The organism is Streptomyces sp. NPDC016851 (genome assembly GCF_055562795.1).
Window position 1 is genome coordinate 55,566 of the sequence record NZ_JBVHEP010000034.1, and the last position, 44,406, is coordinate 99,971.

42 protein-coding genes (1 of these 42 cut by a window edge) are annotated in these 44,406 nt (G+C 72.4%); 23 read left to right on the forward strand and 19 right to left on the reverse strand.

Annotated features, from left to right (window positions below; genetic code table 11):
• Positions 1–135: the 3' end of an IS200/IS605 family accessory protein TnpB-related protein gene (locus ACZ3I3_RS37370; protein WP_467372231.1), read on the forward strand. Its footprint begins 1,494 nt before the window's first position; 135 of the gene's 1,629 nt are visible here — the last part of the coding sequence; the start codon falls outside the window, past its left edge; the stop codon is at positions 133–135.
• Positions 136–290: 155 nt separating this feature from the next.
• On the opposite strand, the gene ACZ3I3_RS37375 is transcribed toward ACZ3I3_RS37370, so the two are convergent.
• From ACZ3I3_RS37375 to ACZ3I3_RS37405, 7 genes are all read right to left on the reverse strand, one after another.
• Positions 291–1,247 carry a class F sortase gene (locus ACZ3I3_RS37375; RefSeq protein ID WP_467372232.1) on the reverse strand — a complete coding sequence of 319 codons (957 nt, stop codon included), beginning with the start codon at positions 1,245–1,247 and terminating at the stop codon, positions 291–293.
• A gap of 448 nt (positions 1,248–1,695) precedes the next feature.
• A complete protein-coding gene (locus ACZ3I3_RS37380) occupies positions 1,696–2,289 on the reverse strand; it encodes a hypothetical protein (RefSeq protein ID WP_467372233.1) in 594 nt (197 codons plus the stop codon).
• 94 nt (positions 2,290–2,383) lie between these two features.
• On the reverse strand, positions 2,384–3,628 hold the full coding sequence (locus tag ACZ3I3_RS37385) for an MFS transporter (protein ID WP_467372234.1): 1,245 nt from the start codon (positions 3,626–3,628) through the stop codon (positions 2,384–2,386).
• Positions 3,629–3,650: 22 nt separating this feature from the next.
• The gene (locus tag ACZ3I3_RS37390) at positions 3,651–5,069 is read right to left on the reverse strand and encodes a CitMHS family transporter (protein ID WP_467372235.1); all 1,419 of its coding nucleotides are present in this window, start codon (positions 5,067–5,069) and stop codon (positions 3,651–3,653) included.
• 135 nt (positions 5,070–5,204) lie between these two features.
• The gene (locus ACZ3I3_RS37395; protein WP_467372236.1) at positions 5,205–7,472 is read right to left on the reverse strand and encodes a molybdopterin oxidoreductase family protein; all 2,268 of its coding nucleotides are present in this window, start codon (positions 7,470–7,472) and stop codon (positions 5,205–5,207) included.
• Between the two features lie 93 nt (positions 7,473–7,565).
• A complete protein-coding gene (locus ACZ3I3_RS37400; protein ID WP_467372237.1) occupies positions 7,566–8,183 on the reverse strand; it encodes a TetR/AcrR family transcriptional regulator in 618 nt (205 codons plus the stop codon).
• Positions 8,180–8,962: a hypothetical protein gene (locus ACZ3I3_RS37405; protein WP_467372238.1), complete on the reverse strand. Its 783-nt coding sequence runs from the start codon at positions 8,960–8,962 to the stop codon at positions 8,180–8,182. The genes ACZ3I3_RS37400 and ACZ3I3_RS37405 overlap by 4 nt, the downstream gene beginning before the upstream one ends.
• A 179-nt stretch (positions 8,963–9,141) precedes the next feature.
• On the opposite strand from ACZ3I3_RS37405, the gene hmgA reads away from it, so the two are divergent.
• The 3 genes from hmgA (at position 9,142) to ACZ3I3_RS37420 (ending at position 12,503) form a co-directional block, all read left to right on the forward strand.
• On the forward strand, positions 9,142–10,458 hold the full coding sequence (hmgA, locus tag ACZ3I3_RS37410) for a homogentisate 1,2-dioxygenase (protein WP_467372239.1): 1,317 nt from the start codon (positions 9,142–9,144) through the stop codon (positions 10,456–10,458).
• A gap of 26 nt (positions 10,459–10,484) precedes the next feature.
• Positions 10,485–11,234 (forward strand): GntR family transcriptional regulator, encoded by a 750-nt coding sequence (locus ACZ3I3_RS37415; protein WP_467372240.1) that lies wholly within the window; start codon positions 10,485–10,487, stop codon positions 11,232–11,234.
• A 96-nt stretch (positions 11,235–11,330) separates the two neighbouring features.
• Positions 11,331–12,503, forward strand: coding sequence for a type ISP restriction/modification enzyme (locus tag ACZ3I3_RS37420; RefSeq protein WP_467372241.1), 1,173 nt, complete (start codon positions 11,331–11,333; stop codon positions 12,501–12,503).
• 4 nt (positions 12,504–12,507) lie between these two features.
• Here the strand turns inward: ACZ3I3_RS37420 and ACZ3I3_RS37425 are convergent, their stop codons facing one another.
• Complete coding sequence (locus ACZ3I3_RS37425; protein ID WP_467372242.1) at positions 12,508–13,224, reverse strand: TetR/AcrR family transcriptional regulator; 717 nt, start codon at positions 13,222–13,224, stop codon at positions 12,508–12,510.
• Positions 13,225–13,287: 63 nt separating this feature from the next.
• On the opposite strand from ACZ3I3_RS37425, the gene ACZ3I3_RS37430 reads away from it, so the two are divergent.
• Both ACZ3I3_RS37430 and ACZ3I3_RS37435 read left to right on the forward strand, forming a co-directional pair.
• Positions 13,288–14,274: an ATP-binding cassette domain-containing protein gene (locus ACZ3I3_RS37430; RefSeq protein WP_467372243.1), complete on the forward strand. Its 987-nt coding sequence runs from the start codon at positions 13,288–13,290 to the stop codon at positions 14,272–14,274.
• The gene (locus ACZ3I3_RS37435) at positions 14,271–15,053 is read left to right on the forward strand and encodes an ABC transporter permease (protein ID WP_467372244.1); all 783 of its coding nucleotides are present in this window, start codon (positions 14,271–14,273) and stop codon (positions 15,051–15,053) included. The genes ACZ3I3_RS37430 and ACZ3I3_RS37435 overlap by 4 nt, the downstream gene beginning before the upstream one ends.
• A gap of 184 nt (positions 15,054–15,237) precedes the next feature.
• Here ACZ3I3_RS37435 and ACZ3I3_RS37440 read toward each other — a convergent pair whose 3' ends face one another.
• The 3 genes from ACZ3I3_RS37440 to ACZ3I3_RS37450 all read right to left on the reverse strand — a co-directional run bounded on the left by ACZ3I3_RS37440 (position 15,238) and on the right by ACZ3I3_RS37450 (position 16,982).
• Positions 15,238–15,504, reverse strand: a complete 267-nt coding sequence (locus ACZ3I3_RS37440) for a hypothetical protein (protein ID WP_037671693.1) — start codon at positions 15,502–15,504, stop codon at positions 15,238–15,240.
• Between the two features lie 126 nt (positions 15,505–15,630).
• Positions 15,631–16,443 carry an anti-sigma factor gene (locus ACZ3I3_RS37445; protein ID WP_467372245.1) on the reverse strand — a complete coding sequence of 271 codons (813 nt, stop codon included), beginning with the start codon at positions 16,441–16,443 and terminating at the stop codon, positions 15,631–15,633.
• On the reverse strand, positions 16,440–16,982 hold the full coding sequence (locus tag ACZ3I3_RS37450; protein WP_167537312.1) for a sigma-70 family RNA polymerase sigma factor: 543 nt from the start codon (positions 16,980–16,982) through the stop codon (positions 16,440–16,442). The genes ACZ3I3_RS37445 and ACZ3I3_RS37450 overlap by 4 nt, the downstream gene beginning before the upstream one ends.
• Positions 16,983–17,209: 227 nt before the next feature.
• Between ACZ3I3_RS37450 and ACZ3I3_RS37455 the strand changes: the two genes are divergently transcribed.
• From ACZ3I3_RS37455 to ACZ3I3_RS37470, 4 genes are all read left to right on the forward strand, one after another.
• On the forward strand, positions 17,210–18,769 hold the full coding sequence (locus ACZ3I3_RS37455) for a DUF4331 domain-containing protein (protein WP_467372246.1): 1,560 nt from the start codon (positions 17,210–17,212) through the stop codon (positions 18,767–18,769).
• Positions 18,770–18,881: 112 nt separating this feature from the next.
• Positions 18,882–20,705 carry a tetratricopeptide repeat protein gene (locus tag ACZ3I3_RS37460; protein WP_467372247.1) on the forward strand — a complete coding sequence of 608 codons (1,824 nt, stop codon included), beginning with the start codon at positions 18,882–18,884 and terminating at the stop codon, positions 20,703–20,705.
• Positions 20,702–22,363: a nickel transporter gene (locus tag ACZ3I3_RS37465; RefSeq protein ID WP_467372248.1), complete on the forward strand. Its 1,662-nt coding sequence runs from the start codon at positions 20,702–20,704 to the stop codon at positions 22,361–22,363. The genes ACZ3I3_RS37460 and ACZ3I3_RS37465 overlap by 4 nt, the downstream gene beginning before the upstream one ends.
• 79 nt (positions 22,364–22,442) lie before the next feature.
• Positions 22,443–24,086, forward strand: a complete 1,644-nt coding sequence (locus ACZ3I3_RS37470; protein WP_467372249.1) for a serine/threonine-protein kinase — start codon at positions 22,443–22,445, stop codon at positions 24,084–24,086.
• Between the two features lie 4 nt (positions 24,087–24,090).
• Here the strand turns inward: ACZ3I3_RS37470 and ACZ3I3_RS37475 are convergent, their stop codons facing one another.
• Entirely contained in the window at positions 24,091–24,897 is an 807-nt protein-coding gene (locus ACZ3I3_RS37475; RefSeq protein WP_467372250.1) for an SGNH/GDSL hydrolase family protein, read from the reverse strand.
• Between the two features lie 335 nt (positions 24,898–25,232).
• On the opposite strand from ACZ3I3_RS37475, the gene ACZ3I3_RS37480 reads away from it, so the two are divergent.
• The 7 genes from ACZ3I3_RS37480 (at position 25,233) to ACZ3I3_RS37510 (ending at position 32,025) form a co-directional block, all read left to right on the forward strand.
• Entirely contained in the window at positions 25,233–26,438 is a 1,206-nt protein-coding gene (locus tag ACZ3I3_RS37480) for a S8 family peptidase (protein ID WP_467372251.1), read from the forward strand.
• Positions 26,439–26,919: 481 nt separating this feature from the next.
• Complete coding sequence (locus ACZ3I3_RS37485; protein ID WP_399168177.1) at positions 26,920–27,741, forward strand: glycosyltransferase family 2 protein; 822 nt, start codon at positions 26,920–26,922, stop codon at positions 27,739–27,741.
• Positions 27,738–28,727 carry a glycosyltransferase family 2 protein gene (locus ACZ3I3_RS37490; RefSeq protein WP_467372252.1) on the forward strand — a complete coding sequence of 330 codons (990 nt, stop codon included), beginning with the start codon at positions 27,738–27,740 and terminating at the stop codon, positions 28,725–28,727. Before ACZ3I3_RS37485 ends, ACZ3I3_RS37490 begins: the two co-directional genes overlap by 4 nt.
• Positions 28,720–29,520, forward strand: a complete 801-nt coding sequence (locus tag ACZ3I3_RS37495; protein WP_467372253.1) for a polysaccharide deacetylase family protein — start codon at positions 28,720–28,722, stop codon at positions 29,518–29,520. Before ACZ3I3_RS37490 ends, ACZ3I3_RS37495 begins: the two co-directional genes overlap by 8 nt.
• A 73-nt stretch (positions 29,521–29,593) precedes the next feature.
• Entirely contained in the window at positions 29,594–30,688 is a 1,095-nt protein-coding gene (locus ACZ3I3_RS37500; protein ID WP_467372254.1) for a DUF5925 domain-containing protein, read from the forward strand.
• 101 nt (positions 30,689–30,789) lie between these two features.
• Positions 30,790–31,185 (forward strand): hypothetical protein, encoded by a 396-nt coding sequence (locus tag ACZ3I3_RS37505; protein ID WP_467372255.1) that lies wholly within the window; start codon positions 30,790–30,792, stop codon positions 31,183–31,185.
• A gap of 66 nt (positions 31,186–31,251) precedes the next feature.
• Positions 31,252–32,025, forward strand: coding sequence for a DUF72 domain-containing protein (locus tag ACZ3I3_RS37510; protein WP_467372256.1), 774 nt, complete (start codon positions 31,252–31,254; stop codon positions 32,023–32,025).
• Positions 32,026–32,056: 31 nt separating this feature from the next.
• Here ACZ3I3_RS37510 and ACZ3I3_RS37515 read toward each other — a convergent pair whose 3' ends face one another.
• Positions 32,057–32,425 carry a GntR family transcriptional regulator gene (locus ACZ3I3_RS37515; RefSeq protein WP_467372257.1) on the reverse strand — a complete coding sequence of 123 codons (369 nt, stop codon included), beginning with the start codon at positions 32,423–32,425 and terminating at the stop codon, positions 32,057–32,059.
• Positions 32,426–32,496: 71 nt separating this feature from the next.
• On the opposite strand from ACZ3I3_RS37515, the gene ACZ3I3_RS37520 reads away from it, so the two are divergent.
• Both ACZ3I3_RS37520 and ACZ3I3_RS37525 read left to right on the forward strand, forming a co-directional pair.
• Positions 32,497–33,423 carry a GNAT family N-acetyltransferase gene (locus ACZ3I3_RS37520; protein ID WP_467372258.1) on the forward strand — a complete coding sequence of 309 codons (927 nt, stop codon included), beginning with the start codon at positions 32,497–32,499 and terminating at the stop codon, positions 33,421–33,423.
• Positions 33,404–33,904 carry a ribonuclease FAU-1 family protein gene (locus ACZ3I3_RS37525; RefSeq protein ID WP_467372259.1) on the forward strand — a complete coding sequence of 167 codons (501 nt, stop codon included), beginning with the start codon at positions 33,404–33,406 and terminating at the stop codon, positions 33,902–33,904. The genes ACZ3I3_RS37520 and ACZ3I3_RS37525 overlap by 20 nt, the downstream gene beginning before the upstream one ends.
• Before the next feature lie 9 nt (positions 33,905–33,913).
• Here the strand turns inward: ACZ3I3_RS37525 and ACZ3I3_RS37530 are convergent, their stop codons facing one another.
• Positions 33,914–34,543, reverse strand: a complete 630-nt coding sequence (locus ACZ3I3_RS37530; protein WP_467372260.1) for a class I SAM-dependent methyltransferase — start codon at positions 34,541–34,543, stop codon at positions 33,914–33,916.
• 139 nt (positions 34,544–34,682) lie between these two features.
• Between ACZ3I3_RS37530 and ACZ3I3_RS37535 the strand changes: the two genes are divergently transcribed.
• Positions 34,683–34,817, forward strand: a complete 135-nt coding sequence (locus tag ACZ3I3_RS37535) for a hypothetical protein (RefSeq protein WP_010046145.1) — start codon at positions 34,683–34,685, stop codon at positions 34,815–34,817.
• Positions 34,818–34,844: 27 nt separating this feature from the next.
• Here ACZ3I3_RS37535 and ACZ3I3_RS37540 read toward each other — a convergent pair whose 3' ends face one another.
• Positions 34,845–35,294 carry a GNAT family N-acetyltransferase gene (locus ACZ3I3_RS37540; protein WP_467372261.1) on the reverse strand — a complete coding sequence of 150 codons (450 nt, stop codon included), beginning with the start codon at positions 35,292–35,294 and terminating at the stop codon, positions 34,845–34,847.
• Between the two features lie 184 nt (positions 35,295–35,478).
• On the opposite strand from ACZ3I3_RS37540, the gene ACZ3I3_RS37545 reads away from it, so the two are divergent.
• Complete coding sequence (locus ACZ3I3_RS37545; protein ID WP_467372262.1) at positions 35,479–36,507, forward strand: lytic polysaccharide monooxygenase auxiliary activity family 9 protein; 1,029 nt, start codon at positions 35,479–35,481, stop codon at positions 36,505–36,507.
• A 74-nt stretch (positions 36,508–36,581) separates the two neighbouring features.
• Here ACZ3I3_RS37545 and ACZ3I3_RS37550 read toward each other — a convergent pair whose 3' ends face one another.
• Both ACZ3I3_RS37550 and ACZ3I3_RS37555 read right to left on the reverse strand, forming a co-directional pair.
• Complete coding sequence (locus tag ACZ3I3_RS37550) at positions 36,582–37,442, reverse strand: esterase/lipase family protein (protein ID WP_467372263.1); 861 nt, start codon at positions 37,440–37,442, stop codon at positions 36,582–36,584.
• Between the two features lie 171 nt (positions 37,443–37,613).
• Positions 37,614–38,060: a MarR family winged helix-turn-helix transcriptional regulator gene (locus tag ACZ3I3_RS37555; protein WP_467372264.1), complete on the reverse strand. Its 447-nt coding sequence runs from the start codon at positions 38,058–38,060 to the stop codon at positions 37,614–37,616.
• Positions 38,061–38,140: 80 nt separating this feature from the next.
• On the opposite strand from ACZ3I3_RS37555, the gene ACZ3I3_RS37560 reads away from it, so the two are divergent.
• Positions 38,141–38,515, forward strand: coding sequence for a cupin domain-containing protein (locus ACZ3I3_RS37560; RefSeq protein ID WP_467372265.1), 375 nt, complete (start codon positions 38,141–38,143; stop codon positions 38,513–38,515).
• A gap of 16 nt (positions 38,516–38,531) precedes the next feature.
• Here ACZ3I3_RS37560 and ACZ3I3_RS37565 read toward each other — a convergent pair whose 3' ends face one another.
• Positions 38,532–39,515, reverse strand: a complete 984-nt coding sequence (locus ACZ3I3_RS37565; RefSeq protein WP_467372266.1) for a DNA polymerase Y family protein — start codon at positions 39,513–39,515, stop codon at positions 38,532–38,534.
• Positions 39,512–42,985, reverse strand: coding sequence for a DNA polymerase III subunit alpha (locus ACZ3I3_RS37570; RefSeq protein WP_467372267.1), 3,474 nt, complete (start codon positions 42,983–42,985; stop codon positions 39,512–39,514). The genes ACZ3I3_RS37565 and ACZ3I3_RS37570 overlap by 4 nt, the downstream gene beginning before the upstream one ends.
• Before the next feature lie 152 nt (positions 42,986–43,137).
• Here ACZ3I3_RS37570 and ACZ3I3_RS37575 point away from each other — a divergent pair, with 152 nt between their 5' ends.
• The gene (locus ACZ3I3_RS37575) at positions 43,138–44,142 is read left to right on the forward strand and encodes a DUF3533 domain-containing protein (protein WP_467372268.1); all 1,005 of its coding nucleotides are present in this window, start codon (positions 43,138–43,140) and stop codon (positions 44,140–44,142) included.
• Positions 44,143–44,406 lie beyond the last annotated feature (264 nt).

Genomic DNA, 44,406 nt, shown 5'->3' on the forward strand with positions numbered 1-44,406 from the left:
ATTCCCGGACCACGGACACGATCCGTGCGCGCCGGATCTGGAGCGAAAGCGGGCGACCAGGGTGCCCAACACCGTTCGGGGCATCCGGCTGGGCACAGGTTCTGGCAACAGGACTCACTCCCGCTCAGTCTGTAGGAACGGTCATCAGGGCGCTGGTGCTCTGCCGTGGGAAACCCCGTGCGGGTCGTACGGGGCTGTGGGTCACGGAAGTTAACGGAAAGTACGCGGCCGGGGGAAGACACCTGTCGGAATCCGGGCGTTCCGTCCAGCTGGTGAGAAGGCGGACGGGGTCAGTGGACGCCGGTGAGGTGGGCGAAGACCACGACGTTCCCGGAGTAGCCCTTCCTGCGGTCGTAGCTGCCGCCGCAGGTGATCAGGCGCAGTTCGGGGCGGCCCCGGGCGCCGTACACCTCCTGGCTCGGGAAGTGCGCCTTCTCGTACGACTTGACCTTGTCCACGGTGTAGACGGCGATCCGCCCGTCGGCGCGGCGGGCCTTGACGATGCGGCCGCGGGTGAGCTCGGGCAGTCCCGCGAAGACGGCGGGGCCGCTGTCCGTGTCGAGATGCCCGACGGCCACGGCGGTGCCCCGCTCGCCCGGCGAGGCGCCGTCCTCGTACCAGCCGACCAGCTTGGGGTCGTCCTCCGGGGGTGCGGTGAGGCGGTGTTCGCGGTCGAGGCCCAGGTCCATGACGGGGGCGTCGATCCGGAGGTAGGGGATGAGCAGGCGCGTGGCTCGGGAGGGGGGCAGGGTGCGGGGCGTGGCCGGGGGGTGGGGTGGTCGGGCGGTTCGGGCGGGTGGGCGGATGGGGGTGCGGGTGGGTGGGCGCGCGGGGGTGCGGGTCGTGTCCGGCTTGGGAGCGGTGGCTGCGGGCGTTCGCTGCCTGTCGGCAGGGCGCGCGGGCGTACGGGACGGACGTACCGGGATCGCGCCGGTGCGGGGCCCGGGCTCTCGGGTGGTGCCGGGCCGGGCGGTCGGGGTGAGGCCGACGCCGCGGGGCACGGCAGCCGGTCCGGGGCGGGAGTCGCCCGGCAGCGCCGCGGCGGCAGCCCCGGCCGAGCCGGGGGGAAGGGCGGTGACCGCCGCGTCGGGCTCATCGCCCCGGTCCCAGCAGACGACACCGACCAGCAACGAGACACTCACCAGGACCGTCCGGGCCAGGCGGTAGGCCCGCGTCCGATACCAGGGCCTGCGCCGTCGCCGGTACGGCATCGCCGGGCCGTCCCCGTAACCGGCCCTGGGCCGCATCGCGGGTCCGGCACCGGACCCGCCGCTCCCATGCCGCACGACCGGCCCGACAGCGGATGCGGCCCTGGGCCCCGCCGCCGACCCGACACCGAACCCGGACCGGGGCCCCTCCACCGAGCCGACACCGGACCCGGCCCTGGACCCCACCGCCGAGCCGACACCAGACCCGGACCTGGGCCCCTCCACCGAGCCGACACCGGACCCGGCCCTGGACCCCACCGCCGAGCCGACACCAGACCCGGCCCTGGACCCCACCGCCGAGCGGGCGGCAGCCCCGGGCCCACTCCGGACCGTCGGGTCGGCGACACCACGGAACCCGCCGCCGGTCCGGCCCTCCGGATCAGCGACAGCACCGGGCCGGCCACCACGCCGACGCGCAGGGGCGGCAGCGGCTCCGGTCCCAGCCCCGCGCCGCCCCAGTGGAGCGGCGCGGTACGCCGAAACCGTCCTACGCCGCGCCATCGGGGCGGCGGCGGAGCCGGAACCAGACCGTTCCGGCGACGGCGGCCAGTCCGACCGCCGCCGCTCCGGTGACCGGCGTGAAGGCCTCGCCACGGGCGATGCCGCCACCGCCCGCCGGCGGGCCGCCGACCGGCGTCGTCGGCTTGGAGGTCGGGCAGTCGACCTTGAAGACCTTGAACTTGCCGGCACCGTGAGCCTGGTCGGTGAGCCACGTGAGCTTGTACTGCCCGTTGGGCAGGTCGATGGCCTTGGTGCGGCCCTTGCCGGTGGGGTCGGCGGTGAACTGGCCGCTGCGCGTGGCCCCGCCCGGCACCTCGGGCTGGGTCTGGATGGTCCAGTTGACCTTCTCGCCCGGGTCGAAGTTGAACGCCGCCAGATAGAAGTCGCAGACCTTGGGGTCGTTGCGCTGGTTGTCCGCGGTCGTCGTGCTGGCGTGGATCTTGACGTCTCCGTTGTCCCCCGGGACAGGAGCGGCGACAGCGGGCACACCGCTCAGGGCGGTCCCTGCGAGGGTGAGGGCGGCGAGGACGGCGGTGCGGGTACCGGCACGGCGCGCGGGGGGTACGACGGGCATGAACATGCCTCCAAGTCAGATGATTGTCATACAAACACCTCGTCACCTGACTCTCTGTCACAGGACCGCCGAAACAGACGCAACTGCGCCCTACGACGCGTCAGATATCGCTCTTCCGGCGGAGCCGCACCCGCGACCGGCGGGTCTCCCCCGCCCCTTCCCCCGCCGCCGCACCCGGCTCCCCCCGCGACCGCACCGCGACCCCCGAGGACAGCAGCAACAGCACCCCGAGCATCACGAACGGCGCCGCCACCCCCGCGACCCCGGCGATCAGCCCGGCCGCGGCGGGCGCGGCGACCTGGCCGAGCCGGTTGCCGGTCAGACGCAGCGCCAGGGCCGTGGAGCGGGCCTCGTCGGGCGCGGCCTGGACCACCGTCGTCATGGACAGCGGCTGCCCCACCCCGAGGCAGAAGCCGAGCAGCACCAGCAGCAGGCCGAGCGCCCACACCGGCATCGGCAGGGCGATGCCCGCGCACAGCAGGGCCGCCAGCAGACAGGTCACCGTGAGCAGCAGGGTGCGGCCGAGCAGCCGCAGCAGGGGCGTCAGCACCAGACGGCAGGCGATGGTGGCCGCCGCTCGCAGGCTGAGCAGGACGCCGATCACGGACGGCGCGATGCCCCGGTGCTCGCCGACCACCGGAAGGTAGGCGGTGAGGATGTCGGTCGCGGACAGCACGGCGAGGCTGATGAGGATGCCGGCCGGCACGCCCCGGGTGCGCAGGATGCGCCCGACCGGGACACGGTCGCCCTTGTCCGCGCGGGACGTATCCGCCGTGCGGCGGTGCTCGATGCGCCACAGCGAGGTGAACGCGACCGCCCCGATCGCACCCGCCGCGATCAGGGCGAGCGCGCTGGTGCCCGTCATGTCGTCGCCGCTGATCACCGCGCCCGCGGCGATGGGGCCGACGAGCTGGCCGAGCGCGGCGCCGATGGTGAAGTGACCGAAGTTGCGGTCCTGTTCGTGCGGCGCGGACTGGCGGGCGACGAGGGACTGGGAGCCGATGACGAAGCAGAGGTGGCCGAGGCCCATCACCCCGCTCCACAGGGCCATGGCCCACAGGGAGTTCGCCACGCCGCTGAGCGCGCAGCCGCCGGATATGAGGACCACGCCGATGGGCAGCAGGGGCGCGCAGCGGCCGTGGTCGGTGCGGCGGCCCAGGGGCACGGCGGCGAACAGCGGCAGCAGCGCGTACACACCCGCGATCACACCGACCGCGCGCTCGTCCGCGCCCAGCGCGAGGGCCCGGTAGGAGACGGCGGGCCGGGCCATGGACACCGCCCCCTGCGCGAAGCTGAAGGCGATGACGAGGCGGAGCAGCCAGCCGCGGTTCCCACCGGGCCTCACGATGACGTCCTCCATGCGGTGGTCAGATGATCCCGAAGAGCATGCCCGCCCCGAGGATGACCAGACAGGTGAGGGCGGCCCACTTCACGACGAACTTCGTGTGGTCGCCGAACTCCACCTTGGCCATGCCGACCAGGACGTACACGGCCGGGACGAGCGGGCTCGACATGTGCAGCGGCTGGCCGACCAGCGAGGCGCGGGCCATCTCCAGCGGGGAGACACCGTGCGCGGCACCCGCCTCGGCGAGGACGGGCAGGACACCGAAGTAGAAGCCGTCGTTCGACATGAAGTACGTCAGCGGAAGGCTGAGGATGCCGGTGACCAGGGCCATGTGCGGGCCCATGCTGCCGGGGATGACGTCCACCATCCACTTGGCCATGTTGTCGACCATGCCGGTGCCCTGGAGGACGCCGGTGAAGACGGCGGCGGCGAAGACCATGCCGGAGACGTTCAGGACGTTCTCGGCGTGGGCGGCGATGCGGGCCTTCTGGTCCGGGATGTGCGGGAAGTTGACGGTGAGCACGAGTGCGGCGCCGAGCAGGAACAGCACCGGGATCGGCAGCAGCTCCATGATCATGGCGGTGAGCAGGCCGACCGTGAGCAGCGCGTTGAACCAGTACAGCTTGGGGCGCAGCGTGGCGCGGTGGGGGTCGAGGCCCTGGAAGTCGTCGTCCTGCTCGTCGGCGTCCGTGCCGGAGCCGGCGCCGCCCGAGACGCCCTTGCGCATGGAGACCTTGCCGTCGCCGGAGCCGCCGGCACCCACGAGGACCGTCTCGGTCTCCTTCTCCTCGACCTTCTCGTCCACCAGCACCTCGTCCAGCGTCAGCACGCCCAGCCGCCGGCGCTCACGCACACCGAGGACGTAGGAGAGGACGAAGACGAAGAGCAGGCCCACGAGGAGCGCCGGGATCATCGGGACGAAGATGTCGCTGGCGTCGAGCTTGAGCGCGGTGGCGGCGCGGGCGGTCGGGCCGCCCCAGGGGAGGGTGTTCATCACGCCGTTGGCCATGGCGGCGACACCGGTCATCACGACCATGCTCATCTTCAGGCGCTTGTACAGCGGGTACATCGCCGAGACGGTGATCATGAAGGTGGTGGAGCCGTCGCCGTCCAGCGACACGATCGCGGCGAGCACGGCGGTGCCGACGACGATCCGCATCGGGTCGGCTTTGCAGAATTTGAGGATGCCGCGGACGACCGGGTCGAAGAGACCGACATCGATCATCACACCGAAGTAGACGATCGCGAACATGAGCATCGCCGCAGTGGGGGCGAGGTCGGTCACGCCGTCGAGGACGTAGTCGCCGAGCTTGGCGCCCTTGCCGACGAACACGCAGAACAGCGCGGGAATCAGCACGAGCGCCGCGATCGGCGACATCTTCTTCATCATGATCAGGACCAGGAAGGTCGCGATCATGGCGAAGCCGAGGATGGTCAGCATGAGTGGATACCTAACGTTCGCCCTTGAACATCCCACCAGGGCCGGCGGTGTCCGAGACGTTAGGTGCGTTCAAGCAGCGTTAACAAGACGTTGACGTGCGAGCAATAAGCGCAAAACTGCTGGTCACAGCTTTGCTCAGGTCAGAGCGGTGAGCTTTTCGGTCACGGATGCGCATCCGGGGGCCGTCTCGGGGGCGACGTCGACGGGCACTCCGTTGAGGACCGCGTTGCCGGACAGCGGGTCGAGCAGGCGGCCGTCGAGGAGCTGGTTGACGTTGACGCCGGGGTCGGTCGCGGCGTGGCTGAGGCGGGTGCCGGGGCGGTTGTGGCCCCAGCCGTGCGGCAGGCTCACCACACCCCGGCGCACGTCGTCGGTGACCTCGGCCGGTGCGGTCACCTCTCCCCCGGCGCCCTTCACGCGCACCGGTGCCCCGTCGCGGACGCCCAGCCGTTCGGCGTCCTCGGGGTGGATGTGCAGGGTGCAGCGGTTGGATCCGCCGGTGAGGGCGGGCACGTTGTGCATCCAGCTGTTGTTCGAGCGGAGGTGGCGGCGGCCGACCAGGACGAGTCCGTCGGGGCGTTCGGCCAGGGCCGCGCGCAGGCGGGGCAGGTCGTCCGCGATCGGCTGCGGCAGCAGTTCCACCTTGCCGCTCCTGGTCTTCAGCGGCTGCGGCAGGCGGGGGCGCAGCGGACCGAGGTCGATGCCGTGCGGGTGCGCGAGCAGCTTCTGAAGGGTCAGTCCGTCGGGTCGTACGCCGAAGCCGTCGCCGTAGGGGCCGAGGCGCAGCATCATGTCCAGCCGTCGCTCGGGGCCGGTGTCGCCGGTGAGCTGGGCGGCGAGCTCGCGTGCGTCGCGGCCGTGGACGGGCGAGTGCGGTTCCTCGACGGCCTTGCCGAGGGTCTGGTCGATGACCATCTGGTCGACGGCGGCGGGGTCGGCCCCGTGCATGCCGGTGACGGCGAGGATGAGCCGGGCCAGGATCTCCGTCTCGGCCATCCGGCCCGGCTCCAGCGGGACCGCGGGGCGGGTGTAGCGGACCTGGTTGCGGACGGCGAGGGTGTTGAACGCGAAGTCGTGGTGCGGGCTCTGGGAGGGCGGGGGCGGAGGCAGGACGACGTCGGCGTGGCGGGAGGTCTCGTTGAGGTACGGGTCGACGCTGACCATGAAGTCGAGCGATTCGAGCGCCCTGTCGAGCCGGTCGCCGTCGGGGGCGGAGAGCACGGGGTTGGCGGCGACGGCGAGGAGCGCGCGCACCGGCTCGCCCTCCTCGGTGGCCGTGTCGATCTCCTCCGCGAGGGCGGAGAGGGGCAGTTCGCCCTTGGCCTCCGGGTGCCGGCTCACACGGGAGTGCCAGCGCCCGAGGGCGAAGCCGCGGCCGGGCCCGGCGGGGCGCGGGGTCTTGTCGGTGGCGGCCTGCGGGAAGAGCGCACCGCCGGGCCGGTCGAGGTTGCCGGTGAGGATGTTCAGGACGTCGACGAGCCAGCTGGCCAGGGTGCCGTGCGGGACGGTGCAGCTGCCGATGCGGCCGTAGACGGCGGCGGTGGGGGCGGCGGCGAGTTCGCGGGCGAGGGTGCGGATGACGTCGGCCTCGACGTCGCAGGCGGCGGCGACGGCTTCGGGGGTGAACTCCCGCAGGGCGTCGGCCACTTCCTCGACACCCTGGACGTGCGGGATGGGTTCGGTGAGTCCTTCGTCGAAGAGCACCTGGGCCATCGCCGCCAGCAGCAGCGCGTCGGTGCCGGGCCGCACGGCGATGTGCCGGTCGGCGAGCTTCGCGGTGCGGGTGCGGCGCGGGTCGATCACGACGAGCGTGCCGCCCCGGGCCTTGAGGGCCTTCAGCTTGCCCGGGAAGTCGGGGGCCGTGCACAGACTGCCGTTGGACTCCAGCGGGTTGGCGCCGATCAGGAGCAGATGGTCGGTGTGGTCCAGGTCGGGCACGGGGATGGCGTTCGCGTCGCCGAAGAGCAGTCCGCTGGAGACGTGCTTGGGCATCTGGTCGACCGTGGAGGCCGTGAAGACGCTGCGCGTGCCGAGCCCGGCGAGCAGCACCGCCGGGTAGAGGGCGCCGGCCATGGTGTGCACGTTGGGGTTGCCGAGGACGACGCCGACGGAGTTCGGGCCGTACCGCTCGACGACGGGCCGGATACCGGCGGCGACCGCGTCGAAGGCCTCCTCCCAGGTGGCCTCGCGCAGCTCGCCGTCCCTGCGCACGAGCGGGGTGCGCAGCCGGTCGGGGTCGGCGTCGACGGCCCCGAAGGAGGCGCCCTTGGGGCAGATGAACCCCTTGCTGAAGACGTCGTCGCGGTCACCGCGGGCGTGGGTGACGCGCGTCCCCTCGATGGTGAGGGTCAGGCCGCAGGTGGCCTCGCACAGGGGACAGATACGCAGGGCGGTGCGGGACACGGGTCCTCCAGGGGCGGCGGCTACGGTGACGCACGGACGCGCCCGAGCATACCGACCGGTATGCATGGAGGGGAGGCCCTGACCGGTGTGACGTCAGTCGAGCACCCGGGCCAGATACGCCCGCAGCATCTCCCGCATCTCCTCGATGATCTTCGGGTCCCCTTCCGGCGCGACCCGGAAGGCCAGGTGCACGAGGGTGTCAGCGGTTTCGACGGCGATGAGGAAGACCCGGCGCAGCTCCTCGTCGGGCTCGCGGCCGAGAAAGCCGGAGAGGAGCTCGGTGAGGCGGTCGGCGACCCGGTGGTTGGGTTCTGCCTGGCGGGCGCCGACCGGGATCTGGTTGCCGAAGTCGACGAGGGAGAAGCCGGGCGCGGTGCGCTTCATCTCCAGGTATTCGTCGAGCACGGCGTCCATGGCCTCGCGCCAGCCCCCGTCGCCCGCCGTGCGCAGGCGCTGGGTGACCCGCTCCGAGTAGCGCTCGAGGTTGCGCTGGGCCAGCGCGTCGACCATCTGGCGCTTGTTGCCGAAGAAGCGGTAGACCGAGCCGATGGGGACCGCGGCCCGCTGGGCGACGGCCCGGGTGCTCAGGTCGTCGTAGCCGACCTCGTCGAGGAGGTCGGCGCAGGCGTCGAGGATTCTGGCCAGGCGTTCGGCGCTGCGCCGCTGGACGGGCGCACGACGGAGCGATGTCGCGTGGGGCACGGGCTTCATGATGCCCTTCCGGCGCGGTCCGGTGAACCTCGCCCCCGGATCCAGGACCGGGGGTCCGCGATCCGGGACCGGGTGTCCATGGTCCGGGAGCGCGTGTCCGCCGCGGGCGTCCGCGCCTGCCGCCGCGTCTCCGTCCCATGCGTGCGCGCCTGCCGCCGCGTCTCCGTCCCATGCGTGCGCGCCTGCCGCTGCGTGTCCGCGCTCGGCGTGGGGTCGGGCTCGGGCGCGGGATCAGGCTCGGACTCGGGCTCAGGGTCGGGGTCGGGGTCGGCCTCGGGGCGGGGGCCGGTTCCCGACGCGGTGATATCGGCCGTGCTCTCCACGGGCGCGCCGTCCACCGCCCACACCGTGCCGTCGTCGGCGTAGAGGCGGACCGTGACCTGGTGCGTGCCGCGCGGTACGAGGCGGTCGGCGAGACGGCACTCGGGGGCGCGCAGGCGGGCGACCGGGCGACCGTCCAGATAGAGCCGCGCGAGACCCTGCCCGGGCACCGCCCGGGCCGCCGCACCGGGCGGTGAGAAACGGAAGTTGCGCACGGTCAGGCGTACGCCCCAGCCGCCGGCCGCGTCCGGCTGCACCTCGACGCCGACGTCGGGGGCGTCCCGCCGCGCCACCTCGCGGTAGGCACGCCCCTCCTGGTCCCGGTCCTCCAGAAGGCTGCCCACCGGTGCGTGCCGCGTCTCGTCCTCCCGCGCCTCACCGGAGCCGCAGCCCGCGGTTCCGGTCAGCAGGAGGACACAGACCGCGAGCACGGCGCCAGATCCCCGTGTCCACGTCATGCCGGGGAGCGTAGAACAGGCGTGCGTTCCGGCGGATCGTCCTGGAGTCGGGTCTCCTCGTCCGTCCAGAGGAGGTCATACAGGGCCGCGCGTCCCCCTTGCGCCGGGGAAATCGCAATCCTACGGTGTTGCATAGGAATCGGGTGGCGCAGGAATCGGACCTCAAGGGAGCAGCGATCATGGGTGCGGACGTGCGGAAGACCGCCGAAGGGCTGACCTACCTCTCCGGCTTCGGCAACGAGCACAGCTCCGAGGCCGTCCCGGGCGCACTGCCGGAAGGCCGCAACTCCCCCCAGCGGGCCCCGCTCGGGCTGTACGCGGAACAGCTGAGCGGTACGGCCTTCACCGAGCCCCGGGCGCACAACCGCCGCTCGTGGCTGTACCGGATCCGCCCGTCGGCCGCGCACCCGGCGTTCACCCGCACGCACAACGGCTCGATCCGCACCGCCCCCTTCACCCAGACCGTGCCCGACCCCAACCGCCTGCGCTGGAACCCCCTGCCCGACCCGGCGCCGGAGACCGACTTCCTGGCCGGGCTGTGGACCCTGGGCGGCAACGGCGACGCCACCCAGCGCACCGGCATCGCCGTCCACCTGTACACCGCCAACGCCTCGATGGACCGGGTGTTCAGCGACGCCGACGGCGAGCTGCTGATCGTCCCGGAGCGCGGCGGGCTGCTGCTGCGCACGGAGTTCGGTCTGCTGCATGTGGAGCCGGGACATGTGGCGCTCATCCCTCGTGGGGTCCGCTTCCGTGTGGAGCTGCTCGACGAGTCCGCCCGCGGCTATGTGTGCGAGAACTACGGCGCGCCCTTCCGCCTCCCGGACCTGGGCCCGATCGGTGCGAACGGCCTCGCCAACCCCCGGGACTTCCGTGCCCCGGTCGCCGCCTACGAGGATGTCGAGGGCCCGGTGGAGGTGGTGAACAAGTTCTGCGGCAACCTCTGGACGGCCACCTACGACCACTCCCCGCTCGATGTCGTCGCCTGGCACGGCAACCATGTGCCGTACATCTACGACCTGCGCCGTTTCAATGTGCTCGGCACCATCACGTACGACCACCCCGACCCGTCGATCTTCACGGTGCTGACGTCCCCGTCGGACACCCCGGGGCTGGCCGGGGTCGACTTCGTGGTGTTCGCCCCGCGCTGGCTGGTGGGCGAGGACACGTTCCGGCCGCCGTACTTCCACCGGAACGTGATGACCGAGTACATGGGCCTGATCGAGGGCGCGTACGACGCGAAAGCGGAAGGCTTCGTGCCGGGCGGCGGCTCGCTGCACAACATGATGTCGGCGCACGGCCCGGACCGGGAGACCTTCGACCGGGCGAGCGCCGCCGAGCTGAGGCCGCAGAAGATCGACGACGGTCTGGCGTTCATGTTCGAAACGCGCTGGCCGGTCACCCTCACCCCGCAGGCGGCCCGCGCCGAACACCTCCAGCAGCGCTACGACGACGTCTGGCAGGGCCTGGAGCGGCACTTCCGTCCCTTGCACTGAGCATCCCCGACCGGTACGGATGGCCCGTGACCTCCTTCGCTCCGGACTCGATCGTCCTGAACCGCAAGCTGCCGCTCTGGTACCAGGTGTCGCAGTCGCTGCGCGCCTCGATCCTCGGCCGCTCGCCCCAGGACCCGCTGCGCCTGCCCACCGAGGAGCAGCTGGCCGGGCACTACGGCGTGAGCGTGCTGACCATGCGGCAGGCACTGAAGGAGCTGGAGGACGAGGGGCTCATCACGCGCCACCGCCGGCGCGGCACGTTCATCGAGCCGGACGTGCGCCGGGGCTCCCCGGTCCGGCTGCTGGGCTCGGTGGACGCGATCGTGGCCCAGCAGTCCGGCATGACGACCGAGCTGCTGGACCACGGCACCGCCCCGGTGCCCGCCGAACTCGCCGAGTTCTTCCCGGATCTGGCCGAGGTGGCGACGTACCACCGGCTGCGCAGCGACGAGAAGACCGGTGAGCCGACCAACCACGCCCGCAACTACGTGCGTCCCGGACTGGCCGCGCGCATCGACCTGGACGACCTGGTCCGGTGGCCCATGACCAAGGTGCTGCGGGACGCCGTCGGGGCGGACATCAGCCGCATCACGGACACGGTGGAGGCCCGGCTGGCCGACCCGGAGACGGCGAAACTGCTCCAAGTCCCGCTGCTCAGCCCGATCCTGCACTACACGGGCATCACGTACGACGCCGGCGGGCGGCCTCTGGACGTGGCCGTCATCCAGTACCGGGGGGACCGCTTCTCCTTCACGGTGACCCTGGAGGCGACGTAGGCGCTGCGCGGGAGGCGTGGTGATGCACCTGCGGGCCGGTGGGGGCTGGTCGCGCAGTTCCCCGCGCCCCTTCGGGGGCGCTCGGCACGTCGTACGATGCCCTGCGTGACGCACGACGACGCTCCGCTGCTGGCGGACCTCATGCCGTGGTCCGTCGCACCGCCGCGGCTCGGCCGGGGGTGGCCGGCGGGACCCGACCCGGCGTCCCTGAAGGCCCGCTGGGACGCCCTGCTGAAGGCCGAGGGACCCGACCGCGAGACCCTGTTCGAGCCGACCCGCTCGCGCACGCCACACACGGCGGTCGGCCAGTTGCCCGGCCAGGCCGGCAGCGGGACGCAGAAGCTGGCCCGCGCCTCGGGGCCGTGCCCGGAGCCGGTGCGCGTGCTGTGCGCTCCCTTCGACGAGCAGTGGCTGATCCCCGACCAGCGGCTGATCGACGCGGCCCGCCCCGAGCTGTGGCGGGTGGCGGACGAACGGCAGGTCTTCGTACTGGAGGCGCCCGAGGCCCCGGGGAGCGCCCGGGAAGTTCCCCGCCTGCTCGTCACCTCGCTGCTCCCGCTGCTGCGCCCCGGCCGGATCCGCCCGCTGTTCCGGCGGCCGGGCGGGCAGGAGCCCAACCTGGCGCCCGGCCTGCCGGCGTACCTGGGCACCCGTCTGGGCAGCGTTCCGACGCCTCTCGACGTGCTGGCCTGGATCACGGCGACGGCGCGCCCGGACCTCTCGGTTCCGCTCACCGGGGACGCCGACGCCTGGGCGCGGGGCCTGGAGGTGGGCCACCGGCTGCTGTGGCTGATGCGCCGCGACGGCGAACGCCCCAAGCTGCCCGGCGGCCGCCGCCCCTACGTCCGCGCCCCGTTGCCCTCCCGCCCCCTGGACCTGCGCTACGACCGGGACGAGGAGGCTCTGCTGCTGGACGAGGGCCGCGTCTCCCCGGTGCCGCCGGAGGCCTGGGACTTCGAGGTGGGTGGGGTACGTGTCCTGGAGCAGTGGTTCGCGGCGCGCGTCGCCGAGGCCGAGCCGGGCACACTCGCCGCGATCCGCCCCGCGACCTGGCCCCAGGCCTGGACGTCGGAGCTGCTGGAACTGATCACGGTCCTGGCCCTGCTGGCCGAACTGCGCCCCCTGGAGGAGCCGGAGGTCCCCGACCCGGTCACGGCGACCGAGCTGCGCGAGGCCGGCGTCCTCCCGGTACCGGCCTCGGCCCGCCGTCCGGCCTCGGTACTGGACGGCCCCGAGGAGGGCCCGGAGGGGCAGCTCGCGCTGCTGTAGCGCGTCAGCGCGGGTCGGGGTCGTAGGCGTCCAGGACGCGTTCGAGGGCCCGCCGGAACACGGCCTCCAGATCGACCGGCCCGCTCTGCTCCATGAAGGCCGCGGCCAGTCGCGGATACGCGCCGGTGGCCACCCGGCTGCCCAGATAGGCCATCCGGACCGCGTTCTCCTCCTCCACGGACCACGGCATGGAGCGCGTGCGCTCGACGGTCGCGATGTCGTTCGCGGTGTACGTCGTCACGACGCCGTTGAGCAACGCGATCAGCTCCGTCTTCGTGGCGGCCGGGACGTCGAGCGGTTCGAGGCAGGCCAGGCAGTGCTCCAGATAGCGCAGGGAGTTGGGGCCGAAGGCGAACACCCCGGGCATCAGGCGCGGCACCCAGGTGTGACGGCGCATGATGGCGCGCGTCTCCTCGGCGTTGCGGAGCATGTCGGCGCGCCAGTCGCCCGTCGGCTCGAACATCTCGTGCTCGGCGCCGATGGCGTCGATCATCAGCTCGTACAGGTCCTCCTTGCGGGGGACGTAGTTGTACAGCGACATCGTGCCGCACCCCAGCTCCGCGGCGACATGCCGCATGGACACCGCGTCCAGCCCCTCCGCGTCGGCGATCCGCACCGCCGCCGCCGCGATGTCGGCGCGGGTGAACGCGGGTTTCGGCCCACGGCCGGTGCGCTCGGGGCGCGTCCAGATCACTTCGGGTACGGCAGCTCGGCCCGCCATCGATCATCACCTCGGCCACCATCCTAGTTACGTACACCGTACGTAGTGCGTTATGGTCAAGCCATGACTTCTACGTACGCTGTACTTAGTGAGAGTCTGGCGAAGCGTTTCGGGGAGGTTCACGCCCTGCGCGGGCTGGATCTCGCGGTGGCCGAGGGGACGGTGTGCGGGGTCCTCGGGCCGAACGGGGCGGGCAAGACGACGGCCGTACGGCTGCTGACCACGCTGCTGCGGCCGGACGCGGGCTCCGCGCGGGTCGCCGGGCACGACCTCGCCCGGGAGGCCGCCGCCGTCCGGAGCCGGATCAGTGTCACCGGGCAGGACACGTCGATCGACGGGGACCTCACCGGCCGTCAGAACCTGCTGTTGTTCGGCCGATTGCACCGGGTGCGCGGCCCCGCCGGCCGGACCGCACAGCTCCTCGACCGCTTCGGGCTGGCCGAGGCCGCCGACCGGCCCGCCTCCACCTACTCCGGCGGCATGCGGCGCCGGCTGGACCTGGCGGCGAGCCTGATCCGCCGCCCCGAGGTGCTGTTCCTGGACGAGCCGACGACCGGCCTCGACCCGGCCAGCCGCAACCTCATCTGGGACGTGGTGCGCGAGCTGACCGCCGAGGGCACGACCGTCCTCCTCACCACCCAGTACCTGGAGGAGGCCGACCAACTCGCCGACGACATCGCGCTGGTGGACCGCGGCCGGGTGGCGCACACCGGGTCGCTGGCCCAGCTCAAGGCACTCGTCGGGGCGCACGCCGAGGTCGTCGTGACGGACCCGGACGCGCTCACGAAGGCGGCGGCCGTCCTCGACCGGCTCACGGGCGCGCAGCCCTCGTTCGACCGCGAGCGCGGCGCCGTCGGGGCGGTCAGCAAGGACCCGACGCTCACCCTCCCGCTGCTCGTGCGCACGCTGGACGCGGCGGGCGTGCCGCTGCTCGACGTGAGCCTGCGGCCCCCGACCCTCGACGACGTCTTCCTGCGCCTCACCGGCACGACGGCCACGGCCACCACCACGACCAGGACCGCCACCGACGAGAAGGAGCGTGCCGCATGAGCATGCTGGCGTACGACGGGACCGCGATGCTGGGCCGCCAGCTGCTGCGGATGCGGAACAACCCGGGGCTGCTGATCCTCACCCAGACGATGCCGATCAGCATGCTGCTGTTCTTCGGCTACGTCTTCGGCAGCGCGCTGGCGATGCCGGGCGAGGCCTACCGGTCGTTCCTGGTGCCGGGCCTGCTGGTGGCGACCGCCACGGGCGGGATCATGACCGGCATGTTCCAGGCGGCCCAGGACACGCACCGGGGCGTGACGGACCGCTTCCGTACGCTGCCGATGAGCCGGGCGGCCGTACCGCTGGGGCAGGCCGCCGCGGACCTGGTGGCCACGGCGGTCGGGACGGTGCCGTTCCTGCTGGTGGGGCTCGCGGTGGGCTGGCGGATCGAGGGCGGTCCGCTCGCGGCGCTCGGGGCCGTCGGGCTGCTGATGCTGTTCCGCTTCGCCTGCGTATGGGCCGGGATCTTCCTCGGCCTGCTCACCCGGAACGAGGAGGCGGCCGGTCAGCTCGGCGGGGCGACGTTCCTGCTGCCGCTGCTGTCCAGCGCGTACATCCCGACGAGCGGGCTGCCGGGGTGGCTGCGGACGGTCGCCGAGTGGAATCCGATCAGCGCGGTGGCGACGGCGCTGCGGGACCTGTTCGGCAACGCCCCGGTGCCCGACGGGGCGGCCTGGCCGGTGGCCCACCCCGTCGCGGGGTCGCTGCTGTGGTGCGCCGTGCTGCTCGGGGTGTTCGTGCCGCTGGCCGTGCGTCGGTACGCGCACGGGGAGCGGTGAAGGGGCGGCCGGAACACCGGAGCCGGACGACGCCCCCGGTCACTGCCGGGCGGGGATGGGGCACCGACGGGGGGGGCGGGCCGCGCTCGGGTACACACCTGGCGCCGCTGCGTGCCGTGGGGATGACGGACGACGAGTGCGCAGCGTTCCACCAGGGGCGGTATGACCGCCCGAGCGCGGGCCCCTACTTGCCGCCGAACAGCGAGCGGCGCAGCCTGCGCAGCGGTGCGAAGAGCGAGACGCGACGCACGCGCGCTCCCCTGCCACTGCGGTCGTGCGGCTGACGCGCGGTCAGTTCACGCATCAGAGAGGTCGCCTCGACCGTCTCCCGCTGCGGGACGGCAGGGCCGCCCAGCACCGAGAGGTGGCGGTCGAGGCGCGAACTGGTCGCGCTGCTCCCGCAGGTGATCGCAGGGACCCTCGCCCTGCTGCGCACTGTTATCTGTTCCATGTCACTCCCCACCCGTACGAGTCCACCCGGCCCGGGCAGGTTAACCCTATCGCCCCGTCCGGGCACTCGTGTATCGCGGTCACAGGATTCACCTTCCCCATAAGGGGGTTGACGATGTATTCCCGATTACTCTCCGAATCCAACCGATTTCAGGGCGAGTTGGACGATCGGCTGGCTGGTGGGCTGCGGCGATCCGCCGTCGGGCTCGACGGTTACGGCCAGTGACGTCGCGGAGGTGCCGAGACCCGTGGCGACCAAGGGCGTGTCGCCCTCGAAGAGGCCCAGGGAGCGTGGTTGCGCGCCCGGGCGCATGAGCCACAACTGGTGCACTCGGCCGCCGGGCGGGGCACCGTATCCGCCGAGGGTGACCACCGCGCTCCCCTCCGAGGCGGAAGCGATCACTCCGATGGTTCGGCCCCGCCCGTCCCGGCCGCTGCCCGCACGGGCGTCCGGAGCCGCGAGAACGTGGGCGATCTCACGTGAGCGGTCCCGCTCGGCGGCCAGCTGATCCCGGGTCCGGTCCGCCTGCACCGCGAACAGCGAGGCGACGACGAGCGCCGCGGCGGCGGTGGCCGTGGCGAAGGGCACGAACAGCGGGATCCGGCGACGCTGCCGCGGCGGCGGCCGGGTGCCCCACACGTGCGGCGGCAGCTGCGGCGCACGCGCGCGTGCCGGCTCGCGTGCCGCGTTCTGCGGCGCCGGGTCCTGCGGAGTGGTCCGTACGGCAGCCATCACGCGGTCGCGCAGGGCGGCGGGGGGCGGGGCGGCGGCGGACCAGGCGAGCCGGACGGCGTCCTCGGACAGGGCGCGCACCTCGGCGGCGCAGCGGCCGCAGTCCCTCAGGTGCTTCTCGAAGCGGATCCGCTCCGGGGGTTCCAGGGCGTCGAGCGCGTAGGGCGCGGCGAGCGAGTGCGGGTCCTCGCGGCGGAAGAGACTCATGCCACGCCTCCCAGGCACTCGCGCATCCGGGTCAGCCCGTCGCGCATCCGCGTCTTGACGGTGCCCAGCGGCAGGGAGAGCCGCTCGGCCACCTCACGGTAGGTGTAGCCCTCGTAGTAGGCGAGGGTGACGGACTGGCGCTGGAGGTCGGTGAGGCGGTCCAGGCAGACGCGTACCCACTCGCGTTCGAGTCCCGCCTCGACCTCCTCGGTGACCTGGTCGAAGGCCGGGTGGTGGGCGCGCCAGGCCTCCCGCTGCTCACGCTCGCCGGCGGCGCGGGCGCTGCGCACCCGGTCGACGGCACGGCGGTGGGCGAGGGTGAGGATCCAGGACATCGCGCTGCCCCGCCCCGGGTCGAACTTCGCCGCCGAGCGCCACAGTTCGAGCAGCACCTCCTGAGCCACCTCCTCCGACTGGGCGGGGTCGCGCACCACGCGCCGTACGAGCCCGAACACCGGGCCGGACACCAGGCCGTACAAGTCCTCGAAGGCCTGCTGGTCGCCGCCCGCCACGCGCAGCAGCAGCTCGTCCGCCTCCACTCGGTCCCCCTCTCCCAGGCCGCACAGGGCCTGTCCCCTCATACGAGGCATTCGCAACGCACACACCTCCGGAGGGGGTTACGGATCAGCGCGCCGAAAACGCGGGTCGCCCGGCGATGAAACAACTTTGCCGACGCGCCGTAAGAACGTTTGAGATTCGACCAATCCGCTTCGCCGACCGCTCCGAATGGCGTGTGTCAGGCAAGTTGGCACTGAGGACGGACGGCATGACACCTTTCTCCAGGACCGGTGAGACCGGTGCGACCGGTGCGACCGGTGTGGGTCGCAGGAGCATCGCGACCGCGATCTGTGGCGCGCTGGCCGCCGGCGGGCTCGCGGCCGCCGGTGTGACCGCGCTGGCACCCGAGGAGGCCTCCGCCTCCAGTCACCGCGAGGCCCCGCTGATCTCGGGGACCCCGCAGTACGACAACACCGACGTGTACGCGTTCGTCAGCCCGGACAAGCCGGACACGACGACCATCGTCGCGAACTGGATCCCCTTCGAGGAACCCGCCGGCGGGCCCAACTTCTTCACGTTCGCCGAGGACGCCCAGTACGACCTGCGCATCGACAGCGACGGTGACGCGCAGGAAGACCTGCTGTTCCGGTACACGTTCAAGACGCACACGAAGAACGACAAGACGTTCCTCTACAACACGGGCCCGGTCGAGAGCCTCGACGACCCCGACCTCAACATCACGCAGACGTACGACCTCGAACTGATCAAGCTGAAGAACCTGAAGGCCGTGTCGAAGACCAAGGTCGCCGACGACGTGCCCGTGGCGCCGTCGAACGTCGGCAAGGCGTCGATGCCGGACTACAACACCCTGCGCCAGCAGGCGGTCCACAAGCTCGCCGGGGGCGCCCAGACGTTCGCCGGGCAGGCCGACGACCCGTTCTTCCTGGACCTGCGCGTCTTCGACCTGCTCTACGGCGGGAACCTCTCCGAGGTCGGCAACGACACGCTCAAGGGCTACAACGTCAACACCATCGCCCTGCAGGTCCCCAACAGCTTCATCACCCAGTCGCACGACCAGCCGGTCGTCGGTATCTGGTCGACGACGCAGCGCAAGAACGCGCAGGGCTACTTCGCGCAGGTCTCGCGCCTCGGCAACCCGCTGGTGAACGAGGTCGTCAACCCGCTGAAGGACAAGGACACGTTCAACGCGTCCGCGCCCCGGGACGACGCCCAGTTCCTGAAGAACGTCACCAACCCGGAGCTGCCCAAGCTCATCGAGGCGATCTACAAGATCCCGGCGCCGAAGGAGCCGCGCAACGACCTGGTCGACGTCTTCCTCAAGGGCGTCAAGGACCTCAACCAGCCGCCGCACGTGACGCCGTCGGAGCAGCTGCGCCTCAACACCTCGATCAAGCCGGCCGCCAAGCCCAAGCGGCTGGGTGTCCTGGACGGTGACAACGCGGGCTTCCCGAACGGCCGTCGCCTCACCGACGACGTGATCGACGCCTCGCTCCAGGTCGTCGAGGGTGAGCTGCTGGGCGCGAAGAACGACCTCGGTGACGCGGTCGACAAGAACGACAAGGACTTCGAGAAGGCCTTCCCGTACGTCGCCCTGCCGACGGAGGGGTCGCGCGGTCCGCTCGCCAAGGGCGTGGACGGCGGCAACGACGTCCGCAGCCAGCTCGGCGACGCGCTCCAGCCGGCCGAGGCGCAGAGCTCGGACGACATGCGCCTGATCGCCGCGTCCGCCGGTGCCGGCGCGGGCGGCATCGTCCTGATCGGCGCGGCCCTCATGTGGTGGCGCCGCATGCGGAACCGGGCGTACTGACCCGCTCCGCTCCCACCGACCGGCGCGGCCCGTCTCCCGTCCCCCACGGCACGGGCCGCGCCTCTGTCCCACCCCACCCCACCGCACCCGCACAGCCGACCGAGGAGAGGCCATGCCTCCGCGTACGACGGACAGCGCACCGGAGAGGCGCGACGACGACCACCAGCGCCCCGACCAGGAGACCGACGCAGAGCGGTCGGCTGGGCGGGGTCAGGGGCAGACCGGCCCGGGCACCGACGCAGCGGCGGACGCGGGGCGGGGCGGCGGTGTCGCTGCCGAAGCGGGCGACGGGGCAGAAGGCGGGACGGGGGGCGCGCTCGGCACCGACCCGATTCCAGGGGCGGCGGGCACGGAAGGTGCGGACTCCCCCGGCGTGGAGGCGCGCGCCGCGAAGGGCACCGACACCGGCACCGGCCCGGATGCCGAAAGCACGCCCGGCACCCACGACCGTCCCCGCGCCGGGAACGATTCCGCCGCCGAAGGCGAGCCTGACGGGCACGGCGACTCCGACTCCGGGCCTCGCCCCGAGAACGACGCCGACGCCGAGGCCGGCGAGCGCGTGGTCGCGGTGCGGCGGGCCGCCGACGGGGGGCGGCGCTGGCGGGCCGTTCATCTGGCCGGGTGCGCCGCGCTGTTGGCGGTCGCGCTGACCGGTGGGGCCATCGCCTTCGGGGGTACGGGGAACGGCCCGGCCGGGGCCGGTGCCGAGGCCGTGTCCGCGGCCGGGGCGCCGGCGGCCGGTGTGCTGGCCCGCGGGGATCTCGACGCGGGGATCAGGTCCCTGCAGAGGCATCTCCGCGCCCAGCCCAGGGACTTCGGCAGCTGGGCCACCCTCGGGACCGCCTACGTCGAACAGGCCCGGACGAACGGCGACCCCTCGCGCTATCCGCAGGCCGAGCGGGCGCTCAAGCGGTCCCTCGAGCTGGACCCGGGCAACGACCAGGCCCTCGCCGGCCGTGCCGCCCTCGCCGCCGCCCGGCACGACTTCACCGGCGCGCTCGCAGACGCCGACCAGGCCCTGAAGCAGAACCCCTACAACGAACGCGCCCTGTGCACGCGTATCGACGCCCTCGTCGAGCTCGGACGGTACGAGGACGCCGCCGAGGCCGCCCGCACCGCCGACGACAGGCGACCCGGGGTGCCCGTCTTCACGCGGTACGCGTACGTCAAGGAGCTGCGCGGCGACGGCCGTACGGCGCGTGACGTCCTGGAACGCGCGCTGGAGGCCGCCGACTCGCCCGGCGACACCGCCTACGTCGCCACCGCCCTCGGGCAGCTCGCCTGGAACCAGGGCCAGTACAAGACGGCGCTCGGCCACTACGCCCGCGCCCTCGCCGCCGACGAGGACTACCTTCCCGCCCTGGAGGGCCGCGCACGCGCCCAGGCCGCGAACGGTGACCGGGCCGCCGCCGTCGAGGGACTGGAGCAGGTCGTCGCCCGCTTCCCGCTGCCCGGCCCGCTCGTCGCCCTCGGCGAGCTGTACGAGGACCGGGGCGCCGACGGCGACCGGGCGAAGGCGGGCGACCAGTACGCCCTCGTCGACGCCTGGACGTCCCTCGCCCGCGCGGGCGGTGTCAACGCCGACCTGGATTCGGCCATGGCCGCCGCCGACCACGGCGACAAGAAGGAGGCCCTGCGCGCCGCCCGCGCCGAGTGGAACCGCCGGCACAGCGTCCACACCGCCGACGCGCTCGCCTGGGCCCTGCACGTCAACGGCCGCGACGAGGAAGCCCTGCCGTACGCCCGCCGCGCCACCGCCACCGGCTACCGCAACGCCGGCTTCCTCTACCACCGGGGCGTCATCGAACACGCCACCGGCGACGAACGCGAGGCCCGCGACCACCTGAAGGCCGCGCTCGACCTGAACCCCGGCTTCTCGCCGCTCGGTGCCCGCGAGGCCCGTACCGTGCTCAAGGACCTCAAGGGGGCCCGGTGACCCTGCGCCGCCTGTTCGCGTCCGGCGCCGCCGTCCTCACGGCCGCCTGCGCGCTCACCCTGCTGCCCGCCGGCGCGGCGAGCGCCCACCCGCTGGGCAACTTCACCGTCAACCGCTACGACGGCCTGGTCGCCGCCCCCGGCGAACTCCGCGTCCACCACGTCGAGGACCTCGCCGAGATCCCGGCCACGCAGGCGGGACCGGACATCGAGCGGCTGGGCATGACCCTGTGGGCCCGAGAGCGGTGCGCCGCGGCCGCCGCGGACAGCAGGGTCACCGTCGACGGCCGCGGCACCCCGCTCACCGCCGAGCGCAGCCACGCGCGCGTGCGGCCCGGGCAGGCGGGGCTCGACACCCTCCGCGTGGAATGCGAACTGACCGCCCCCCTCCCGTCCGGCGAGTCGGACAGGACCGTGTCGCTCGGCTTCCGTGGCGCGGGCTCCACATCCGGCCCGGGCTGGCGGGAGATCACGGCGCGGGGCGACCGTATGACGCTCACCGACTCGGACGTCCCGGAGAAGTCGATCTCGGCCGAACTGACCCGCTATCCCGAGGAGTTGCTCTCCTCCCCGGCCGACACCGCGGCCGCCGCCCTGCGCGTGCGCCCCGGTGGTGCGGCCCTGGCCGAGGAGGAGTCGGACGCCCCCGCCGCCTCCGTGCTGCCGCGCGGCGCCGACCGCTGGACGCGGGCCCTGGACGACCTGGTCGCCCGGCACGACCTCACCGCGGGCTTCGCCGCGCTGGCCCTGCTCATCGCCGTCATCCTGGGCGCGATGCACGCGCTCGCCCCGGGCCACGGCAAGACCATCATGGCCGCGACGGCGGCGGCCCGGGGCGGCCAGGCCCGGATGAAGGACGTCCTGCCCATGGCCGCCTCGGTGACGGTCACCCACACCCTGGGCGTGGTCGCCCTGGGCCTCCTGGTCACGGCCGGTTCGGCGGCGGCCCCCTCGGTGATCGCCTGGCTGGGCGTCGCCAGCGGCCTCCTGGTGACCCTGGCGGGCGCGAGCCTCCTACGCCGCGCCCTGCGCAACCGCGCGCACACCCACCACCACGGCCCCGCACACGACGACAGCCACAGCCACGGCCACACGCACGACCATGACCACGACCACCGTCACGACCACGATCACCACCACCACGATCACGACCACGACCACGACCACCGTCACGACCACGATCACCACCACCACGATCACGACCACGACCACGACCACGACCACGACCACCCGCACGACCACAACCGTCCCCACACCCACCCCCAGACGGTCGAGCACACCCACGGCGGGTTCACCCACTCCCACCCCGTCGCCCCCACCCTCCGCGGCACGATCCTCATGGGCTTCGCGGGCGGGCTCGTGCCCAGCCCGTCCGCCGTGGTGGTGCTCGTCGGTGCCGCGGCCCTCGGGCAGGCCTGGTTCGGTCTGCTGCTGGTCGTCGCCTACGGCGTCGGGCTCGCGCTCACCCTGACGGCCGCCGGATACGCCGTCGTCAAGGCGGGCAGCGGGATGACCCGGCTCCTGGACCGCCGCCCGCGCTGGACGGCGGGCCCGATGGCGGCCCTGGTGCGCCGGACCGCGCCGCTCGGCTCGGCCTTCGCCGTCGTCGCCCTCGGGGCCGGACTGGTGTTCAAGGGGGCGGCATCCGCACTGGGCTGAGTTACGTTCGTGAGGAAATCCGACGTCATGGGGAAAACACACCTCATGGAGATTTCGCCCGGCTGCGAATGGGGGCGCCGTGTCCGAAGAACCGGGCCATGAGCGTGTGATCGCGGGCCGCTACCGGCTCCTGGCACCGCTCGGCGAGGGCGGTATGGGGACGGTGTGGCGCGCCCGCGACGAGGTGCTGCACCGCGAGGTCGCCGTCAAGGAGGTGCGCGCCCCGGCCGGGCTGGGGGGCGACGACGTGCGGCGGATGTACGCCCGGCTGGAGCGGGAGGCGTGGGCGGCGGCCCGGGTCGCCAACCGGAACGTGGTCACGGTGTACGACGTGGCGACGGACGAGGGCCGGCCGTGGATCGTCATGGAGGTGGTCCGCGGGCTCTCCCTGGCGGAGGTCCTGGACGCCGAGGGCCCCATGCCGCCGCAGCGGGCCGCGCACATCGGCGCCGAGGTGCTGGCCGCGCTGCGGGCCGCGCACGAGGCCGGGGTGCTGCACCGGGATGTGAAACCGGCCAACGTGCTGATCGCGAACGACGGCCGGATCGTGCTCACCGACTTCGGGATCGCCATGGTCGAGGGCAGCTCCGCGCTGACCATGACCGGGGAGGTCATCGGCTCTCCCGAGTTCCTCGCCCCGGAGCGGGCGCTCGGCCGTACGCCGGGCCCGGAGTCCGACCTGTGGTCGCTCGGCGTGCTGCTGTACGCGGCGGTCGAGGGCCACTCCCCGTTCCGTCACGACACCCCGCTGAGCACGCTGCGCGCGATCGTCGACGAGGAGCTGCCGCCGCCGTACCGGGCCGGTCCGCTCGCCCCGGTCATCGAGGGGCTGCTGCGCAAGGATCCCGCGCAGCGGCTGCCGGCCGAGCAGGCGGAGCGGGATCTGCGGGCCATCGGCGCGGGCGGCTCGCCGAGCGCGGACACCGTGCGGGCCGTTCCGTTCCCGCCGACGCTCGCGGCCCACCCGGAGCCTTCCCCCACGCCCCCGATGCCCTTCCCGGGGCAGCCGGTGCCGTCCGGCTCGGGTGGGACGACGACGGCCACCGGGCAGGACCGCGACCGCCGGGCCGGCCGGGTGCTGGTCGCGGGCGTGGTCGCGCTGGCGCTCGCGGTGGGCGGGCTGACGTACGCGCTGCTGAACCGCGGGGACGGCGACGGGACCGGCGACCGGGGTGCCGGGGCGAGTTCGCCCGCCGAGACCAAGGATCCGCCGCGGAACACCGGGAGCGGGAAGTCGAGTCCTTCCCCGACGCCGAGCGAGAGCGAGAGCGAGGAGAGCGCTCCGCCGCCGCAGTCGGTGCGGGTCGCCCTGGACGGCACGCGCACGGACTACGCGGGCTCGTGTCCGCCGCCGGGCGCACGGGCGCCGAGGTTCACGGCGACGTTCACGGTGGGGCGGCTGCCGGCCGAGGTGCGCTACCGCTGGGTGACGCAGGACGGTTCGGAGCTCGACGGTGGCTGGAAGACGTTGTCGTTCCCGGAGGGCGACGGCCGTACGCGGCAGGACGCGGTGACCGTGACGACCGAGGCGGAGAGCGGGACGTTCGAGGACGAGATCAGTGTCGAGGTGCGGGAGCCGGTGCGCACGACGTCCGAGTCGGTGCCGTTCTCGATCACGTGCGAGACGGAGACCCCGACGGGCGGGGCCTCCCCTTCTCCTTCGGACTCGGACACGGACTCGGACACGGGTTCAGGCGCGGAGTCGGACACGGACTCCGGCTGAGCGGTCAGTCGTTGGCGTTGAGCACGGGCAGGTAGCCGCCCGACTGGCCGGGTGCCTTCGGGTGGTACGACTCGCCGATGTTGAGCCAGTTGACGCTGTGCAGCCAGGAGTCACCGGAGCAGATCTCGTGGCCGGTGAAGGTGCCGCGTACGTCGCCGAAGGTGAAGCCGTGGTTCGCGGCGCGCTTGGCGATGGCGGTGTTGAGGTGGTCGGAGGCGTCGTTGATGGCCTTGCGCTTGGTCTCGGACAGACCGAGGCAGGTGATGCCCAGCTTGTAGAAGCGGGGGTAGCCGAGCACGACGACGTGGGCGTTGGGGGCCTTGGAGCGGATCGCCGAGTACACGCTGTCGAGCTTGCCGGGCAGCGTGGAGTCGACGTACGCGCGTGCGGTGTTGATGCGGGAGACGCAGGCGCTGTCGGACTGGGTCACACAGGTCGTCATGACGTCGGCGAATCCGGCGTCGTTGCCGCCGACGCTGAGGGAGACGAGGGCGGTGGCGCTGCTCAGCGGGCCGAGCTGTCCGGACAGAACATCACCCGTTCGGGCGCCGGAGCAGGCCGTGAAATCGAAGGTGGAGGGTGAGTGGGCGGCGGCCCAGAGGTAGGGGTAGGCCTTCGTGCTGCGCTTGCAGGCGCCGCTGGAGCTGATGTAGCTGCCGGCGCCCACTCCGGAGGAGTAGGAGTCACCGAGCGCTGCGTAGCCGCCAGTTGCGGCGGATGAGGAAGCCTGCGCCGTGGCTGCCCCGGTGAGGGCGGTGCCGGCGGCGAGGAGGAGCGAGCTCGCGAAGGCGACAAGTCGGGAACGTCTCATGGAACCTCCCTTAGCAGGATCTCTGCCACAACCGTCGTAGCAGCTACGCGTGTTGACAGGAAGTGTGCATGCCAAGCCTTTTCGGTCGTTCGCGGGGCGCACACGGCGCATTCACCTCACGTTTTGTTACGCCCCGAGCGCCTCTTGTTACGTGCCCATGACAGATTTGTTGACTAGTGCTCAGCTCTCTTGTTCTACGCCGGTAGTTGGCCGACGCTTTACTCCGGCCGAGAGCGGAACGCGACGCTCCCAGGCCGTGTGCGCGAGCGCGCACAACCCCCACATGACGCGCACCCCACCCGGGCGCGCGCCGCCTAGAGGAGGAATCCCTCGTAATGGCACAACTGCGTAGCAAGAGACTCGGACTCGCCGCGATCACCCTGTCGGCGGCCACCGCCCTCGTCGGCGGGCTCACCGCCCTCCCCGCCCAGGCCGCCGCCCCCGCCGAGGGCCGGGTGCTCGCCGCGGACTCCCCGGCCGCGGTCAAGGACAGCTACATCGTCACGCTCAAGAAGAGCGCCCTGAAGGCGTCCTCGGCCGCGGGCAAGGACCTCGTCGAGGAGTACGGCGGGTCCGTGCGCAAGACGTTCGGCACGGCACTGAACGGCTACTCCGCCACCCTGTCCGCCACCGAGGCCAGGCGCCTCGCCGCCGACCCGGCGGTGGCCTCGGTCGAGCAGAACCAGCGCGTCGGGCTCACCGCCACCCAGAACAACGCTCCCTGGGGCCTGGACCGCATCGACCAGACCTCGCTCCCGCTCTCCGGCACCTACACCTACCCGGACAGCGCGGGCAGCGGCGTGACGGTCTATGTGATCGACACCGGCGTGCGCATCACCCACCAGCAGATCAGCGGACGCGCCGCGCACGGCTACGACGCCGTCGACGGCGACAGCAACGCCTCCGACGGCAACGGCCACGGCACCCATGTGGCCACCACGATCGCGGGCTCGACCTACGGCGTCGCCAAGAAGGCCAAAATCGTCGGGGTCCGGGTGCTGAACAACAGCGGTTCCGGCACCACGGCCGGTGTGATCGCGGGCATCGACTGGGTGACGAAGAACCACTCCGGCCCCTCGGTCGCCAACATGTCGCTCGGCGGCGGCGCCTCCGCCGCGCTGGACACGGCGGTCCGCAACTCCATAGCCGGCGGCGTCACGTACGCCGTCGCCGCGGGCAACAGCAGCACCACCGCCTCCTCGTCCTCCCCGGCCCGGGTCGCCGAGGCGATCACCGTCGGCGCCACCACCCGCACCGACGCCAAGGCGAGCTACTCCAACTACGGCTCGGCCCTGGACATCTTCGCGCCCGGCTCCTCCATCACGGCCGGCTGGCACACCAGCGACACCGCGACCAACACCATCTCCGGCACCTCGATGGCGACCCCGCACGTCGCGGGCGCGGCGGCGGTCTACCTGGCGGGCCACACCTCCTCCACCCCAGCCCAGGTCGCCTCGGCCCTGGTCGCCGGTGCCACGACCGGCAAGGTCACCAGCGCGGGCTCGGGCTCGCCGAACCGGCTGCTGAAGCTCGTACCGTAACCGGATCCTGAACCGGAACCTGAACAACCGTTCCCCGGAGGCGGGTTGAGCCTCCGGGGAACGGTTGTTTCCGTCACCGGAAGCTTTCAACTTGCGCCCCATGAAACGCATCCCGTAACGACAAAACCAACAAAAACGTGAGGGGCCGTTCCAGGTCTTGCCATACGGGTTCAATCGTCAATACCGTCATACATCTCACCCGCATCGGTCCGTCAGCACGCGGCTCTAGGGGAGGGCTCAAGGACCGCGACGAACCGGCGCGGGGCGCGGTAGGGGGGTGCCGTGCTCGGTGACCGCAACTGTCTCCGGGCCGTGCCGCGCGGTCGGCTGCCGTTTTTCCGCTGCCGGCCAGCTTTGCCAGCTCACCCGGCGTGCCCGAAGCTCCATCTCGGCGTGCCACGGGTGAGAACCCCCCTTTCGAACCGGCTTGGATCCGGACTGCCCTGGGGGGGCGGTCCACCGGACGAGAGGGACCAGACTCGTGAGCTCAGTTCTGCAGCCGGCCGCGGCGGAGCAGTATCCGCCGACCGCCGGGAAGTACCGCCCCGTCTCCTCTCACCTGGCCATAGCGCCGCCGGTGAGCGTGGTCATCCCGGCCATGAACGAGGCGGAGAACCTTCCGTACGTCTTCAAGACCCTGCCCGACTGGATCCACGAAGTGGTCCTGGTCGACGGCAACTCCACCGACGACACCGTCCAGGTGGCCCGTGAGCTGTGGCCCGACGTCAAGGTCGTCGAGCAGCGCGGCAAGGGCAAGGGCGACGCCCTGATCACCGGGTTCCAGGCGTGCACCGGCGACATCATCGTGATGGTCGACGCGGACGGCTCGGCGGACGGCAACGAGATCGTGTCGTACGTCTCCGCCCTGGTCTCCGGCGCGGACTTCGCCAAGGGCTCCCGCTTCGCCAACGGCGGCGGCACGGACGACATGACCTTCATCCGCAAGCTCGGCAACTGGGCGCTGTGCACGGTCGTCAACCGCAAGTTCGGCGCCCGCTACACCGACCTGTGCTACGGCTACAACGCGTTCTGGCGGCACTGCCTCGACAAGATCGACCTCGACTGCACCGGCTTCGAGGTCGAGACCCTGATGAACATCCGGGTCGTCAAGGCCGGGCTCAAGGTGCAGGAGATCCCGAGCCACGAGTACCTGCGCATCCACGGCACCAGCAACCTGCGGGCCGTGCGCGACGGGCTGCGCGTGCTCAGGGTGATCCTGCAGGAGCGCTCCAACCGCCGGGCGCTGCGCCGCCGTTCGCCCCAGTCACCGATGCTCGACTCGGTCCGGGGAGAGGTGTCTTGAGCGGTCCCGGCATCTCCGTCGTGATCTGCGCCTACACCGAGGACCGCTGGGAGGACATCCTCGCGGCGGTCTCCTCGGTACGGGCGCAGTCACGGCCGGCCCTGGAGACGCTGCTGGTCGTCGACCACAACCAGACCCTTCTGGACCGTCTCGGCAAGGAGTACAAGGAAGCCGACGACGTGCGGGTGCTCGCCAACGCGGGCCCCCGCGGCCTGTCCGCCGGCCGCAACACCGGTATCGCCGCCGCGCGCGGCGAGGTCGTCGCCTTCCTCGACGACGACGCCGTGGCCGAGCGCGACTGGCTGCTGCACTTCGCCGAGGCGTACACGGATCCGCGCGTGCTGGCGGTCGGCGGGCGCACGGAGCCGGTCTGGGCGTCGGGGCGGCGGCCCGCCTGGTTCCCCGAGGAGTTCGACTGGGTGGTGGGCTGCACCTACCGGGGCCTGCCGCGCGGCCGGGTCCGGGTGCGCAACGTGCTCGGCGGCAACGCCTCGTTCCGCCGCAGCGCCTTCGACGCGGCGGGCGGCTTCGCCACCGGCATCGGCCGGGACGGCGACAAACGCCCGCTGGGCTGCGAGGAGACGGAACTGTGCATCCGCCTGGCCCGGGCCCGGCCCGACGCGGTGCTGCTGATCGACGATCGGGCGGTGATCCACCACCGGGTGCCCGAGGCCCGTGAGCACTTCCGGTACTTCCGGACGCGCACGTACGCCGAGGGCCTGTCCAAGGCCCTGGTGGCCCGGAGCGTCGGTGCCGGCAAGGGACTGGAGTCCGAACGCCGGTACGCCACCCGGGTCCTGCCGGCCGGGGTGGCCCGGGGGCTGCGGGACGCCCTGCTGGCCCGGCCGGGCGGTGCCGGGCGGGCGGGGGCGATCGTCGCCGGGGTGCTGACGGCGGCGGGCGGCTATGTGGTGGGCAGCGTGCGGGCCCGCCGGGGCGGGACCACGTTCTCGGTGCCCGAAGTGGAGGTGGCGGTCCGTGAGTGACGTCCGCGTACCGATCCTCATGTACCACGCGGTCGCGACCGACCCGAACGACGCGACCCGCGCCCTGTCCGTGACCCCCGAGGCGTTCGCCGAGCAGATGGCGGTGCTCGCGGACCGGGGTCTCACCCCCGTCACCACCGCCGGGCTGGCCGCGTGCTGGCGCTCCGGTCGCGCGCTGCCCGAGCGGCCGGTCCTCATCACCTTCGACGACGGCTACGAGGGCGTGCACCGGCACGCCCTGCCCGTGCTCGCCAAGCACGGCTTCCCGGCCACCCTGTTCGTCTCGACGGGGTGGATCCGGGGGCCGTACGACACCGGCGGGGGCCTGGACACCATGCTGGACTGGGACCAGGTCCGCGAGCTCGCGGCGGCGGGTGTCGAGATCGGCGGGCACAGCCACAGCCATCCGCAGCTCGACCAGGTCTCCGACGCCACACTGCGGTTCGAGCTGATCCACTGCAAGGAGATCGTCGCCGACCAACTGGGCACGGTGCCCGTGTCGTTCGCCTATCCCTACGGCTACTCCAGCCGCCGGGTCCGGCAGGCGGTGCGGGAGACGGGGTACGCGCAGGCGCTCGCCGTCGGCAACGGCCTCGCGCGGCGCGCGCAGGGACCGTACGCCCTGCGGCGCGTGACGGTGCGCCGCAGCACGGGCACCGGTGAGTTCGAGCGGCTGGTCGAAGGCCGGGCGATCGCCCGTACGTTCGCCAGGGACCGGGCCCTCACCAAGGGGTACGCCGTGGTCCGCAGGACACGCCGGGCGCGCCGGCTCGTCTCCCGCCCCGGGGCCTGACCCGCACGTGGAACACGCCGCGTGCACCGGGAAACCGGGTGCACGCGGCGCCCTCGTGCCGGATCATGGCGGCATGTCTGGAAACCCGCACGAGGCGCTGCCGATCCGGCTCAACGTCGACGACTCCGACTCCCCGTCCGATGTCGTCGACGCGCTGTTCCTCGGCCGCTTCGCGACGGGCGAGCAGCCGTACTCCCACGCGGTGAACATCGACCGCGTACGGTCCGGGGCGACGCTGATGCCGCCCGGCGCCCGCGTGCTGCGCGCCGCCCGGGACGACGACCGCAGCGCGACCCTCGCCGAGGGCGACGGCTGGACGCTGCTGATCTCGCGCTGGAACCGGGGCGCCGACGTCACGGTGACCGCGACCACCGCCGAGCTGGCGAAGAAGATCCTCGACCAGGCCACGGACGGCGCGGCGGACGAACCGGAACCGCAGCCGGAGAACGTCACGATGGGCTTCTGGTACGTCTCCCCGCGCCGCGGCCCGCACCGCACCACACGCCAGATCGCGGCGGGCACCTGGGACGAGGTCCGGCCCAACTACACGGCGCCGGTGGCGGACGCGATGGACCGCCTGATGAAGACGACCCCCGAGGACATCTCGGGCCGGCTCCTCCTCCTGCACGGCCCGCCGGGCACCGGCAAGACGTCGGCACTGCGCACCCTCGCGCGTTCCTGGCGGGACTGGTGCCAGGTGGACTGCGTCCTGGACCCCGAGCGGCTGTTCAGTGACGTCGGCTATCTGATGGACATCGCGATCGGCGAGGAGGACGCGGCGGGCAAGGGCCGCTGGCGGCTGCTGCTCCTGGAGGACTGCGACGAGCTGATCCGCGGCGAGGCCAAGCACACGGCGGGCCAGGCGCTGTCGCGGCTGCTGAACCTGACGGACGGACTGCTCGGCCAGGGCCGCAACGTCCTGGTCGGGGTCACGACCAACGAGGACCTGGAGCGCCTGCACCCCGCCGTCGTCCGGCCCGGCCGCTGCCTGGCCCGGATCGAGGTGGGCCCGCTGACCCGCGCGGAGGCGGTGAGCTGGCTGGGCCGCGAGGAGGGCGTCGGCCGCGAGGGCGCGACGCTGGCCGAGCTGTACGCGCTGCGCCGGGGCACGTCCCCGACGGCCCTGCCGGAGCCGCGCGGGGACGCCGACGCTGGGCTGTATCTGTAGCCCGGTTCGCACACAACCGCCTCTCACCTCCCTGTTACCCAGGCGTGCCAAGGTGTGCGGAGCGGCGACGCCGCGCTTCGCCGGGACGAAGGAGGGCTCTGATGGCACACACGGCACCCACCGTGTTCAGCGAACCCACCCACCGCGTCATGCGGTGGGTCCTGCCCGTCGTCCTCGGTCTCGTCTACGGCAACTGGGTGGCGGTGAACCGGCGTCACGGTGGTCCGATCACCGGACCGGATGTGGCGTCGGGTGTGTGGAGCGGGCTCGCCTTCATGGTCCTCTGCATCGCCGTGGTCCAGGTGACCCGGCGGCTCAGGCGCGACCTGCACGCCCTGCACGCCCTGCTCCGGGCCGCCTTCGCCGGCGCCGCGCTGGGCTTCCTCTACAGCCAGACCGGCGACGACCTCCGTCCCGTGGTCATCACGTCGCTGCTGGTCACGGCAGCCGTCTTCCTGCTGCTGTTCTACCGCTTCCACACGCGCGCCGACAGGTAGCGGGGTCCTCCGGAAGGCCGGGTCGCCCCTGCCGCCCTCCAGACGTGGGGGTGCTTTGATGGGTTTATGACCCTGTTCGTCGGCACGTCCGGGTGGCAGTACAAGGACTGGCGGGACGTCCTGTACCCGTCCGGGCTGCCGATGCGGCTCTGGCTGGAGGAGTACGCGGGGCACTTCGCCACCGTCGAGATCAACAACGCCTTCTACCGGCTGCCGGCCCGGGAGACCTTCGAGGACTGGCGCGGCCGGGTGCCCGCGGACTTCGTGGTCGCGGTCAAGGCGAGCCGCTATCTGACCCACATCAAACGGCTCAAGGACCCCGAGGAGCCGGTCGGCCGCCTGATGAGCCACGCGGCGGGCCTGGGTGACCGGCTCGGGCCGGTCCTGCTCCAGCTCCCGCCCACCCTGCGCGCCGACCCGGCCCTCCTGGACGCCTGCCTCGCCTGCTTCCCCGCCTCGACCCGGGTCGCGGTCGAGCCCCGCCACGACTCGTGGTGGACGCAGGAGGTCCGCACGGTCCTGGAGGCCCGGCGCGCGGCCCTGTGCTGGGCCGACGTCCTGGCCCGCCCCGCCACCCCGCTGTGGCGCACCACCGACTGGGGCTACGTCCGCTTCCACCAGGGCCGCGCCCGGCCCTGGCCCCACTACGGCCGCCGTTCGCTGGCCACCTGGCTCGACCGCATCGCCACGACCTGGCCCGGTGGCGAGGACGTCTACGCGTACTTCAACAACGACCCGGGGGGCGCGGCGGTGGAGGACGCGATGACGTTCGCGCGGCTGGGGAGATCGGCGGGCCTGGACATCACACGGACGCCCGATCGTCTGACGCGGGCAGGCTGAGCAACGCCCTGCCCTCCCCGCCCCGTACGCCCTACTTCCCGTAAGCCGCCCGCAGGGCATCCCGTACCGCGGCGAGCACCGCGTCCTCACCCTGCCCGAGCCTGCGAGCCCGCTCCACATACGCCTGGGCGGCGACCGCCAGCTCCCGCTCCGCCGCCGAGCCGGCGGCGGCCACGAACGTGCCGTGGCGGCCCCGCGTCTCGATCACGCCGTCCGCCTCCAGCGCCCGGTACGCCTTGGCGACCGTGTTCGCGGCCAGCCCCAGCGACTCGGCCAGCCCCCGCACGGTCGGCAGCCGGTATCCCACCGGCAGCTCACCGGAGCGCGCCTGCTCGGAGATCCGCGCCCGCACCTGCTCGTACGGCGGAGCACTGTCGTCGATGTCGATCTTCAAGGTCACAGGCCGATTGTCCCGTACCCGACGGAAAATGGGAGGCACCCCGGGTGCGCTCCCGCGTAGCGTGCGCCTCCATGACCGTGATCGTGCGCGACCTGCGACCCGAAGTCCGAGCCGACGCCGAGGGGTTCTCCCACACGCGCCGCCTCGCCCTGCCCTACATGCTGTCCACGCCCGAGTCCGTGGTGCACACCCTCGCGCATGCCCACCCGGACGCCCACTTCGGGCAGCTCGTCGCCGAGGAGGACGGCGAGATCATCGGCACGGCCCAGGTCAGCGTCGCCCACGAGAGCCCGGAACCCGGCCAGGGCTCCGCCAACATCTACGTGCGCCCCGACCGCACGCACCGCGGCGCCGGTTCGCTGCTGCTGCGCACGGCCGAGGAGCGTCTGGCCTCGCTGGGCGTCCGGAAGCTGTTCGCCTGGGTGCTGGACGAGCCGGACAACCTGGCCTTCGCCGAGCGGCACGGCTTCCGGGCCAGCCGTTCCGCCTACTTCATGCGCCTGGACCTGGCGGCCGGCACGCTGCCGCCCCGCGAGGACCCGCCGGTGGGCGTCGAGCTGCGCACGGCCGCCGACTTCGCGGACGACCCCCGCCCGATGTTCGAACTGGACGCCGAGACGGTGTCGGACGAACCGAGCGACATCCAGGCCGAGTTCACGGACTACGAGGCCTGGCTGGAACAGAACTGGAAGCACCCGCTCCTCAACCGCGAGCTGACCACGGTCGCTGTCGTCGACGGCCGCCCCGCCGCCTTCAGCGTGGCGCACACGGACGGCAGCCGCTACGGGACCGCCATGACCGGCACCGCCCGGGCGTTCCGCGGCCGGGGCCTGGCGAAACTCGCCAAGAACGACTCCCTGCACCGGGCCCTGGCGGCGGGGTACAAGGAGGCGTTCACGGGCAACGACACCGGCAACGAACCGATGATCGCCATCAACAAGTGGTTCGGCTACGAGATCTGTGCCAAGGAAGTGCGCTATGTCCGCGAACTCGGCTGACGGGTCCGCCCTGCTGGACATCGTGCTCGTCAAGGCGGGCCGTACGAAGATCCGCTACACCGGCGAGCTCCTGACGGACGACGGCACCCGCGTCGCCGTCCGCGCCCCCTGGGCGGGCAGCGGAGTCCGCGACTTCGGCTTCGTCCGCTTCGAGCCCGGGGACGTCTTCACGGAGTACTACTGGCGTGACCGCTGGTACGCGGTGAAGGAGGTCCGCTCCGCCTCGGGCGCGCTGAAGGGCTGGTACTGCGACATCACCCGCCCCGCCGCACGCTCCGGCCCGGAGCTGGTCGTGGAGGACCTCGACCTGGACCTGTGGGTCTCCGCGGACGGCACGGACGTACGACGCCTGGACGAGGACGAGTTCGCCGCCAGCGGCCTCGCCGAGTCGGACCCCGGTGCCGCACGAGCCGCCCTGGCCGCCCTCGACGAACTGGAGTCACTCGCCCGCGGCGACGGCCTCACCGCGCTCCTGGTCTGAGCCTTCCGCTCACCCTGTCACGGCCACCACCGCGTACCGCTCGTCGGTCACCTCCCCGCCCCACAGCAGCGGATCGCCGGACAGCCGCTCCACGCTCACCTCCCCGGTGACCGGCGCGAGCAGACCGGCGAGCCGCTGCGCCGGTATTCCGGCCGGCGCGGTCGTCCCCCACACACCCTCGACCAGCACGAGCCGCCCTCCCGGCCGCAGCAGCCCGGCCCAGTGCCGCAGGGCGCGGCCGGGGTCGGGCAGGGCCCACAGGACGTGCCGCACGAGCACGGCGTCGAAGCGCTCCTCCCCGACCGGCGGTGCCGCCGCGTCACCGACGAGGAACACCGCGTCACGCCCGGCGAGCTTCTGCCGGGCGAGCGTCACCATCGCCGGGGAGAGATCCACGCCCGTCACCCGGTGCCCCTGCTCGGACGCGAGGAGCGACAGACTGCCGGTGCCGCAGCCGAGATCCAGGACGTCACCGGCCCGCCCGGGCAGCCAGGAGCGCAGCCGCGCGGCCCAGGCGCGGCGCACCTCCGGATCACGCAACCCGTGGTCCGGCTCCTCGTCGAAGGAGGCCGCCCGCGCGTCCCAGTCCACGTCGGCGCCGGTGTCGGTCGAGGTCATGTCGTCACTGTCGTTCGCCATGGGCCCAAGAGTGACACCCGCCACTGACACTCGAATCGTGACAGCCGCCACTGACAGACCAGGAGCGATGAGGAACTCTCCCCCGAAAGGTCTACCTCCGTGAGAACGCGGAACCCGGTAGACCCTTAAGGAGGCAGCCATGCGCCGTGTGACCGTGCAGAAGCCCCTGAAGAAGACGGACGTCCGCCGGGCCCGCGAGGAGGCCGACGAGCGCCCCGCGGGACGCCCGGAAGTCCGCAAGGACATCGCACGCACGTGGTGGCCGGACGCCTGAGCGGCCGGTACCGATCATGAGACCCGTTCAGCACAACCGCTTGCGGTAGTGGACGCGGCCGTAGGGCCCGTCCATTCGTCGCTCCACCAGCTCATAGCCGTACTTCGGATAGATCTCCTGGTTCTCCCACATCAGCGCGTTCGTGTAGAGCCTGACCTCGGGCAGTCCCAGCGCACGCGCGTGTGAGTCCACGAACCACAGCAGCCGTCGCCCCACTCCCCTGCCGTGCGCGGTGGGGTGGACGGCGATGGTGTCGAGGAAGAGATGGTCCTCGAACGCCTCGACCACGACGAGGCCGGTCACGGGCTCGCCCGTCACGAACACCTTGCCCGCGGCCACGTTCGCCGTGTGGTCCTCCTCCATGGGCTGCGGCACCCGTCCGATGCGCTCGATGTAGGGGCGGAAGGCCGCGTCGATCATGCCCTCGACGACCGGTACGTCAGCGGCTCCGGCCGGCCGGATCTCCTCGTCTGCCATGCCGCGACGGTACTTACCTGATGCCAGTCTGAGCACTTCCTTAAGCGGGCCATAAGGATCTCCTCCACCCGCCCTCAGCAGGCGATTTCACGGTTCTCAGGGGCTAGCTTCGGATCGCCCCCACGGGATCCGGGCCCACTCGGGCCCGGGCCTGTTCCCCTGTACCGTCTCGAGGAGTTCCCGCATGCCCGCACGCCGCACGGCTGTCACCGTCGCCGCCCTCGGCGCCCTCCCGCTCGCCCTGGCCGGGCTGACCGCCACGCCGGCGGCCGCACACGGTTCGATGGGTGATCCGGTCAGCCGGGTCTCGCAGTGCTACGCCGAGGGCCCGGAGAGCCCCGAGTCGGCCGCGTGCAGGGCGGCGGTCGCGGCGGGCGGCACGCAGGCCCTCTACGACTGGAACGGCATCCGCATCGGGGACGCCGGCGGGCGGCACCAGCGGCTCATCCCTGACGGCAAGCTGTGCAGCGCGAACAACGAGCAGTTCAAGGGGCTCGACCTGGCCCGCGCCGACTGGCCGGCGACCGGGGTGCGCAGCGGCTCGCACACCTTCAAGTACCGCGTGACGGCCCCTCACAAGGGCACGTTCAAGGTGTACCTCACCAAGCCCGGCTACGACCCGGCCGAGCCGCTCGCCTGGAACGACCTGGATCTGGAGCACCCGGTCGCGACGGCCACCGACCCGGCGGCCACGGGCGGGTTCTACACCTTCTCCGGCAGCCTGCCCGAGCGCTCCGGCAGGCATCTGCTGTACGCCGTCTGGCAACGGTCGGACAGCCCGGAGGCGTTCTACTCCTGCTCGGACGTCACCTTCGGCGGCGACAGCGCGGCGGGCGGCGCCGCTCCGGCCCCGACGGCCTCCGCTCCCACCAAGGAGCAGATCGAGGCGGGCAACGACAAGTCGACCATCGAGCACCACGGCCACGGCGACAACGATCCCAGCACGTCGGCCGAACCGGCCGCGGCCCCGGAGAGCCCAGCACCGAACCGGCCCGCTCAGGCCGACACCGCTCCGAACCGGCCCGCTCAGTCCGACGCCGCTCCCAACCAGCCGAAGGCGGCCGGCGCCACGGAGAACCTCGCCGAGACCGGCGGCGACAGCAGCACCCCGTACCTCGCGATCGGCGGCGCGGCCGCGCTGGCGCTCGGCTCCTCGGCCCTGTTCCTGTCGGCCCGGCGCCGTGCGGTGAGCGGCGGTCGCCACGGCCGCTGACCCAGGACTCGGGGCCTGTCCGGCGGCTCAGGCCGGACAGGCCCCGAAACGTTTCCCCTACGCGTGTACACGTGTCAGTCGAACGCCGACGCACAGGTGGTGGGCCTGGCCCGCGCCGGGTCGAGCGCGTTGGCCACCTCGTGGAAGGCGACCCTGTCCAGCAGCCCGACGGCCACGTGCTCGGACAGGTCGACCGGGCACAGGTCCTGGAGCAGGACGTTGCGTACGTCCGGCCCGCTCAGGTACTGACTGCGCCACGGCGTGACCACCTCGTCGTACCGGGTGGCGATGACGGTGTAGCGCACGCCGGGCACGGTGTCGCCGCCCGCGTTGAGCCGCTTGAGGAAGTCGGAGCCGGCGGCCTGGTCCGCGAGGGCGGGCGTGGTCTTCGCCAACAGGTCTCCGGCGCCCGGGAAGTACGGCAGCAGGCGGGTGAAGCCGTTCAGGTCGGTGCCGTGGTTGCTGGGCGCGATGCCGACGAGGGCGTTCACCTTGGCGGCACCGCCGAGGAACCGCAGGTACCAGCGGGGCATCATGCCGCATTGCGAGTGTCCGACGATGTCGGTCTCGGCGGCGCCGGTCGCGGCGAGCACCCGGTCGACGAAGTCCTTCAGCTGGGCGGCGGACTTCTCGACGGGGCCCAGGCCGTGGAAGAAGGGGACGCCTTGGAGCTGTCCATAGTCGAGGGAGAAGACGCAGTAGCCCCGGACCTTCAGATAGGGGGCGAGCCCCAGCCAGTTGTCGACGGAGTTCCCGAGGGTGCCGTGGACGAGGACGACGGGGCGGGGATGGGCGGCGGACGGCTTGCAGGAGTAGTCGTTCCAGCCGGAGCCCGGGGCGCCGGAGGCCTGGGCGGAGGTGGCGGGGACGGTGAGGGCCGCGGCGGTCAGCAGCAGCGCGGCCAGGGGTCTGAGCACTCGTTTCCAGGGCAGCATCGGGTGATCTCCTTGCGGCTCAAGGGAGGTGCGACGGCACGACGCCCTGTGATCCGGATCACGGGATGCTGTTCACTCGTCAAGTTACGAGTCAGTAGTCAAACTGGGAAGTTACGCGTCAGTAAAAACTTCCAGTGGTAACCGACGACGGCGGACCCGCCTGACACCACCTCACCAGGCAGGCCGGATGGGCCCTTGAGGCGCGATCCGCAGCAACTGCTCCCGCAGCACCCGCACTTGCGCCTCTCCCAGTACCTCCCCCCACTGCCGCACCACCTCCGCTGCCGCCTCCTCCGCAGCCCGCGTGCACTCCCATCCACGCCCGGTCAGTACGACCAGCCGAGCCCGCGCGTCCTCGGGGTGGGGCCGCCGCTCGGCGTACCCCTTGCGCACTATTTCGTCCACGAGCTGGCTGGCGGCCTGCTTGGTCACCCCGAGGTGGGCGGCCAGGTCGGTGACCGTCGCACCGTCCGGGGCGAGTCGGGCGAAGGCGAAGCCGTGCGCGGGCCGCAGTCCCTCGAAGCCGCGCGCGACGACGCCCTCATGGATGCGGTGTGTGAGCCCGCTGGCGGCGGCGAGCAGGGCGGCGGACAGGGCCATGGCCTCGGAGTTCTGCACCCATGCATTGAAACACCCTTGACGGGACGGTCAAGTAGCTTGACCATGTAGTCAAGCTGCTTGACCAATTGGAGGCCCGCATGCCCGTCATCCGCTCATCCGAAGCCGTCACCCACGAGATCCACGGCGCCCGCTTCGTCTCGTACGCCACCCCGCGCAACGGCAGCAAGGAGCTGTGCGCCTGGCGCGGTGAGATCCCCGCCGGTCTCAAGGCGCCGGCGCACACCGTCAACCGGGAGGAGATCTTCCATCTGCTCGACGGCGAGCTGCTGATCACCCTCGACGGCCGCACCGAGCGGATCGTGGCGGGCGACACGGTGATCATCAACCCGGGCGCCACCCTGGCCGTCGAGAACCCCACCGACCGGACCGCGTACTCCTGGGTCACCACCTCCATCGGCCTGGAGGCACGACTCGCCGACGGCACCAGCATCGTGCCGCCGTGGGCCAACTGACGTCACGCAGAAGGATCTACGCCGCCAGTCCCCCTAGCCCCCCGGGCATCACCGCCCGCGGGCCGAACTTCGCCCGGGCTCGGTCCGCGACCTCCTCGATGCGGCGGACCTTCTCGTCCACCGGGTCGAAGGTCAGCTGGTGGGAGGCCTGGTCGGCGGGGTCGAGCCCCTCGGCGCGCAGGGCGATCGCGCGGACCCGGGCCCGTTGCAGCCCGAGCGCCTCGTACATGCCGTACGCGGCCCTGGTCAGGTCCGGGGAGTGCGCGGTCGGCTCGGCCAGCGTGCGGCTGCGGGTGGTCGCCGAGCGGTCGGCGTAGCGCACGGTGAGGGTGAGCGTGCGGCAGACCTTCTCCAGGGCGCGCAGCCGGGCACCGATCTCCTCGGCGGCCGACAGCAGGGCACGGCGGTGGCGGTCCGGGTCCAGTTCGTCGCGGTCGAAGGGGCGTTCCGTGGCGAGGGAGCGGGAGACGGCGTTCGGTACGACCCGGCCGCGGTCGACGCCGTTCGCCTTCTCGTGCAGCTCGCGCCCGGCCTTCGCGCCGATCAGCCGCTGGAGCGTGGACAGCGGCGCGGCGGCGACCCGGCCGAGGGTGTCGAGGCCGTAGTCGCCCAGCGTACGAGCGGTCGCGGCGCCCACGCCGGGCAGCACTGCGACGGGTTTGTCCGCGAGGAACTCAGCGACGGCGTCCCGCTCCTCGGGCACCGCACACGTCATCCCGGGCACGGCGTCGCGCAGCGCCACGCGGGCCAGCATCGGCCCGGGCCCGGCTCCGATCACGCAGTCGACGCCGTACAGGGCGAGCGAGCGCACCCGGATCACCGAGGCCAGTTCGACGGCGTTCCGCCCGAAGTACCGCTCGGCGCCCCGCAGGTCGGCCAGCGCCCCGTCCGGTGGCAGGGCCTGGACGACGGGGGTGAACTCCTCGAGCATCCCGAGCAGTCGGGGCAGGTCGGCCTCGCGCGTCGGAGGCAGCTGGAAACGTACGCAGAGGATGGTCATCCCGCACTCCCCGGACTCTGGTGCCACAACTTTCTTCCCACCGCGGGACCTTCGCCCGCGGGACGCAGATCGGCCCAGGGGTGCATCTCGTACCCCGTGGGCATACGGATCTTGCGCTGCTCCGCCGGATCCTGGTCCGCGGAGTCCGCCGCCCCCTCGCCGTCGCCGCCACCGGAATCACCGGAACCGGAATCGGCACCCGCGCCGGCACCGGCACCGGCCAACCGGGCCGCGACCCCCTCCAGCCCTTCCTCCCGGCGCACCTCCAGCAGCTCCGCGAGGTTCCAGGCGGCGGCGCCCACCACGCTGAGGCTGCGCGGGCCGCGCCGTTGCACCACTCCGCGCACCAGCAGCAGCCAGGAGTGGAAGACGGTGTGGGCGCAGGCGTCGTGGGAGTCGTCGAAGAAGGCGAGGTCGACCAGGCCCGTGCCGTCGTCCAGGGTGGAGAAGATGACCCGCTTGCCGGACCGGATCGGCGGCGTCTGCGTGGCCGCCTTGGCGCCCGCGACCAGCACCGTCTCCCCGTGCCGGGCCTCGCGGAGCCGCCGCGCGGACACCACGCCCAGTTCGTCGAGGAACGCCCGGTGATCGTCCATCAGATTGCGTGAGGCGTCCATGGAGAGCACGCCCAGTTCGGCGCTGAGCCGCTCCGAGGAGGTGAGGTCGGGCAGCCCCGCCGGGGCGGTCTTCCGCCCCCCGGCCAAGGGCAACTGCCCACCGCCCGCGCCCCGCGCGCCCCGGTGCAACTCGGTCAGATGCAGTTGCAGATCACGGCGATTGGCACCGAACGCGTCCAGCGCCCCCACCTGCGCGAGCCGCTGGGCCAGCGGACGGCTCGGCCGGCCCCGCTCCCAGAAGTCGACCAGCGAGGCGTACGGCTGCCCCTCGGCGATCCGAGCCGCCTCGTCCTCCCTGATGCCGTGCACATCGGAGAGCGCCAGCCGCAGACCCCATTTACCGGACACCAGTTCGATACGGTGTGCGACGCCCGACTTGTTCACGTCCAGCGGCAGCACGGGCACCCCGCGCCGCCGCGCGTCCGCCAGCAGCAGCCGCTTCGGGTACATCCCGGGGTCGTGCGTCAGCAACCCCGCATAGAAGGCGGCCGGATGATGCGTTTTCAGCCAAGCCGACTGGTACGTCGGTACGGCGAAGGCGACGGCGTGGGCCTTGCAGAAGCCGTACGACCCGAAGGCCTCGATGATCTCCCAGGTCCGCTGAATCGTTTCCGCGTCATACCCGTTCGCCGCCGTGTGCTGCGCGAACCACACCTTGATCCGCCCCTGCGACTCCGGATCCGACAGCCCGCGCCGCACCCGGTCCGCCTCACCGCGCCCACAGCCGGTCATGATGTCGACGATGTCGATGATCTGCTCGTGGAAGACGACGACCCCGTACGTCTCCTTCAGCGGCTCCTCCAGGTCCGGGTGCGGATAGCGGATCGGCGCCCGCCCGTGCCGCGCCTCGATGAACGGCCGCACCATGTCGGCGGCGACCGGCCCGGGCCGGAACAGCGAGATGTCGACGACCAGATCGTGGAAGCCGGCCGGCTGGAGCCGCCCGACCAGGTCCCGCTGCCCCGGCGACTCGATCTGGAAGCAGCCGAGCGTCTCGGTGGACCGGATCAACCGGTACGTCTCGGGGTCCCCCGGCGACAGCCCGTCCAGATCGACCCTCACCCCCGACACCCGCTCCACTTCAGCCACCGCGTGCGCCATCGCGGACTGCATCCGCACCCCCAGCACGTCCAGCTTCAGCAGCCCAAGATCCTCCACATCGTCCTTGTCGAACTGCGACATCGGAAAACCCTCGCCACTGGTCGGCATGACCGGCGTACGCGCCAGCAGGGAGGCGTCGGACAGCAGCACCCCGCACGGGTGCATGGCCACCCCGCGCGGCAGCGCGTCCAGTGCCTCGACCAGCTCCCACAGCCTCCCGTACTTCTCCTTCTCCCCCGCCAGCGCACGCAGTTCGGGCAGCTCCTCCAGCGCGGCGCGGGCGTCCCGCGCCCGGATGTGGGGAAAGGACTTGGCCACCCGGTCGATCTCGGCCGGATCCATGGACAGGGCGGCCCCCACGTCACGGATCGCATGCCGCACGCGGTACGTCTCCGGCATCGCGACCGTCGCGACCCGCTCGGTGCCGAACCGGCCGATGATCTTGCGGTAGACCTCCAGCCGGCGCGCGGACTCCACGTCGATGTCGATGTCGGGCAGCACGACCCGCTCCTTCGACAGGAACCGCTCCATCAGCAGCCGGTGCTCGATCGGATCGGCGTGCGCGATCCCGAGCAGATGGTTGACGAGCGACCCCGCCCCGGACCCCCGGGCGGCGACCCGGATCCCCATGTCCCGCACGTCGTCGACCACTTGGGCCACGGTCAAAAAATAGGAAGCGAAGCCATGATGGGCGATGATGTCCAGCTCGTGGTGCATCCGCTCCCAGTACTCCCGCCGCCGGTCGTACCCGCGCAGCACCATCCCCGCCGCCGCCCGCGAGGCCAGCGTCCGCTGGGCGCTGCGGCGGTCGGCACCGACCAGATGCGGCTCGGGGAAGTGGACGGTACCGATCCCGAGATCGCCCTCGGGATCGACCAGGCACTCGGCGGCGGTGACCTGGGTCTGCTCCACCAGCCGATGAGCGGTGTCCCGCCGGAACCCCGCGGCCTCCACGACCCGCTCCGCCACCCCGACCATGGCTCCGGCCCCCTTGAGCCAGGCCTCACCGGAGTCCAGCTCCTTGGTCGGGTCGACGGGCACCAGCCGGCGCGCGGCGTCCAGCACGTCGGCGACCGGCCCCAGACCTGGGTCGGCGTACCGTACGGCGTTGCTGAGCACGGGCCGGATCCGCTGCTCGGCGGCGAACCCGACGGTCCGGGCGGCCAGCCGCAGGGAGCCGGGCCCCGTACCTTTCCGGCCATGCCAGACGGCCTCCAGCCGCAGGGCGTCGCCGTAGACCTCCCGCCAGGGCGCGAGCAGCCGCGCCGCACGGTCGGGACGCCCGGCGGCCAGGGCACGCCCCACATCCGAATCAGGCCCGAGCAGCACGGTCACGCCCTCGGCGTGATGGCGCCCCCAGGGCAGCAGGGGCGTCCCCTCCCCTTCGTGCGCCGCCGAGACGAGCCGGCACAGCCCGGCCCATCCACGGGCACCGTCCCGGGCGAGAAAGGTCACCCGGGGGGCGGACTCGTCGACGAAGGCGCCACCGCGCACAGGAGTCCGGCGCCGTCCCCGCCCGGGCTCGGGCGGCTCCCCTCCCGCCACCGCCAGATCCGCCCCGAACACCGGACGGACGCCCGCCTTCGCACAGGCCTTGGCGAACCGGACGGTCCCGGCGAGCGTGTCGCGATCAGTCAGAGCCAGGGCATCCATGCCCCGCTCGGAGGCACGCTCGGCCAGCCGCTCCGGATGCGAGGCTCCGTACCGCAACGAGAATCCGGAGGCGGTGTGCAGATGCGTGAACCCCGGCACACGCACCTCCCGCACTCGTGAACCACACCGGTTCGAACATCTGTTCCCAGTCACCTCACCCCCACCATAGACCAATTCTCGAATACATGTGCGACATCCGTTCGGCCCCGCCCCACCTGCGGAAACACCGGAACGCCCCCGACCGTGGAGGCATGCCGCACCGCTCGTTCCGCGACGAGGTGAGAGACGCCGTCACCCCCCGGGCCACCCTGCTCATCGTCGGCGTGATCGCACTCCAGCTGCTGTTCATCGCCTCCTACGTGGGAGCACTGCACGACCCGAAGCCAAAGGACGTGCCCTTCGCAGTGGTCGCCCCCGGAGCCGCGTCCGATCAGGCGGTGACCCGACTGAACCAACTGCCCGGCTCACCCCTGGCCCCCCGAGCACTGCCCGACGAATCCACGGCCCGGCACCAGATCACGAACCGGGGCATCGACGGCGCGCTGATCATCAACCCCACCGGCACCGACACCCTCCTGGTCGCCTCCGGCGGCGGCAGGATCCTCTCCACCACCCTGACCACTCTCGTCACCACCCTGGAGAGATCAGAGAAACGCACATTCCGGACGGTCGACGTCATCCCGTCCGCCCCCCACGACCCCAACGGACTCTCCTCCTTCTACCTGGTCGTCGGCTGGTGCGTGGGCGGCTACCTGGGCGCGGCGGCCCTGGCCATCAGCGCGGGAGCCAAGCCCTCGAATCCCCAGCGCGCCGCGATCCGCCTGGCGGTCATGGCCGTGGTGGCAGTCCTGGGCGGCCTGGGCGGAGCCCTCATCACCGGCCCGGTCCTGGACGCCCTCCCCGGCAGCACGGCGGCCCTCTGGGGCCTGGGCACGCTGATCATCTTCGCCGTGGGGGCGGCCACGCTGGCCCTCCAGGGCATCTTCGGCACGATCGGCATCGGCCTGGTCATCCTGCTGGTGGTGATCCTCGGCAACCCGAGCGCGGGCGGCGCCCTGCCCCCACCCCTCCTCCCACCCTTCTGGAAAGCCCTCGGCCCGGCCCTGCCCCCGGGCGCCGGCACCTGGTCGACCCGCTCGATCGCCTACTTCGAGAGCAACGCCCTGGCCACACCACTCCTGGTACTGGCGGCATGGGCAGTGGTCGGAGCCGCCATCACCGTGGCGACCTCCACAACCCGCCGCAAGGCGCCGTGACGCACACGGGGAGCTCCACACCCGCGCATGGGGCTGAACGGTGCCCTGCGTTGACGCTCAGGCCGGGTGGGTCCGCAGCCCGGCGGAACGGGGTGCCGCTGCGCCCACCCGTGCCGCCCCAAGCGGCACGACTGCCCGCAGCTCAGGCGAGACGCGCCCGCACCCGCGCACGCACGGAAGGGGACGTGTCGGGGGGTGTCCGCCCGCAGCGGTTGGCGCGTCAACGCGAGTTAGTCGGTGTCCGACCCCATCGCGCCGTTCCGA

Coding starts and splice junctions, on each gene's coding strand:
- ACZ3I3_RS37460 (WP_467372247.1), top strand. CDS start 18,882: ATGCCTCCGCGTACGACGGACAGCGCACCGGAGAGGCGCGACGACGAC.
- ACZ3I3_RS37380 (WP_467372233.1), bottom strand. CDS start 2,289: ATGTTCATGCCCGTCGTACCCCCCGCGCGCCGTGCCGGTACCCGCACC.
- ACZ3I3_RS37505 (WP_467372255.1), top strand. CDS start 30,790: ATGGCACACACGGCACCCACCGTGTTCAGCGAACCCACCCACCGCGTC.
- ACZ3I3_RS37550 (WP_467372263.1), bottom strand. CDS start 37,442: ATGCTGCCCTGGAAACGAGTGCTCAGACCCCTGGCCGCGCTGCTGCTG.
- ACZ3I3_RS37440 (WP_037671693.1), bottom strand. CDS start 15,504: ATGGAACAGATAACAGTGCGCAGCAGGGCGAGGGTCCCTGCGATCACC.
- ACZ3I3_RS37565 (WP_467372266.1), bottom strand. CDS start 39,515: ATGACCATCCTCTGCGTACGTTTCCAGCTGCCTCCGACGCGCGAGGCC.
- ACZ3I3_RS37455 (WP_467372246.1), top strand. CDS start 17,210: ATGACACCTTTCTCCAGGACCGGTGAGACCGGTGCGACCGGTGCGACC.
- ACZ3I3_RS37545 (WP_467372262.1), top strand. CDS start 35,479: ATGCCCGCACGCCGCACGGCTGTCACCGTCGCCGCCCTCGGCGCCCTC.
- ACZ3I3_RS37405 (WP_467372238.1), bottom strand. CDS start 8,962: ATGACGTGGACACGGGGATCTGGCGCCGTGCTCGCGGTCTGTGTCCTC.
- ACZ3I3_RS37540 (WP_467372261.1), bottom strand. CDS start 35,294: ATGGCAGACGAGGAGATCCGGCCGGCCGGAGCCGCTGACGTACCGGTC.
- ACZ3I3_RS37420 (WP_467372241.1), top strand. CDS start 11,331: ATGCCCTGCGTGACGCACGACGACGCTCCGCTGCTGGCGGACCTCATG.
- ACZ3I3_RS37435 (WP_467372244.1), top strand. CDS start 14,271: ATGAGCATGCTGGCGTACGACGGGACCGCGATGCTGGGCCGCCAGCTG.
- ACZ3I3_RS37520 (WP_467372258.1), top strand. CDS start 32,497: ATGACCGTGATCGTGCGCGACCTGCGACCCGAAGTCCGAGCCGACGCC.
- ACZ3I3_RS37390 (WP_467372235.1), bottom strand. CDS start 5,069: ATGCTGACCATCCTCGGCTTCGCCATGATCGCGACCTTCCTGGTCCTG.
- ACZ3I3_RS37530 (WP_467372260.1), bottom strand. CDS start 34,543: ATGGCGAACGACAGTGACGACATGACCTCGACCGACACCGGCGCCGAC.
- ACZ3I3_RS37400 (WP_467372237.1), bottom strand. CDS start 8,183: ATGAAGCCCGTGCCCCACGCGACATCGCTCCGTCGTGCGCCCGTCCAG.
- ACZ3I3_RS37500 (WP_467372254.1), top strand. CDS start 29,594: ATGTCTGGAAACCCGCACGAGGCGCTGCCGATCCGGCTCAACGTCGAC.
- ACZ3I3_RS37430 (WP_467372243.1), top strand. CDS start 13,288: ATGACTTCTACGTACGCTGTACTTAGTGAGAGTCTGGCGAAGCGTTTC.
- ACZ3I3_RS37445 (WP_467372245.1), bottom strand. CDS start 16,443: ATGAGTCTCTTCCGCCGCGAGGACCCGCACTCGCTCGCCGCGCCCTAC.
- ACZ3I3_RS37535 (WP_010046145.1), top strand. CDS start 34,683: ATGCGCCGTGTGACCGTGCAGAAGCCCCTGAAGAAGACGGACGTCCGC.
- ACZ3I3_RS37575 (WP_467372268.1), top strand. CDS start 43,138: ATGCCGCACCGCTCGTTCCGCGACGAGGTGAGAGACGCCGTCACCCCC.
- ACZ3I3_RS37375 (WP_467372232.1), bottom strand. CDS start 1,247: ATGCGGCCCAGGGCCGGTTACGGGGACGGCCCGGCGATGCCGTACCGG.
- ACZ3I3_RS37525 (WP_467372259.1), top strand. CDS start 33,404: ATGTCCGCGAACTCGGCTGACGGGTCCGCCCTGCTGGACATCGTGCTC.
- ACZ3I3_RS37425 (WP_467372242.1), bottom strand. CDS start 13,224: ATGGCGGGCCGAGCTGCCGTACCCGAAGTGATCTGGACGCGCCCCGAG.
- ACZ3I3_RS37480 (WP_467372251.1), top strand. CDS start 25,233: ATGGCACAACTGCGTAGCAAGAGACTCGGACTCGCCGCGATCACCCTG.
- ACZ3I3_RS37510 (WP_467372256.1), top strand. CDS start 31,252: ATGACCCTGTTCGTCGGCACGTCCGGGTGGCAGTACAAGGACTGGCGG.
- hmgA (WP_467372239.1), top strand. CDS start 9,142: ATGGGTGCGGACGTGCGGAAGACCGCCGAAGGGCTGACCTACCTCTCC.
- ACZ3I3_RS37475 (WP_467372250.1), bottom strand. CDS start 24,897: ATGAGACGTTCCCGACTTGTCGCCTTCGCGAGCTCGCTCCTCCTCGCC.
- ACZ3I3_RS37560 (WP_467372265.1), top strand. CDS start 38,141: ATGCCCGTCATCCGCTCATCCGAAGCCGTCACCCACGAGATCCACGGC.